The sequence below is a fragment of the Hahella ganghwensis DSM 17046 genome, from assembly GCF_000376785.1.
GTDB lineage: Bacteria > Pseudomonadota > Gammaproteobacteria > Pseudomonadales > Oleiphilaceae > Hahella > Hahella ganghwensis.
On the sequence record NZ_AQXX01000092.1, the window covers coordinates 1 to 47,352 of the forward strand.

General features: G+C 48.9%; 36 protein-coding genes and 1 pseudogene. 19 read left to right on the plus strand and 18 right to left on the minus strand.

Annotated elements, in window-relative coordinates; all coding sequences use genetic code 11:
- Positions 1-371 precede the first annotated feature (371 nt).
- From purT to F566_RS0107560, 4 genes are all read right to left on the minus strand, one after another.
- Positions 372-1,556 carry a formate-dependent phosphoribosylglycinamide formyltransferase gene (gene purT / locus F566_RS0107545; RefSeq protein WP_020406381.1) on the minus strand — a complete coding sequence of 395 codons (1,185 nt, stop codon included), beginning with the start codon at positions 1,554-1,556 and terminating at the stop codon, positions 372-374.
- A gap of 8 nt (positions 1,557-1,564) precedes the next feature.
- Complete coding sequence (locus F566_RS0107550; RefSeq protein WP_020406382.1) at positions 1,565-1,741, minus strand: DUF1289 domain-containing protein; 177 nt, start codon at positions 1,739-1,741, stop codon at positions 1,565-1,567.
- On the minus strand, positions 1,734-2,177 hold the full coding sequence (locus F566_RS0107555; protein WP_020406383.1) for a gamma carbonic anhydrase family protein: 444 nt from the start codon (positions 2,175-2,177) through the stop codon (positions 1,734-1,736). Before F566_RS0107555 ends, F566_RS0107550 begins: the two co-directional genes overlap by 8 nt.
- 68 nt (positions 2,178-2,245) lie before the next feature.
- A complete protein-coding gene (locus tag F566_RS0107560; protein WP_020406384.1) occupies positions 2,246-2,809 on the minus strand; it encodes a CoA pyrophosphatase in 564 nt (187 codons plus the stop codon).
- 135 nt (positions 2,810-2,944) lie between these two features.
- Here F566_RS0107560 and F566_RS0107565 point away from each other — a divergent pair, with 135 nt between their 5' ends.
- Positions 2,945-3,490, plus strand: coding sequence for an NUDIX hydrolase (locus F566_RS0107565; RefSeq protein WP_020406385.1), 546 nt, complete (start codon positions 2,945-2,947; stop codon positions 3,488-3,490).
- A 142-nt stretch (positions 3,491-3,632) separates the two neighbouring features.
- Here F566_RS0107565 and F566_RS0107570 read toward each other — a convergent pair whose 3' ends face one another.
- Together F566_RS0107570 and purL are read right to left on the minus strand one after the other, a co-directional pair.
- Positions 3,633-3,944 carry a YqfO family protein gene (locus F566_RS0107570; RefSeq protein ID WP_020406386.1) on the minus strand — a complete coding sequence of 104 codons (312 nt, stop codon included), beginning with the start codon at positions 3,942-3,944 and terminating at the stop codon, positions 3,633-3,635.
- A gap of 645 nt (positions 3,945-4,589) precedes the next feature.
- Entirely contained in the window at positions 4,590-8,486 is a 3,897-nt protein-coding gene (purL, locus tag F566_RS0107580; RefSeq protein ID WP_020406387.1) for a phosphoribosylformylglycinamidine synthase, read from the minus strand.
- Between the two features lie 514 nt (positions 8,487-9,000).
- On the opposite strand from purL, the gene mltF reads away from it, so the two are divergent.
- Entirely contained in the window at positions 9,001-10,494 is a 1,494-nt protein-coding gene (gene mltF / locus F566_RS0107585; protein WP_020406388.1) for a membrane-bound lytic murein transglycosylase MltF, read from the plus strand.
- A 21-nt stretch (positions 10,495-10,515) separates the two neighbouring features.
- Here the strand turns inward: mltF and F566_RS32225 are convergent, their stop codons facing one another.
- Entirely contained in the window at positions 10,516-10,977 is a 462-nt protein-coding gene (locus F566_RS32225; RefSeq protein WP_020406389.1) for a regulatory protein RecX, read from the minus strand.
- A 280-nt stretch (positions 10,978-11,257) separates the two neighbouring features.
- Between F566_RS32225 and F566_RS0107595 the strand changes: the two genes are divergently transcribed.
- A complete protein-coding gene (locus F566_RS0107595) occupies positions 11,258-14,077 on the plus strand; it encodes a DUF349 domain-containing protein (protein ID WP_020406390.1) in 2,820 nt (939 codons plus the stop codon).
- Positions 14,078-14,126: 49 nt separating this feature from the next.
- Here the strand turns inward: F566_RS0107595 and F566_RS0107600 are convergent, their stop codons facing one another.
- Entirely contained in the window at positions 14,127-14,402 is a 276-nt protein-coding gene (locus F566_RS0107600; protein WP_020406391.1) for a late competence development ComFB family protein, read from the minus strand.
- Positions 14,403-14,723: 321 nt separating this feature from the next.
- Here F566_RS0107600 and F566_RS0107605 point away from each other — a divergent pair, with 321 nt between their 5' ends.
- The 4 genes from F566_RS0107605 to F566_RS35320 all read left to right on the plus strand — a co-directional run bounded on the left by F566_RS0107605 (position 14,724) and on the right by F566_RS35320 (position 21,697).
- Entirely contained in the window at positions 14,724-15,938 is a 1,215-nt protein-coding gene (locus tag F566_RS0107605; RefSeq protein ID WP_020406392.1) for an acetyl-CoA C-acetyltransferase, read from the plus strand.
- A gap of 67 nt (positions 15,939-16,005) precedes the next feature.
- Positions 16,006-18,177 carry a 3-hydroxyacyl-CoA dehydrogenase NAD-binding domain-containing protein gene (locus F566_RS0107610; RefSeq protein WP_020406393.1) on the plus strand — a complete coding sequence of 724 codons (2,172 nt, stop codon included), beginning with the start codon at positions 16,006-16,008 and terminating at the stop codon, positions 18,175-18,177.
- Positions 18,178-18,566: 389 nt separating this feature from the next.
- Complete coding sequence (locus tag F566_RS0107615) at positions 18,567-20,720, plus strand: carboxy terminal-processing peptidase (protein WP_020406394.1); 2,154 nt, start codon at positions 18,567-18,569, stop codon at positions 20,718-20,720.
- A 95-nt stretch (positions 20,721-20,815) separates the two neighbouring features.
- Complete coding sequence (locus F566_RS35320; protein WP_020406395.1) at positions 20,816-21,697, plus strand: helix-turn-helix domain-containing protein; 882 nt, start codon at positions 20,816-20,818, stop codon at positions 21,695-21,697.
- A 17-nt stretch (positions 21,698-21,714) separates the two neighbouring features.
- Here F566_RS35320 and F566_RS0107625 read toward each other — a convergent pair whose 3' ends face one another.
- Entirely contained in the window at positions 21,715-22,074 is a 360-nt protein-coding gene (locus F566_RS0107625; RefSeq protein ID WP_020406396.1) for a hypothetical protein, read from the minus strand.
- A 318-nt stretch (positions 22,075-22,392) separates the two neighbouring features.
- Here F566_RS0107625 and F566_RS0107635 point away from each other — a divergent pair, with 318 nt between their 5' ends.
- Complete coding sequence (locus tag F566_RS0107635; RefSeq protein WP_020406398.1) at positions 22,393-23,058, plus strand: response regulator transcription factor; 666 nt, start codon at positions 22,393-22,395, stop codon at positions 23,056-23,058.
- Here the strand turns inward: F566_RS0107635 and F566_RS0107640 are convergent.
- Positions 23,044-24,852, minus strand: coding sequence for an ATP-binding protein (locus F566_RS0107640; protein ID WP_157496704.1), 1,809 nt, complete (start codon positions 24,850-24,852; stop codon positions 23,044-23,046). The two genes, F566_RS0107635 and F566_RS0107640, sit on opposite strands and share 15 nt — an antisense overlap.
- 331 nt (positions 24,853-25,183) lie before the next feature.
- Here F566_RS0107640 and F566_RS0107645 point away from each other — a divergent pair, with 331 nt between their 5' ends.
- The 10 genes and pseudogenes from F566_RS0107645 to F566_RS0107690 all read left to right on the plus strand — a co-directional run bounded on the left by F566_RS0107645 (position 25,184) and on the right by F566_RS0107690 (position 41,480).
- Positions 25,184-30,784, plus strand: coding sequence for an alpha/beta fold hydrolase (locus tag F566_RS0107645; RefSeq protein ID WP_020406400.1), 5,601 nt, complete (start codon positions 25,184-25,186; stop codon positions 30,782-30,784).
- A 329-nt stretch (positions 30,785-31,113) separates the two neighbouring features.
- Positions 31,114-32,541: a xanthine dehydrogenase small subunit gene (gene xdhA, locus F566_RS0107650; protein ID WP_245555182.1), complete on the plus strand. Its 1,428-nt coding sequence runs from the start codon at positions 31,114-31,116 to the stop codon at positions 32,539-32,541.
- A complete protein-coding gene (gene xdhB / locus F566_RS0107655) occupies positions 32,534-34,921 on the plus strand; it encodes a xanthine dehydrogenase molybdopterin binding subunit (protein WP_020406402.1) in 2,388 nt (795 codons plus the stop codon). The genes xdhA and xdhB overlap by 8 nt, the downstream gene beginning before the upstream one ends.
- Positions 34,918-36,285 carry an allantoinase AllB gene (gene allB, locus F566_RS0107660; RefSeq protein WP_020406403.1) on the plus strand — a complete coding sequence of 456 codons (1,368 nt, stop codon included), beginning with the start codon at positions 34,918-34,920 and terminating at the stop codon, positions 36,283-36,285. Before xdhB ends, allB begins: the two co-directional genes overlap by 4 nt.
- A 141-nt stretch (positions 36,286-36,426) precedes the next feature.
- Positions 36,427-37,464: an allantoicase gene (alc, locus tag F566_RS0107665; protein WP_033415954.1), complete on the plus strand. Its 1,038-nt coding sequence runs from the start codon at positions 36,427-36,429 to the stop codon at positions 37,462-37,464.
- Between the two features lie 3 nt (positions 37,465-37,467).
- Complete coding sequence (gene uraD, locus F566_RS0107670; protein ID WP_020406405.1) at positions 37,468-37,968, plus strand: 2-oxo-4-hydroxy-4-carboxy-5-ureidoimidazoline decarboxylase; 501 nt, start codon at positions 37,468-37,470, stop codon at positions 37,966-37,968.
- 53 nt (positions 37,969-38,021) lie between these two features.
- A pseudogene (gene uraH / locus F566_RS34810) lies at positions 38,022-38,306 on the plus strand (hydroxyisourate hydrolase); the annotation flags it as partial.
- 1 nt (position 38,307) lies between these two features.
- Complete coding sequence (locus F566_RS0107680) at positions 38,308-38,817, plus strand: ureidoglycolate lyase (RefSeq protein ID WP_020406407.1); 510 nt, start codon at positions 38,308-38,310, stop codon at positions 38,815-38,817.
- A 15-nt stretch (positions 38,818-38,832) separates the two neighbouring features.
- On the plus strand, positions 38,833-40,146 hold the full coding sequence (gene guaD, locus F566_RS0107685; RefSeq protein WP_020406408.1) for a guanine deaminase: 1,314 nt from the start codon (positions 38,833-38,835) through the stop codon (positions 40,144-40,146).
- A gap of 113 nt (positions 40,147-40,259) precedes the next feature.
- A complete protein-coding gene (locus F566_RS0107690; RefSeq protein ID WP_020406409.1) occupies positions 40,260-41,480 on the plus strand; it encodes a urate hydroxylase PuuD in 1,221 nt (406 codons plus the stop codon).
- A gap of 101 nt (positions 41,481-41,581) precedes the next feature.
- On the opposite strand, the gene F566_RS32240 is transcribed toward F566_RS0107690, so the two are convergent.
- From F566_RS32240 to F566_RS0107725, 7 genes are all read right to left on the minus strand, one after another.
- Positions 41,582-42,307, minus strand: a complete 726-nt coding sequence (locus F566_RS32240) for a ubiquinone/menaquinone biosynthesis methyltransferase (RefSeq protein ID WP_020406410.1) — start codon at positions 42,305-42,307, stop codon at positions 41,582-41,584.
- 338 nt (positions 42,308-42,645) lie between these two features.
- Positions 42,646-42,951, minus strand: a complete 306-nt coding sequence (locus tag F566_RS0107700) for a hypothetical protein (protein ID WP_020406411.1) — start codon at positions 42,949-42,951, stop codon at positions 42,646-42,648.
- The gene (locus tag F566_RS0107705; RefSeq protein ID WP_020406412.1) at positions 42,944-43,309 is read right to left on the minus strand and encodes a hypothetical protein; all 366 of its coding nucleotides are present in this window, start codon (positions 43,307-43,309) and stop codon (positions 42,944-42,946) included. Before F566_RS0107705 ends, F566_RS0107700 begins: the two co-directional genes overlap by 8 nt.
- A gap of 191 nt (positions 43,310-43,500) precedes the next feature.
- Positions 43,501-43,821, minus strand: coding sequence for a hypothetical protein (locus tag F566_RS0107710; protein WP_020406413.1), 321 nt, complete (start codon positions 43,819-43,821; stop codon positions 43,501-43,503).
- Between the two features lie 45 nt (positions 43,822-43,866).
- A complete protein-coding gene (locus tag F566_RS0107715) occupies positions 43,867-44,199 on the minus strand; it encodes a hypothetical protein (RefSeq protein ID WP_020406414.1) in 333 nt (110 codons plus the stop codon).
- Positions 44,200-44,267: 68 nt separating this feature from the next.
- Positions 44,268-44,801 (minus strand): hypothetical protein, encoded by a 534-nt coding sequence (locus tag F566_RS0107720; protein ID WP_020406415.1) that lies wholly within the window; start codon positions 44,799-44,801, stop codon positions 44,268-44,270.
- Positions 44,802-44,845: 44 nt separating this feature from the next.
- A complete protein-coding gene (locus F566_RS0107725) occupies positions 44,846-45,646 on the minus strand; it encodes a substrate-binding periplasmic protein (RefSeq protein WP_020406416.1) in 801 nt (266 codons plus the stop codon).
- 431 nt (positions 45,647-46,077) lie between these two features.
- Between F566_RS0107725 and F566_RS0107730 the strand changes: the two genes are divergently transcribed.
- Positions 46,078-46,875, plus strand: coding sequence for a DUF2059 domain-containing protein (locus F566_RS0107730; protein ID WP_020406417.1), 798 nt, complete (start codon positions 46,078-46,080; stop codon positions 46,873-46,875).
- A 329-nt stretch (positions 46,876-47,204) separates the two neighbouring features.
- On the opposite strand, the gene F566_RS32245 is transcribed toward F566_RS0107730, so the two are convergent.
- The coding region (locus tag F566_RS32245) for a transposase (protein ID WP_020406419.1) at positions 47,205-47,352 on the minus strand (148 nt) is incomplete at its 5' end.

Below are 47,352 nucleotides of genomic sequence, written 5' to 3' on the forward strand. Positions count from 1 at the left end.
CAACCGCCTCAGCTAGCGCCCACAACAAATTGCTTGATTGACTTTTTAAAGATCTTCTCGCCCGGGCATTCATCCCGATGAGGCGCGCAATTTTACAGTGTTGATCGTTGTTGTCAAACTGTTTTTTAACTTCCTGTTTGGCGCTGACATTTTGAACTGAATCTCTCATTTTCAAACTGTCGCCTCATCCTTGAGCTCTGCGTCGCTGAGCCTTGTTTCTCACCCCTTCCGGGTGGGCTCCGCTGCAGAAGAGGTGCGCATTATACGTCCCTGATCGAATGAGTCAACAGATAAATTCAAACTATTTTCACCAGGGTGATACGCAACATTCAGTTAACTTATAAGTGAAGCAAAAACTGACGAATATCAACCTAAATCAACAACGATTTTCGAAACTTTTTCCGCTGCAATTGTACTGGCAGATTCGGTATCACCCCCCCCCTGGCAAGAACCACCCCCATTCTCCTTTTACCTTTGACCTCAGGTTTTCCAAAAAGACGTAACTCCACACCAGGAGTATTCACAACATCTTCAAGCCCAGAGAATGTAACCTGGTCTGAGCTTCCTTCGATCAATAAAGCCTCAGAAGCGGATGGACCGTAAAACTCGATAGCAGGGACAGGCAGTCCAAGCAGCGCTTTGACGTGCAGACAGAACTCTGACTGATCCTGAGAGATCAAGGTAACCAAGTCTGTATCATGCGGCCTTGGCGACACCTCACTGAAATATACCTCATCACCCTTTATAAATAACTCAACACCAAAGACACCATAACCACCTAAAGCCGCAGTAACAGTATCAGCGACTTCATTTGCACGACTATGTGACAAGGACGACATAGATTGAGGTTGCCAACTGGCCCGGTAATCACCATCAATCTGCCGGTGCCCGATGGGTTCGCAGAAAGAAACACCATCACTGTGCCTAACAGTCAATAAAGTAATTTCATAATCAAACTCGACAAAGCCCTCTACTATTACTTTGCCATGACCGGCTCTCCCGCCTTCCTGGGCATATTGCCATGCGCACTCAATATCAGTTTCAGACCTCAGGACACTTTGCCCCTTTCCTGAAGAACTCATAATGGGCTTAACAACGCAAGGGAAACCAATAGTTTCAACAGCCTCAAGAAACGCCTCTTTATTTGCGGCAAATCTATAGGGAGAAGTTTTAATCCCCAGCTCTTCTGCTGCCAGCCTTCTGATCCCTTCCCTATTCATCGTGAGATTCGCAGCTCCGGCTGAAGGCACGACGTTAAAGCCTTCTCTCTCCAGATCAAGCAACTCAGCGGTCGCAATGGCTTCAATCTCAGGAATAATAAAGTGGGGAGCTTCCTCCTCTATCACTTTTCGAAGTTGCACAGGGTCCAACATATTGATCACATGTGAGCGATGAGCCACCTGCATGGCAGGGGCTGCCTTGTATCGATCCACGACAATGACTTCGATACCATAACGCTGCAACTCTATTGCAACTTCCTTCCCCAACTCACCACCACCTAGCAACATTGCCCTGCTTGCATTACTTTTCAAAGGGGTACCAATCGAGACTGTCATATCGATTCCTATATAAAAGACTTTTCTTCTCTTTTAGCTACTTGAGCCAACACCTGACGTTTTTCATCCTCACTTAATGCAGACCAGGAGGAAATTTCTTCAGCACTGCGATGACATCCAACACAAATATCCTCGGCATCCAACGCACAGATACTGACACATGGGGACTTCACCTTTTCAGTCAATGGATTGCTCCTTCAACAGCTCATTAAATCGCACGGCGTTCTTGACGTAGTGAGCACCACCAGCCTCCAGCATAGCTTTCTGGCGATCATCCAGGGTGCGCCTGACTTTAGCGGGAGAGCCGACAACCAGAGAACCATCCGGAATAATGGTATTTTCCGGAATCAAAGCATTGGCCCCAATAATGCAGTGATGACCAATCGTGACACCATTCCCCACGGTCAACTTAATACCTGGATCTGTATGCAGCACAGCATTGTCCTGCACATTTGAATCCGCCCCGATAGTGATCAGATCATTATCCCCACGTATGACAGCACCGAACCAAATGCTGACCCGGCTTTGCAGAACGACCTCTCCAACCAGAGAAGCATTTGGCGCAATGAAATGTCCTTCACCTTCGAGCCTGACTCTCTTGTCACCCAATGAATAAAGCAATACCAACTCTCCAGAATGAGCTCAGGAAAAGAAAAATACCAATTGTATGAAGTCCAAGAATGCTGGATTCAGTCCGCGAGTTCTCTGCCAAATACAACACGAAAGAAATCCACAAGAATAATGGCCGACATTCCCCAGATCTCATATCCCTCATAGAACCAGCAAGGCACTGCCCGGGTATGACCACGAAAAGTCAGATGATCAAGACGATCAACCGGGTTATCCAAAAAATATCTAACGGGAACTTTGAAGACACTGTCAAGCTCATCGGGGTCAGGAATCAGTCTGGTATTCGGGTCTATAAGCCCAACATAAGGCGTGACCCTGATCTCATAACGGGAGATCACCTGACTAAGAGAGCCCACCACGTTTACCGCTGAGGACTTGATCCCCACCTCTTCCTCAGTTTCCCTAAGAGCGGTCATTAACAGATCCCTGTCATGCTCCTCCCTCATTCCTCCAGGGAAGGCAACCTGGCCACTATGAGTTTTCAATTGATCTGATCGGCGAGTCAATATGATTTGAGGTTCATCTTCCCTGGTGATAGGCACCAGGACAGCAGCATCTTTGAAGTCTACCCGTAAGGTGCCGGGTTCGTGCTGCGCTATTCGAGAAATTATCCGCTCTAACACTGATTTGAATTACAACCATGATAATTTTAGGGTTGACGCACAATAACACACCTGCCATTTTTTAGGCACCCACCGCTGTGCAAGCTTTTTGACAGCGTTATACTGATCAATTATCTATCATTCAGTTGAATTTATATGAAGTTTTGCAGCCAATGCGGTAATCCTGTTGAACAAAGGGTACCTGAGGGAGATAACAGACATCGTCACGTCTGCCCCAACTGTGACACCATTCACTACATCAATCCGAAGATTGTTGCCGGAACCCTTCCGATATTCGAAGATAAAATTCTTCTATGTCGCAGAGCCATTGAACCCAGACTGGGCTACTGGACTCTGCCTGCAGGATTTATGGAAATGCATGAAACCACTTCGCAGGCAGCCATCAGGGAAACCTGGGAAGAAGCAGAAGCCAAAGTGAATCTGGATGGCCTGTATACAATGATTGATGTCCCGCACATTGGTCAGGTGCATATTTTTTATCGAGCAACTGTGCTCAACGGCGCATTCGGGGTTGGGCCGGAAAGCCTGGAAACCCGATTATTTACAGAACAGGAAATCCCCTGGGAAGACATCGCTTTCCCTACCGTTAAACATACCTTGCGCCACTACCTGGAAGACCGTCTTACAGAGACATTTCCTGTCCATGTTAAAGATATTACTTTCGAAAGGATTAAATCCTGACCTTACCTGATCAGTTTTAGGGAGCCTCTGAAAATTGCGCTCTTGGTTAGTATTGCAGCGCTACTACATATTCAGAAGTTCCCTTGCCTCCTTAACCAGGAGCCTGGTATCCCTGCGTCCTTATTGAATCAATTATTAAACACTAATAATCTTCAACTCTCAGCACATGGTAGGCAGGCTCCTCATATGGATGCGAAGACTTCAGCGCTGCCACCACATTTACAATATGCTGACCCTCCACAACCAGTTCAACTCTGTACTCATCAACTCTTTCTAAGTTCCCCGCAGAGCCGATGAAAGGTTTACTGCCTGTATTGGGACGAAATTGTCCTTGTCCCTTCACCTGCCAGGCACAACAATCGTAATCCCCAATCCTGCCTCCCCCAGCCTCAAAAACGGCGTTTTTTACTGCTTCGACATGGCTTTCCGGGACATAAAAATACAAGTGGTACATTTATTGAGCTCCTTTATGCTGATTTTTATCCACAATTTTCCGGATCTGTCACACAAACACAACATAACTGAAACTTCTCCACAGAATCTGTGGATATCTTTGGGGATAAAGTTTGGGAAAGTGCCGGAATGCCTTGTTTTTACTAGGCTGGCCACAAATTGGCGAGGAATTAGGCAAAATATTTCCCCCTTATTTATCAACACCTTATATATGTCAAGCATCTACATGTATAAATCCATACTGAAAATGGACACAGTATTGACACAGGAAAATCTAATGTGAATAACCACGAGCAAGCGCCTAAAGAATGACGGATTTTCAGGACGAATTTTGGGCTTTCTATGTACAAACCGTCATAATATCGTCTATTTAATAGACAACATATCACCCCCAGACCCCACCCGGTTACATTTGGTTACACTAATTAACATTAGATAAACTTCAGTTCGTGAGATTTTGTTCGAAATGACAAATAGATTTTCAGATAACGAGTAAATGGAGTGTGACGGTAAACCCTGTGTTTTGGGATATCGAATATACAAGGAAAGGCAAGCAGGGAATCTGAGTTAAATACCAGTAAATGCCCAACTAAAAGGCATTTACTGGTATGGGACTTATACGGAAAGCAATACCTTCAAGAGAGGGTTAATCCAGCCACACTCGAGCATTTCTGAAAATTCTCATCCAGGCCCCGTCTTCAGACCAGTCCTTGGGCCTCCAGGAATTTGAGACGGCACGGAAGACGCGTTCAGGGTGCGGCATCATCGCGGTAACACGCCCATCGTCATTACATATACCTGTAATTCCTGCTGGTGAGCCGTTGGGATTAAACGGATAGCTATCCGCTACTTGCCCATAGTTATCCACATAACGAAGTGCAACCTTGGCAGCTTTCACCAGTTCATCCGCATCATTGTCGGCGAATTCTGCCCGGCCTTCACCATGTGCGACAGCGATAGGCATTCTGGAGCCAGCCATCCCTTGCAGGATGACAGAAGGAGACTCCGTTACCTCCACCAAAACCTGACGAGCTTCATATTGCTCTGACAGGTTTCTAACGAATCGTGGCCAGTGTGCTGTACCAGGTATCAGATCCTTCAATGTGGAAAGCATCTGACATCCGTTACAGACACCAAGAGCCAGTGTGTCTTTACGGTGGAAGAATGACTCAAACTGATCTCTGGCCCGGGCATTGAACAAAATGGATTTTGCCCACCCTTCCCCTGCTCCCAAAACATCACCAAATGAGAACCCACCGCAAGCTGCGAGCGCTTTATAATGCTCAAGAACCACTCGCCCTGAAAGTACGTCGCTCATGTGCACATCGACGGAAGTAAAGCCTGCTCTATCAAAAGCCGCTGCCATCTCCGTGTGACTGTTCACACCTTGCTCCCGCAATATCGCCACTTTGGGTTTCGCCCCCAGACTCAGGTAAGGAGCGGCAATGTCCTCTGCGACATCGTAGGTCAGAGAGGCATTTAATCCAGGATCATTATCATCTTTGATTGCTGCGAACTCTTCCGCTGCACAGTCACTGTTATCTCTCAGACTTTGAATCCGGTAGCTGGTTTCAGCCCATTTCTGCTGCAATTCGGCACGAGAGTATTCAAGTATCGACTCTTCCTGATAGCTGATACTCACCTTCTGAGTTTCCGTCGGGCTACCCACAATCACCAGATCTTCTGCCAAACCAGCGTCAATAATGACTTTCTGAACGTAATCCAGATCCTTCTCGGCAACCTGGATAACCGCCCCCAATTCCTCATTGAACAGCTCTCTCGCGAAATGGCTTGGATCGTTGACCCATTGATCAAGCGCCACCTGCAATCCGCAACGACCTGCAAATGCCATTTCCACCAGAGTGACAAACAAACCACCGTCTGAACGGTCATGATAGGCCTTGATTTTACCCTCCCGATTCAGCTTCTGAATGCAATCGAAGAAAGCAATAAGTTCCTTGGGATTATCCAGATCGGGGGCTACGGCTCCGATTTGGCGATAAACCTGTGCCAGGGCAGAACCGCCCAGACGATTTTTACCTGCTCCCAGGTCAATCAGAATCAGTTTGGAGGGCTCATCCAACTTCAGCTCTGGTGTTAAGGTCCGACGAACATCCTCGACTGGAGCCACACCAGTCACGATGAGAGACAGAGGTGCGGTCACAGATTTCTGCTGCTCCCCTTCCTCCCAGACAGTCTTCATTGACATCGAGTCTTTACCAACCGGAATTGTGATACCCAGCTCGGGGCATAATTCCATGCCCACTGCTTTAACGGTATCGAACAACGCCTCATCCTCACCAGGATGGCCGGCTGCCGCCATCCAGTTGGCTGACAGGCTCACCTGCCCCAATGTGGATATAGGTGCCGCTGCAATGTTGGTAATAACCTCACCCACCGCCATTCTTCCGGAGGCAGGCGAGTCAATCAAAGCAATAGGTGTTCTTTCACCCATCGCCATCGCTTCACCGGCATAGGTATCAAAACTAGCGGTAGTCACTGCGACATCAGAAACAGGCACCTGCCATGGGCCAACCATCTGATCACGGGAAACCATACCGGTTACCGAGCGATCACCGATGGTGATGAGAAAGTTCTTGCTGGCAACACACGGCAAACGCAACACCCGGTCTACAGCGTCGTTCAGATCAATATTGGACGATTCAAAAATAGGTTTGGCAAAACTTTGACGCTCCACGGTACGATGCATTTTCGGCGGCTTGCCAAACAATACCGACATCGGGAGATCTACCGGATTGTTGGCAAAATACTCATCAGCCAGCACCAGTTTCTGCTCTTCCGTTGCATTTCCTACAACTGCATATGGGCATCGCTCGCGACGACATATCTGATCGAACAGCTCCAGATCCTCTGCCGCGACAGAGAGAACATAGCGTTCCTGAGACTCGTTACACCATATTTCCAATGGCGACATGCCAGGCTCATCATTAGGGATATCGCGGAGTTCAAATTGACCTCCACGCCCGCCATCTTTAACCAACTCAGGCAAGGCGTTGGACAACCCGCCAGCACCTACATCATGGATGAAGAGAATCGGATTACTCCCCCCCATTTGCCAGCATGCATCTATAACCTCCTGGCAACGGCGCTCCATTTCAGGGTTATCCCGCTGAACTGAGGCAAAATCCAGGTCTTCGTGGCTAGAACCACTATCCATGGAAGAAGCTGCGCCACCGCCCAGTCCAATCAACATGGCTGGGCCCCCCAGGACAATCAGCTTTGCACCATCCGGGATTTCGCTCTTCTCAACATGTTCCGCACGAATATTACCCAGTCCGCCGGCAATCATAATCGGCTTGTGGTAGCCACGCCATTCACGGCCATTAACCCCTGGCACTTCCTCTTCAAATGTCCGGAAATAACCACAGAGATTGGGACGACCAAATTCGTTATTAAAAGCTGCTCCACCAATAGGCGCCTCCAGCATGATTTGCAATGGAGACACGATTCTGTCCGGCTTGCCGTATTCGCCTTCCCAGGGCTGCTGGTAATCAGGAATATTCAGGTTGGAGACAGTAAAACCAACAAGGCCAGCTTTAGGTTTACCTCCAATACCAGTGGCACCTTCATCACGTATCTCACCGCCAGAGCCGGTAGAAGCACCGGCAAATGGAGAAATCGCAGTAGGATGGTTATGGGTTTCAACCTTCATCAGGATATGAATATCCTCAACGTTGTAACCATAAACTTTGTTTTCAGGATGAGGGAAAAAGCGTCCGCCCTCACATCCTTTAATGACCGCAGCGTTGTCTTTGTATGCAGAAAGAACCGTCTCACCACCCACTTCATAGGTATTCTTGATCATCCCAAACAGGGACTTGGGTTGAAGCTCCCCATCAATTTCCCATGACGCGTTAAAAATCTTGTGACGACAGTGTTCTGAGTTCGCCTGGGCGAACATCATCAATTCAACATCATTGGGGTCACGCCCCAATTGAGTGAAGGCTTCTGTCAGATAATCAATTTCATCGTCAGCCAGTGCCAGGCCCATCGAGCGATTGGCTTCGGCCAGCGCTTTTCTGCCTTTCTCCAGCACCGGAACACTGCTGATAGGCTTAGGTTCTGCGTGCCCAAACAGCAGCTCAGCGCCGGCAATCTCATGGAATACCGCCTGCGTCATACGGTCATGCAGGATCGCCGCAAGTTCAGCACGTTGCTCAGACGACAGTTGCTGCCCGCCACGAACATAGTAGGCAATTCCCCGCTCAATGCGCCGTACAGCGTGCAGACCACAGTTGTGTGCGATGTCTGTCGCCTTGCTTGACCAGGGCGAAATCGTGCCAGGCCTTGGAACGACCAGAAACAAAGTACCTTCAGGGGATTCCGACTGCCCGGTAGGGCCATAGGTTAACAACTTATCCAATACGGCACGCTGGTCGGCTGACAAATTTCCGTCTAACTCGACGAAATGCATGTACTCCGCATAAAGCGATTGGGTTTCAGGCACAACCGCCTGTAACAAGGCCAATAACTTCTTACGACGAAAAGGAGAAAGGGCGGGAGCACCACGAAGTTCAAACATAACGTTGACTATCTGCCTCTGAACTGGGAGAGAAAAAAAGAGGCGTAATGATAATAGAAAACCGTTTTCCGGGCCACTTCACCCGGAAATTTCCCCGATCCACTTCACCTTATAGTACTTCATTGAAATAATTAAACTTTTTGGCCGAAGTACAGGCTCAACACCCTCATTACCAATACAAATTTTCTGATATTTCTTTTTTATAATACCTTTCCCCCTCTACTATTTGCCGGCAGTTGGCACCACACAAGTTTCAACACAAGACCGATATTTTGAACACCTCCCAAATAAAAGCATAGTGACCAGAAAGCAGACAATTGCGTAGAATGCGCCCAAAAAACGAACAGGCCGTCCGTTTATTTGACATTCTTTTGCAGCTACGGACATTTCCCAACTTGATTCCTGACTGAAAACCCAAGAGGATTAGCGCCATGGAATCAGTATTGCTTATATTTAGGAAAACCATCGTCAGGGAAACCATCGAAGACAAGGGAACATCTGCTTGCGAATTGTTATGATGTTAGTCGATCGGTCCAGATCCAAAGGGATATTGGGGCTCCTGACATTTTTTATTGTGGTTACACTGACCGGCTGTAGTCGTCCAACTGTTTTGGAGCGCATCGAGCAGGAAGGTGTGTTGCACGTTATTACCCGCAATGCTCCCACCACTTATTATGAAGACCGAGATGGTGCTGCCGGCTTTGAGTACGAGCTTTCCCGGCTTTTTGCTGAACAGATCGGCGTAGAACTTCGCCTCAGAGTCGCGAGCGATCTCGATGAGGCTTATTCCGTACTGGAGCAAAGCTATACCCATTTGGCAGCTCTTGGCCTGAGTCAGCATGCCGCACAGAATCGGGTTGGCAGCCTCAATTTCAGCTCAGATTACCTCACTTTCCAGCCATTGGTGCTATTTGCCAACGGAAATCCAAAACCCAAGACCGTTGATGATCTGGTCGGTCAGTCAATCGTCGTCCCCGCTTCCACTGCACAGTCAGCCTTTCTCCAACAATTGAAAGATGCCAGATTGCCAGAGCTCGTCTGGAAAGAAGTTGATGGGCTGGAAACCCCGGATATGATGCGGATGGTTGAAGAGGGCCAGGTTGAAATTGCCATCGTCAATTCAGCTGAGTATTCCATTCACAAGGCCATGTTTCCCAAAGCCCGGGAAAGCTTTGCGTTAATGGAGCCATTGAAAGTCAGCTGGATATTCCCACCCGGCGAAGACAACAGCCTGCTGGAACAAGCCAACCTTTTTCTGGAAAAGAGCGCTCAGGACGGTACGCTGACTTACCTTCAGGAAAAATACTTCGGCCACGTGGATCAATTGAATTATGTCGGCGCACGCACCTTTATCAAGCACATCCGCAACCGGCTTCCCAAGTTTGAAGAAACGTTCAAGACAGCTGCTACTGAGTACGAACTCGACTGGCATCTATTGGCAGCAGTCGGGTATCAGGAATCTCACTGGCGCCCTTATGCCACCTCACCCACCGGAGTTCGGGGTCTAATGATGCTGACCCAGACGACCGCCAAAGAAATGCAGATACGGAACCGGTTGGATCCGGAGCAGAGTATCTGGGGTGGCGCGAAGTACTTCAGTCGTATTCACAAAAGAATCCCGGAACGAATTCCCGAACCGGACCGGACCTGGATGGCACTGGCAGCCTACAATGTCGGCATGGGACACCTGGAAGATGCCAGAATCATCACCGAAAGTCTTGGTATGGATCCGGACAAGTGGATTGATGTAAAAGAAAGCCTGCCACTACTGCAGCAGAAAAAATGGTATAAAAAGACTCGGTTTGGATACGCCAGAGGCTGGGAGCCCGTACACTATGTTCAGAATATCCGCCGTTATTATGACGTTCTGGCATGGATGAAACAGCCAGGCATTAACGACGGTGCCGTTGCGCAATCTGATTCTGGTGCCGGAGTGCCTGCTGATGACTTCAACGACTCAACACCGGATATGCCCAGACCATTCAAGATAGCGCCTCCAATGCTGTAAGCCCTCTAATACATTATTGTATCAGGATCTGAAGACACTCATTGCCGCTTTTATCTCATCAAACTCAAACCCTCTCTGCTGAAGAAACCGCTGCTGTTTTTGAATATCCGTTGGTTTTTCCGAGTAATTTCTATACTTTTTGCGTAACATTGATGCAGCAACTTCACACCAATCGAAATCCAAAGACTTAAGCGAGTCCTGGATATCTCCACGACTTACCCCCTTTCCCGCAAGTTCGTATGAGATTTTTCTTAAGCCATATCCTTGCGAGGCACGCCGGCGGATAATCATCTCCGCATAACGCCGGTTACTGAGATAATTTCCATCCTTCAGGTACTCAATCACTTCATCTACCTGCTCACCCGAAGCACCACGGAGACATAGCTTTTCCCGGATTTCATGCTCAGAGTGCTCCCTGCGTCCAAGCAACCTCAATGCCGTATTTTTCACTTCCTGATAAGGGATTTCGCATTCACTACCCATGGTTGCTCTCTATATTGACGCTCTATGTTGATAAGTTAACCAGTGAAGGACAAATTCTTCCTGACACCACGCATATTTATGTGTTTCTGAATCCTGATCGGAGTAGCGGCATTCCCCTATACGGAGTAGACTATGCCGTCGTCAACAAAATGTACCCCTGTTCATCAGCGTTTATATCCGTTCTATCATGAAGATAGCTTGCTGGCGAAAAGGGCCTATATTACAACTCAGGATCTGTTGACGTTAAGACGTAAAACGAGATTCCAGGATCATTCACTTCATGCTTTTAAAAAAAATTTTTAAGCCTAAATGGCAGAGCAATAACCCGGATGTCAGAAAAGAAGCTGTTTCTCAACTGGATTGGGGAAAGACAGAAGACAGAGCTATTCTCGAACAACTGATCAAGCATGAATCTGATGAAAATGTTCTGAAAACAGCTCTGAAAAGAGTGCTCTCAATTCCGGATCTTATCGATCTGGCACAAGCCTCCCAAACCAAAACGCGGCAGATTGCTCATCAACGACTACTGGAATTGCTGAGTGAATCCTCAACTGACTTTGATAGCTTTCTCGGCCAGCATTTACAGCGAATATCCAAGGATCTGGCTTTTGATCTTGCCGGACATCTCAGGCAATCAGAGCACCTGACACCATTTTTACAAAGTCTACGCCAGCATGCCGGTGACACTATCCTTGAAATGGCAGTCAACCATCCGATCAGCCACATTCGACAAAGCGCAGCAGAACTGATTGAAGACCCACAGGGACTTTCCACCCTCGTCAGCCGGACCAAAGGCAAAGACAAAGGCGTCTTTCAGAAGGCCAAGGCCCGCTTACAGGCTTTCAGGGACCAGGAGCAGGCACAATTGGCCCTGCAAAGAGACATACAAACTCTTTGCGAAAACCTGGAGCAACATGCCTCAACCGAGGCGACCAAGTACTATGCAGAAAAACTGGATGCTTTAATTCGTTCTTTCGAGAAGCTCGACCTTGAGCAACACCCGGAAATGAAGTCACGCATTGAACGGGCGCTGCAAACCAGCAAACAACGTGCACAGGCACTCGCCGAGCAGGAAGCCCGTGAGCATAGAATTGAGGAAGAGGCACGACTTCAAAGCAGCGAGCGGGGAGAAACCTGCCAGGAATTGGAAAAAACCAAAGAGAAGCTCCAGGAGACTCCCCTCACCCAGCAATCAGAACTTTCCGCTCTCGATGCCCTGATCAAAACTCAGGAAAATCGCTGGCTGGAGGCTACCCGGCATCAGAAAGTTGATAAGGTTGAGCAAAAAAGATATCAACATGTAATGACAGAAATACGTCATTACCATTTAGCCTTGCAGCGCCTTCTTTCACATCAGGCCGAACTTTCTGAGAAGCTTGAGCAGGCCAGATCTGCCGCTGATGCAGATCCTGTGGAGAGGAAGTCCCTGATCAAGTCCTTACGGCAAATGGTCAATGATGTAGAGTGGCCGGCAGACTATACCCTGCACCCTCTACTGCAACAGCTATCCGAGGCAGTTGGTCAGGTCCAGACGCTTGAGACCCGCCATATTGAAGACATTGGCAAGTTCAAAGAAAAGGTCAATAAGGATCTTGATGAGCTGGAAAAAGCCATCAGCCAGGGAGAAGTCAAAAAAGCCCAGCGACTGAACAAAGATGCCACTCGTGATCTGGACCACATTCCCACCAAAGCAAAAGGGGATTTACAGGCTAAGCTGAAATCACTCCAGGGCCGCCTTCAGGAGCTGCGGGACTGGCAGGGCTTTGCCACACGTCCAAAGCAGGAAGAGCTTTGTGAGCATATGGAACATCTCGCCGAGCAGCATCTTGAACCGCACATAAAAGCCAACAAGATCAAAGAACTTCAAAAAGAATGGCGGGAACTCGGGGGCTCTTCAGACCAGCACCTTTGGCAAAGATTCAAATCAGCCTCAGACATTGCCTATGCTCCGTGCAAGACCTATTTCTCGGAGGAAGAGAAACTTAAACGGGTCAACTTGGAGAAACGGGACTCCATTTGCACAGAACTGGCGACGTTTATTGAAGCAATAGACTGGAACTCACCCGACTGGAAACTGGTGGACAAAATCAATCGTAAAGCCCGGGAGGAGTGGCGCCAGTACTACCCTGTAGACCACAAAAAAGGCAAAGCGGTACAGTCGAAGTTCAACGAACTGCTGGCAAGTCTCGACAACAAGCTGAACGAAGAGAAAGAACGCAATCACCAGTTGAAGCGTGACATCGTAGCCAAAGCCAAATCACTGATATCTGAAGAAGACCTGAAACACGCTACTCATCAGGCAAAAGTTCTGCAAAAGGACTGGCAGAAAGTGGGCATCACCAGCTATAAAACTGACCGGCAACTCTGGAATGATTTCAGAAAAGCCTGTGATGAGATTTTTGGTCGCGTGGGCGAGCAACGTAAACAGCACCAGGAAGAAATCTCACATAATCAATCCAGGGCGGAAGAATTGATTGCCGAGATTGAGCGTTTGTCGTCCAATGTGGATAGCAGCTCAGAAGCTATCTTGTCATCCCTCACCGACAGCTACCGTGCACTGGGGTCTCTGGGCGAGCAAACCAAATCTCTTGGCCAACGATTCCATAAGGCCGTGGATTCCATCGAAAAAAGCCTGCAACAGGTAAAAATTGACAGCTTTATTGATTATTACCAAGGCATTCTGGAATGCGCAAAGGCGGCAAATGGTCAAACCAGCGATGTTAACTGGCCTTCTCATTTCAACCAGTTGGAAGCTTCGGACCAGAAGCTTTTAGTCTCAAGACTAAGCTCAGAGGCAGGATTAAAAGAGGCCACCACAGAACAGTTAAAGGATATTATTATCCTGGCGGAAATTCTTGGGGAAACTGATAGTCCAGCAAGTGACAAAGACCGCAGAATGGCGCTTCAGGTTGAGCGATTGACTGCAGGACTTCAGCAAAGCAACAATGAATCTGCTTCCCCTCAAAAGCGGTTCGAAGAATTACTGCATCAATGGCTGGATGTTGTACCAGATGCCGGCGCAGCAACAGAGTATGACGCGTTATGTGATCGATTCAGCCACTCTCTACAGGGAATTGCCAAAGCGATCTCCCGCCACTGATAGCCCGCGTTCCCGACAGTTTAACCGGTGTAGTTCTCAATTCTGAGGGCTACACCTGCTTATCTCTGGACGGGTCCTTCATATAAGCCAAGGCTTCCTTCACGGCTTTCTCGACATGTTTTTTCATTTCAATGTATTCATCTGAAGATAAATAAAACGCCATGTCCACGCCGTGCCTGAAATAACGGCCTGGAAGATGATTCAATGCCAGGCACACCGTATCTGTTAGAAAATCTTCATCTTTTTGGTCTTCACCAAGCTGTGAAGCCAGCTCCTCCAGAACCAGTTTTTCATAATAGTTATAGACGTTATCCAGAATCGACATAGAAACTCCTTAACAAGTGATGTGGCAGTGACATTCGATGGTTACGTTTTGAATGTGCTAACTGTGATTGGAATTGGATGACTATGGTTAAGAATAGCGCACCTCCAGATCAGCGCCATTCTGTCTGCAGTGGACGACCCTGAGCGTTCTTCTTTCGAAGAATAGCCATGAGCGTTTTCGCCAACCTGTTTGGGGCTTCCTGTCATTTCCCCCTGGCATCCATTGATTTATGGTGGACTCATAGCCATACCTAATCTCAGGCTGGAGTATGCCATACACCTATCCGCCAAATACCAACAACAAATCCTCAGGTAGACCAACATGAATAATGATGCCTATATCTTTGATGCTGTCCGCACTCCCCGAGGCAAGGGAAAAAAGGACGGCTCCCTCTATGAAGTCAAACCCGTCAATCTGCTTGCAACCACATTGAATGCACTCCAGGAGCGCAACGGCCTCGATACGGCAGAAGTGGATGATATTGTCATGGGATGTGTTACCGCGATTGGGGATCAGGGAGCCGATATTGCCAAAACGGCAGCGATGGTAGCCGGTTGGGATTCTCAGGTCGCAGGAGTAACGCTCAACCGCTTCTGCGCATCAGGACTGGAGGCGGTTAATCTGGCCGCCATGAAGGTCCGCTCTGGCTGGGAAGATCTGGTCGTGGCCGGCGGTGTGGAGTCCATGTCACGCGTCGCCATGGGAAGTGATGGTGGAGCCTGGGCTCTGGATCCAGCCACCAACTTGAAAACAGGCTTCATTCCTCAGGGAATCAGCGCTGACTTGATCGCCACTATTGAAGGATTTTCCCGGGAACAGTTGGATACCTTTGCACTCAGCTCGCAGCAGAAAGCCACCAAAGCTCGTCAAGAAGGCCACTTTAGCCGCTCAGTAGTCCCGGTAAAAGATCAAAATGGCCTGATTTTGCTAAATGAAGATGAGTTTATCCGTCCAGATACTTCGCTTGAAGGTCTAAGCCAATTGAAACCCTCTTTCCAGATGATGGGTGAAATGGGATTTGATGTTGTTCCAAGCGAAAAATACCCCTTTGTGGAAAAAATCCACCATCACCATACCCCGGGCAATTCTTCGGGTATCGTAGATGGCGCTGCAGCATTACTAATCGGCAGCGCTGACAAAGGAAAAGCTCTGGGACTGAAGCCCCGTGCCAGATTTATCGCCACCGCTGTGACCAGTACTGACCCAACCATCATGCTGACCGGCCCGGCCCCGGCAACCCTCAAGGCATTGAGAAAGGCAGGCCTGGCACCGGAGGATATCGATCTATACGAGGTCAACGAGGCATTTTCAGCGGTGGTACTTAAGTTTCAGCGGGAACTTGGTATTCCAGACGAAAAAATCAATGTAAATGGCGGCGCCATTGCCATGGGGCATCCCCTTGGGGCAACTGGAGCGATGATACTTAACACACTGCTGGATGAGTTGGAACGCAGAGAGCTTCGCTACGGGCTGGCGACCTTATGCGTCGGAGGAGGAATGGGGATTGCGACGATTATTGAGCGTCTCACAAAGTAAAACCTCAACCTGGACACCGTACCCAAACTCCCGAACAACAACAGATTAAGCCATAGTGAGAATGAGCATGAATGCAATTCATTATGAAAAAGACCAGGACAATATCATCACCCTGACCATAGATATGCCCAATCAATCGGCGAATACTATGAACGCTGAATTCCGCCAGGCCTTCGGAGATACTGTTTCTCGCCTGATTAACGAAAAAGAGGAACTGTCTGGCGTTGTCATTACTTCTGCCAAAAAAACCTTCTTTGCCGGGGGCGACCTGCGAGAGCTGGTGAAAGTCACCGACAGGGATGCCGAAGGCTTCTTTACGATGCTGACCAGAAATATCACGGGACCTCTCAGAGCATTGGAAACCCTTGGCAAGCCCATTGTCGCAGCCATCAACGGAACAGCTCTCGGAGGTGGATGGGAGCTTGCCCTGGCCTGTCATGCACGCATGGCAATCAATGACGATAAAATTCGCCTGGGACTACCTGAAGTCACACTGGGACTTTTACCCGGCGGTGGCGGAACAACCAGACTTCCACGCTATCTGGGAATAGAAAAAGCCCTTCCCTTGTTACTGGAAGGCAAACAAATGCCACCTGGCAAAGCCAAAGCATTGGGACTGATAGATCATCTGGCAGACTCACCTGCTGAACTGCTGAAAGTAGCCAAGCAATGGATTAAAGAGCATCCCGACGCCAAGCAGCCCTGGGATGTGAAAGGCTATAAATTGCCTGGCGGGACACCGACTTCCCCCAAAATCGCTCAAATGCTCGCCATTGCACCGGCCATGCTGAAGGCGAAAACCAAAGGCTGCTACCCTGCCCCTGAAGCCATTATGTCTGCGGTGGTGGAAGGCGCTCAGGTGGATTTTGATACGGCACAACGCATTGAAAGCCGCTACTTTACCCAGTTGGTCACCAGCCAGATAGCTAAAAACATGATCGGGACTTTCTGGTTCCAGTTAAATGAGATCAAAGCCGGCCGTTCCCGCCCCGATATTGATGTCCTCCCAGTCGCGGATAGCCCTCAGGCAGTCAGGAAAGTCGCCGTTCTGGGGGCTGGAATGATGGGCGCAGGCATCGCCTATGCCTGCGCCATTAGCGGCATTGAGGTCATTCTGAAAGATGTTTCCCAGGAAACTGCGGAAAAAGGTAAGTCCTACAGTGAAAAACTGCTCAAGAAGAAGGTCAGCCGGGGCCGCACCACCGAGCACGAGATGCAAACTGTACTGGACCGAATTACCGCAACCCACGATTATGAACAGATTCACGACTGTGACCTGATCATAGAAGCCGTCTTTGAGGACAGTGACCTAAAAGCCCAAGTTACCAAGGAGTCAGAACCAAGACTTGCGGATGGAGGGATATTTTCATCAAACACCTCCACGATCCCGATCACACAACTGGCTGAAGCTTCCGGACAACCGGATAAATTTATTGGTCTGCATTTTTTCTCTCCTGTCGACAAGATGCAGTTGGTAGAGATCATCAAAGGCCAACAGACCTCCGATGAAACCCTGGCCAAGGCATTCGACTTTGTTCTGCAAATCAAAAAGATCCCCATTGTGGTAAACGACAGCCGAGGATTCTTTACCTCACGAGTGTTCGGTAAGTTCGTCAATGAAGGTATTGCCATGCTGGCCGAGGGTATACATCCCGCCACAATCGAGCATGCCGCTGAACTGACTGGCATGCCGGTAGGTCCACTGGCCGTCTCAGATGAAGTGAGTCTGACACTTATGTCCCACATTCGGGATCAGAGCAAGAAGGATCTCGAGCAATCAGGCGGTACCTGGGTACCGCATCCGGCTGAGGCTGTCATCGATCGTGTGGTGACAGAATTCAATCGCCCGGGAAAAAATCGTAGTGCCGGTTTTTACGATTACCCTACAAACGGAAAGAAACATTTGTGGGCAGGGTTGCTCAAGCACTTCACCGATCAAGAAAAATTCCGCTCTGTCGATCTTCAGGAGCTTAAAGACCGTCTTCTGTTCGTTCAGGCACTGGATACTGTTCGCTGCCTGGAAGAGGGAGTTCTCAAGTCAATCCCTGATGCCAATGTGGGCAGTATTTTTGGCATTGGCTTTGCCCCCTGGAGCGGCGGGGCTATCCAGTTCATAAATCAGTATGGACCAAGTGCGTTTGTTGAGCGCGCTCAGGAGCTGACTGAACGTTACGGTGAACGATTCGCCCCTCCTCAGTCACTAAGGGACCTGGCAGACAAAGGTGAAGTGTTTCAGTAGCACCCATAACTGGTCAGCACACCATGGGCCACATCAAATCATGCCGGCAGGGGTCAATCAGTGACCCTTCCGGCTGATTTTCTCTCTCCCGACACATCTGTACAATTCTCAATGACGGTTTAAAGTGGCTAACAACGCCCTCATAATTAGTGTACATATTGTTCCAATAACCGGGGGGAATAACCTTTTAAACCAAGGTCAAAAAGTGTGTTCTAATCGCCTCTCCTGCAATTCTTTACAAAGTTGTCAGGTTCAAACTCTGGTTGGAACTCTTTGCTTGACCTAGAATCAATAGGTATAACGTATATATGATGGATATAGAGAGCAGTCGTCTAAATCTGTAGTGAGTTAACTCCCGGTGAAAGATCCGGCGAAAGAGTGTGATGTCAATGAGCCAATTCAGTACCGCAGTCCCCCGTAGTCAGAAAGGATCCCTGAAGTTACAACTGTTAAGTTTGCTACTCGCCGGGATAGCCCTAACCTCCAATTCATGGGCAAATGTCCCAACCCAGAAAGCTGAAGATCCTCTTCAACCGGTTGCGATATCTGAGCTTCAGCCCACACCGGAGCAGGAGAAGGCCAGCCGGGACATTGCGAGACAATTGCAATATGCGCACTACAGAAGCCTAAAAATTGACGGCACTGTCTCCTCGATTGTATTGGATAATTACCTCAAGTATCTCGATCCTCAGAGGGTATATTTTACCAAGGCGGATATCGACGAATTCGAGCAATACCGCTATCGTTTGGACGGCGCTATCAAAACCGGCCAACTGGCTCCGGCATTTAATATTTACAACAGATTTCAGCAACGCATTGCTGAACGTCTGACCTATGTTATTCAGACATTGGATACAGGATTGGACAAGCTGGATTTTTCCAAAAATGAAACGCTTCTGATCAATCGTGAAAAAGCTCACTGGGCGGCCAATCTTGATGAATTGGACACAATCTGGCGCAAGCGAATTAAAAACTCGGTACTGAATCAGAGACTTTCCGGAAAATCCAACGAAGAGATCACCACCAGCCTGAAAAAACGCTATGCGAGCCAGCTGAACAGAATCCGGCAGGCGCGCTCTGAAGATGTCTTCCAGTCGTATATGAATGTGGTAACCAACGTATACGATCCACATACGCAGTATTTCTCTCCGCGCAACTCTGAGAACTTCAACATTAATATGTCACTCTCTCTGGAGGGTATTGGGGCAGTACTCCAATCAGACAATGAATACACCAAAGTCGTCAGATTGGTTCCGGCGGGTCCCGCAGACAAACACGGTATTCTGCAACCTGCTGATAGAATTGTCGGAGTCGGCCAAGGCTCAGGGGGAGATATCGTCGATGTGATTGGCTGGCGTCTGGAAGAAGTAGTAGACCTTATTCGCGGACCAAAGAAAACCGTTGTCCGGTTGGAAGTTATTCCAGCTCAGGCCGCCAATGATAATGAAACCCGAGTCATTAATATCGTTCGCGACAGGGTCGATCTCGAAGATCAATCTGCACAGAAAAAAGTTTTGAAAATCAATCGTGGCGGCCAGGAATACACCATCGGTATTATTGATATCCCCACTTTCTATGCCGATTTCAGGGCAATGCAGGCAGGCGATCCGAACTACCGTAGTACAACTCGTGATGTATACAGATTACTCTATGAGTTAAAGAAGGAGTCCATTGACGGCCTCGTTATTGACCTTCGTAACAACGGCGGTGGAGCGCTTCAGGAAGCGATCCAACTGACAGGATTGTTTATCCAGGAAGGTCCTACCGTTCAGGTACGCACAGCAGACAACCGAGTCAGAGTCTACGACGATCCGGACGACAGTATCGCTTATTCTGGCCCCATGGCCGTTTTGGTAAACCGCATGAGTGCATCAGCCTCTGAGATCTTTGCTGCCGCTATCCAGGATTATGGTCGCGGCATCATTATCGGAGATCAAACTTTCGGTAAAGGCACCGTACAATCTGTCAGAGGACTCAGCCACGGGCAGCTCAAGATTACTGAGGCCAAGTTCTACCGGGTTTCTGGTGGCAGCACCCAGCATAAAGGAGTCATTCCGGACATACTGCTACCTTCCGCCATCGATAAAGAAGAAATTGGTGAAGACGCACTTCCTGAAGCTCTGCCCTGGGACCAGATAGACCCTGTCGCACATAGGAACTACGGCGATCTCGCTACTCTGGTGAATGGTTTGAATGAAGACCACCTGAAACGCATGAAGGATAACGCCGAGTATCAGGCACTACTGAAAGAAATCGAGTTTTTGAAGACTTCCCGGGATCAGAAAGAAATCTCGCTCAATATAGAAACACGCAAAAAAGAACTGGCGGAAATTCGCAACGCGGAACTGGCTTACGTCAACATGCGCCGAGAAGCTCGGGATGAAAAAGTATTTAAGACCTATGCAGACTATGAGAAGTTCCAGGAAGAACAAACCGCCCGGCCGAATGACAGCAAGGAACCCGACTTCGTTGCCAAGGAAACCGGGGAAATTCTGGTGGATGTTCTGACCAGCGAACAGAAAATTGCAACAACGGAGGGGTAAACTAGAGTCTGTTGACGTTTCAACAGACTCTGACGTTCGAATATTCATTTTCGGCGTCTATCTGATGGCTGGCCTTAATATGGAATCATCGCCAAATGACATCGAATCATCGCAAAAGGGCAGAATCCCGGCCTTCTGGAAAACCAGAGACGTCATCGGACACTAGAAAAAGTAAGCCCAGCCATCCCTCCTCTGGCGATCAAAAGCGCTCAAGCTCATCTGATCGCCAGAAGCACACCAAACCCACACCCCCCCCCTCTTCCTCAAAAGACGAGGGATGGCTTCATCGAATTTCCGGTATCACCAGCTCTGCATTCAGAATTGCCCGCAGAACCACTGACGGGTCCTTAAGAGTTGGGAAAACCATTTTGCGCAACCAGGATCAGTTGAAAGTCATGGTGTCCGCAGGCCAATCCCTTAGAGACCTCAGAGAAGTTGCTGGACTGACCATTCACGAGTTAAGTGATGCAATCAACCTGAAGGATAAAAGTTTCTGGGAAGCCGTAGAGAATGGTACCGCCACTATCTCATTCGAACTTATTCTGAGACTGGCGGCACTTCTTGCCCGCAACGATCCGGTACCATTTATCCTGAAATACACCCGGACATACAATCCCGAACTTTGGCGTTTACTGAATGACTGGGGGCTGGGAAGACTCCCGTTACAATACGAACGCGAACGGGAATTTATCAACATCTATCGCCGGCACGACGCTGCCAGACAACTGTCAGATGAAGGCTTCGCCAAGGTGCTGGGTTTTACCCAAAATGCCTTTGAAATGGCGATGCATTTTATTGCAGAAAGCGAAAATATTCCCTTGTCATCTGAAAGCCCCTCGGACCAGGAGCCAGCCAAAGAAGCCGAAAAAAGTGCTACTGAAGATAATCGCCGGCGAGATAAAAGTACAAACAGCTCATCCTCCCGTTCGCAGACAACCGCATCATCAGAGAAGGATTCAGGTAACCGTTCCAGATAAACTCATGGGTTTAAGCATCAATTGATAAGATTGGGAGCAGGTCCGTATGGGGCTCCCAAGGTCTGAAATTCCAGAAGATAAGGCGGGTCAACACCATCTGGAACCGTAAAATTCAATTGTGATTCAGGATCCGCCACTTCCGAATGTAACAGGCGTCCTTTGAAATCGGAGTTGCTTGGATCAACGGCATATACATTGACCATCACCCCTTCAAGAGATTCCTCTTTTACCGGTTCACCGCTCCCCAGACTAGAAGCATTACGATGACTGAGCATCAGACTGGAGGAAATGATCAGTCCGATACCACCCAAAATCACGATAAATAACGATGCCATAATTCGTATATTATCCTTTACCCATATCTTCTGTACGCTCATAGTGGATCTTCTTGCCTGCCGGCTTGTATAAGGGAAGACATTGTCGCCATTTCAATAGCTGTAAATGTATTCCTCTTATTGAAGAAATGGGATCCGGCGTTTAACCTAAACGAAAGTTTAGTTTGGATAATAATCCAGTTATCATGGTTCACCCCACAGGCCTCAAATGTCCTTAATTTCCATATGTAATGGGCACAGAATGCCTGATACATCACAGGCTGCCGGGTTCTTTATGAAGTTTTATGCCCTCCCTGTTAACGACTGATTTTAGATACGCCGGGTTCCAGTATCGGCGCTCAAGAAAAACGACGGTAAATTGTGAAAGACAGCAATCTAAAAGCCCTGCTTGTAGACGATCATCCAATCGTCACAGAAGCCATCACGACAGCTTTGTTGGCGCTCAATATTTTCTCAGAGGCAACCTCTGTCCGCAGCCTTGCTGAGGCAATGGAATTTCTGGGAAATAATTCTGAAATAGATCTGGTCATGCTTGACCTTCATCTTGAAGACACTCAGGGTGTAGACGGCATGAGTACTCTGCGGGAAAACTATCCTGATCTCCCAATTGTTATATTTTCAGGAGAAGAAGACCCTGCGATTATTGCTCAATCTTTTGAGTATGGCGTCAGAGGATTTATTCCCAAAAGTTCCAATGTCGATATTATTGTCAACGTCATCAGAATGGTCATGGCAGGTAGCAGCTATATACCTCCAAACGCGATCCGTCTGCTCGGGTTCGATCTACCACCAACTGCCACCAAACCCACGCCTACTCCTGCACCACAGGAGAAACCCTCTTTTACGCCTCGGCAGGAGGAAGTTTTGCATTGTCTGCTAAAAGGCATGCCGAACAAGGTCATCGCAGATCGGCTGAATATGGCTGAGGGGACGGTGAAAACTCACCTGGCGACAGTGTTCCGTGTGCTTGGAGCGAAAAGTCGGGCCCAGGTGATACTGAAGGCCCGGCAGTTAGGCATGATCTGACGCGGTTTGGGTCGAGGAACGACTGGCAGTCATCATCCAATAAATCAGCCAATCGAGAGCGATTGGCTTTTTAGCGTAAATAAAGGGACTGCTATCCAGGGTCTGTAGACGATCAGGATCAGAATTCCCCGTCATCAACAGAATCCGTTTGGCCCCAATCATAGGTTCAAGTTCCTCAGCCAACTCAAGTCCGCTTTCATCATGCCCCAGCATATCATCCACGATGACCAGATCCGGCAGATTTTCAAACTTTCCTTTCTTCTCCATGAATTCCTGTCGGGAAGCAAACATTTCAACCGGGCATTCCCAGGCCTGGAACTGATGCCCCAGAGCTTCCCGTACCAACGGCTCATCTTCAAACACCCATAGACTGAGCCCCGTCACCACGTCAGAAGACAATTGAGGCTGCTTTCTTTCCGGAACCTGCTGCATCAGTAATGAAGCAGGGCATTCGAAATGGAACTTTGTCCCCCGGTTTACTTTTGAGGTCATACTCAACTTAAGGCCGAGCAATTGATTGATGTGCTTGGTAATCGCCAATCCCAGACCAACGCCCTTGGTTCTCAGGCGGTTGCTGTTGTTCAGCTGAACAAGATCATCGAACACCCGCTTCTGGTCTGCTTCAGCAATCCCACAACCCGTGTCGGCCACTTCGAACAGCGCCTTACCCTCCTGATAACTGACATTCAGACTCACCCCACCCTCATCAGTAAAGTTGGTCGCGTTGGTCAGCAGGTTTCTGACAACTCTTTGCAACAGGTCGCGATCTGTCTTAACCGCGACAACGGGGTAGTCCAGACTCCAGTTAATGCCACGATTAGCACAGATCACCGCAAACTCTTCATCAATAGGTTTTAATATTGACTCCAGTGCATAACTCTCGACTTTGGGATCTATCTGTCCGGAATCAAATTTGGACAGATCCAGTAGGTTATCGAACAGACTCCTCAAAGCAGCGATAGATGATTTCTGTTTTTCAAAGATTGGTTTTGCCGACTCGGGCAGGGGTTGCAATCCCAGCGTATCCGTCAGGATTGACAGGGCAAATAACGGCTGCCTTAAATCGTGACTGGCTGCTGCCATAAAAAAAGATCGGGTCTGATTAGCTTTCTGAGCGACTTCCAGAGCTTCTTCCGTTTTCGCTCTTTCTGCTTCAACCTGTTGGAGGAGTCGGACGTTCTCGAACCGCATCTTGAACGTATCTCTCAGGCTCATTTCAGATCGCTTGACCAGGTTCAACATCATGAACGAAAGCAATACGATAGAAGCAGATATAATGCTCCCCTGACCCTCTTTCATCACCCAAAATATAAAAGGGGGAACCATCAACATCGGTAGAGAATATTTAAACGACTTATAGTCGTAGGAAAGGTTAATCATGCTGCCCATACCATGCAGCAATTGGGCAGCCGTGATGATATAAGCGGCATCTGTTGAAATCTCCCCCCAACACAGAGCCACGCCCAGACCGACGCCCAACTGGGTAAAGACACTGCATATCCTGAGGTTCCGGTCCGCGCCACTGATATCCGCGTTGCCTTTACGTTCAAAATTCTTCAATATTCGCGCGCTTATCAGGTATCGCCATCCCACCGTCAACAGGATGCCGCTTACCCAAAACAGCACGATATAAACTGGGATATATTGCTCAAGCGCATACAGCATAACCAGAGCAATCAGAAACATACTGTATAACGAGGATTTGGTCTGGAGAGCCCTGATCTTGACAGATTCCCGCAACCAAGCGTTTTCAATGGACGTTGTGAATTGGTTTTGCATAGTATGATTGATCAATTTATGTGGTTTTCCAATGCCGACAGGCAATCTATATCCCTGATTACGCCTACCGATTGGAATGGGTCCATTCAAACTTTGAATTGCCGTCCAATTGAATTAGGCTTTATAAAAATTACAACGTATCATCTCGCCAGAATTTCATTGAAACAATACTAAACTGCCACTTGGCCGCTATTTGACAACGAGTTAATAGCTATCCTGTGGACAGAGTTTCCTGTTGTCTCTTACCAGAGACAAACAGAACATAATAAAAATACAGAAGAAAAAACAGGTTACTGGCGCCGACTAAAAAACATTAGCCATCATCAGGGAATACAAGGAAACGAATATGGAGTTATCTGACTCTCAGATAAGCTCGCCTATAGAGTCACTGATTGCCCATCATCAGCCCGGAGACATCATACACCATGTTGATGTGCTCATCATCGGTTCAGGGTACGGCGGTTCAGTTGCCGCTTTCCGACTCGCCCACCCAGAACGCTCCGTTATGGTACTGGAACGGGGAAAGGAATATCAGCCAGGAGATTTTCCTTCGGAATTGGGAACTCTCCCCTCCCATATCCGGCTTCAATCATACAACCATCACGAAATTGTCGGTTACCCTGATGCCTTGTTTGACATCAGACACGGGAACGGACTGGACATTTTGGTCGGTAATGGCCTCGGTGGTACATCCTTAATCAATGCCAATGTTGCCAAAAGGCCAGACCCGGCATTGTTCAAAAAAGATCGATGGCCTGAAATCTTTCGTCACAATCCGAATATTCTCGATGAAGAGTTCAATCAGATTTCTCATTGGCTTGGAGTAACGCCTGCCCCTACAGAAGTTCTTGATGGAAAGCAGACCGCCAAGGTGAAGAAATACCAGGCGCTGGAAAGGCTTGGCAACTCTCTGGAAAAAAACGGAAGAACGAAACTCTATAAAGCAACTGTGTCACCGGCGGACCTTAGCGTAACGTTCCCTGCCAGCTCCACATTTTCTGAACAAAACACTGAAGTAGTCAACAATCAGAAAGCCCTCAATAACGCCGGTGTGAGGCAGATGCCATGCACCTCCTGCGGAAATTGTGTGACCGGATGCAATGTCGGAGCAAAGAACACTCTGATGATGAATCTGATTCCCCTGGCGCATTCCCGAGGAGCTAAATTCTACACCGGAGCAACCTGTCTAAGTGTCGAACCCCAAAAAGACGGTAATAACCACTGGAAAGTGAAAATTGGCAGAACGTCTACAGCCAAGCATCTCTTTCACCGGGAAACATTTTATATCACCGCCAACCGGGTCATTCTGGCAGCCGGCACCCTGGGTAGCACAGAAATTCTGCAACGTTCCCAAAAAGCCGGCCTGGTATCCCTTTCCAAAACATTGGGAAAACATTTTTCCACCAATGGTGACGGTCTGGCTTTTAGCTTCGGCCGTGAACATGAGGTGAATGGTATCGGCTCACCGGATTATGCCAACAATCAACAGACGGGGCCTACCATCAACGGCATTCTGCAGGTCTGGTCCAACCCGGACACCCTGCCGCTAACACTGGAAGACGGGGCCATCCCCAACAGCCTAAGCAAGATTTTTGGTGAAATATTAGTGACCTCTGCTCAGCTACACCGTCTGGGCACAACTAAGAAACCGGCTTACTTTCAACAACACACGGATGCCGATCAGCTCGCCAATTCCACATCATCGATTAAACATTCCCAGCTTTTACTGATCATGGGAGATGACGGCGGTGCCGGTGAACTATTGTTTGACAACCCGGCTCATTCGGAAACAGCCCCAGAAGACTCGGAATTTGATGGCTGGAGCATTTTTCCTTCCTGGCCGACGGCTGCACAAAATCCGACCCTGGCAACCGCTGATGAACTACTGAAACAACAAAGCTATGCAGACGGCCTTGACGGTGGACAATATGTACCGAATCCCTTTTGGCAGCTTATGCCCCCGTCAGCCCGATCAGTCATGAGCGGAAAGCTTCCGTCGGGTAGCGCCATTTCAGTTCATCCTCTGGGCGGTTGCGGCATGGCAGACAGTATTGTAGACGGCGTCGTCAATCACGCCGGGCAGGTATACCGGGCAGCAGATGGCTCGCTGGATACCCTATACGAAGGTCTCTATGTGATGGACGGCGCCATCCTGCCCACCGCCGTTGGCGTCAACCCCTTCCTGACCATTGCAGCATTGAGCTGGCGGGCAGCAGACCACATCCTTGAAGACGCAGGCTGGCAAGAATCCTCCATCTGCAAAGTGTCTCCTGACTTTGACGATCCAACACCCGATACTCCAGACCAGCCGCCGAAGCTCCATCAACCGGAACCTTACCAACCCACAGTATTGGAATTTCAGGAGCAACTGATCGGCCATCTGGACACAGATTCAGATATTCCCGAATGGCTGTTCAAAAATCTCGCACCGGATATCAATATACCAGCAGAGCGGATCACTCAGTTTCGAGGTCTTATCCTCAACATCAGGTTTACTATTAATGTCAACGAGTGGCTGGAGAATCCGGGAAACCTGGAGCTAAAGGTAGAAGCCGACCTGCATGTCAACCGAATACCGGCAGATGATATCAGTTGGATGCAGCGGGTCATCGTCGACAGACGACATTGCGATTCCAGCACCTTGCTGGCACGCCTTTCCGGCACAGTGACACTTCTGTCCCGCCAGGATATCGGACCGATAAAAAAGGCTTTACGAGCGCTGAATGCCCTGGTGACCTACCACATACGCCGCAGGAGTTTCTTCGATTACATCCGAGGCAAGTCCACCATACCACCAATGACATTTAAAGACCTGGTGCGACAGGCCCGGGGATTTCTCAATGTCGCTCTGATGCATACGGATTACCGGTATATGACTTACCGGCTTCAAAGTGACGACCAGAATCTGGTTATGTCAGGACATAAGGAACTGGCCTGGAAACTTGCAGGAAAATCCCTTTGGAACACGCTACTCGAGTTGCCGATATGTCTGTATTCCAAACCGCAACGTAGGCAGATTTACGGGCAACTCCGAGTCAACAGCATTTCGCTGCTTGAAGATATGCTGCCGCAGGTTAAGAGAATGCACAACGGTCCTGAGATGTTCATGGACCTGATATCTCTGGGCTTTATGATCGGCCGAACGGTGATGCAGACTCACTTCTGGAGTTTTGGTTCACCGGTCTATCCCGAGGCCAAATCCATTGCCGATACAAGCGCCCCACCGCTACGAACAGGAGGGGGGCAAGAAGTGCATCCTGAGATTACAACGCTGAATGTGCCCATCACTGACCCGGAGGGTGACCATTATCCCATGCGGCTGGCCCACTACCGACAAACCTCAGCGGAATGCGATTCAGCTCCGGCGATACTATTCGTTCACGGTCTGGCCCAGGGAAGCAGAATTTTCACTACTGACACACTTTCAACCAACATAGCCGCCTATTTTTACAGGCATGGCTATCACGTCTGGACCATGGACTACAGACTCAGCAATGTGCAGGGGTTAAAAGCCCCCCCGGGGAACTGGGCGATAGATGAAGTTGCACAATACGATATTACCAGTGCGGTGAATCATATCTATCAGGAAACAGGTGACTCTCTCCATGTTTTTGCTCATTGTGTCGGAGCCACTGCTGTCGCCATGAGCCTACTCAAAGGCTGGTTAAATAACGACAAAGTCAGTAGCGTCACATTTAATGCGATCCACCCCTGGGTGATCCCCTCAGCCGCCAATCGAACCAAAGCCAAAATCGGCACGGCCGTTAAATACTGGTTTGATGATCAGTTTCTGGATCCCAACCCCTGCCAGGACGACAGCCTCGCCAGACAACTGTTGGACCGACTGGCCTTTACGGTTGCCAGACTCGATGAGGATGCCGCAGACATTCACTCTCCGCCGGGAGGAGATGATCCAGAACAGGCCATCTGTGATCGAATGACCTTTTTCTATGGCCGGATGTGGAAATATGAAAACCTGGCCTGTCAGACCCACGATGACTTTGGAAACATTGTGGGACCAGCTCCGGGAGATGTTTACAGACACTTGTTTTATTTTGCCAACCGCTACCAGATAACCGACAAGTTTGGCGCCAACGCCTACCTGAAGGGCAACAACCTCAGCAGGTTTTCCGGCATTAAAACCTTGTTCATTCATGGTGAAGACAGTCAGGTATTCAACCCCTACTCTGCCACCATATCCGCAGTAAGATTCAGCGAAGCCAACCCAGATACTGACATCAGGCTCAAACGTATTCCCGGCTATGGGCATATGGATATCATCTTCGCCAATAAAGCCAATGAACAGGTCTACCCAATAGTGCGGAGCTTTATTGAGCGGAGCTCAATCGAAGAAAGTGAGCAGTTAGATAAAGTCTCATTTGATCCATTGCAACTCAGTCCCTTCCACCAGTGGCTGAGTCCACCCACTGTCACAGCCGGACCGATCATCCGGGGAGCACGAAGGTCAGACAGTGGCATTAGTGTCCGTCTGTGGGCTGAAACCAATGATATAGACCAAGTAACACTCCCCGGTTTATCTGTTATTTCCGCTGACGGAGACCGCATCTTTCCTCATTTCCTTGAGAGAAGCACCGCCCATCTGGCTTACGTATTCGATATAGAGGACAGTGATGATTTAACGTTTCAGTTAACCACCTTTGGCAATATGGAATCCGGCCCGGAAACCGTGGCAAAACTGGAACTTGATCCTGATTGGGCCTGGCTAAAGCGTCTGCAGGAGTCATCTCCTGAAAGCACCGCAGAATTTAACTTTCTGGTCGGCTCCTGCCGGTATCCTGGAACGCCTTTTGAGCGGGATCACTCGGATCAGATTTTTAGCGTAATGCACGACCGGCTAAAGGCTTCTGACGGGCCAGACAAAATCTTTTTTATTGGCGATCAGATTTATGCAGATGCTACAGCCAATCTGCTGCCTTCTGAACCTGTTTCTGAGTACTACAGCGGGCGTTACCGTTCTGCCCTGATCAGTCCTAATATGCAAAAGCTGCTAGCCTCCGTGCCGACTCACTTTGCCATTGACGATCATGAATTCAGTGACAACTGGTCCGGGCACTGGCCCGACAGTACTCCCGAAGAAATCCGGTCGTTTGAAGATGCCAAATACGCGGCGTTATATTTCCTCGGCGACTATCGCGGCTCAACACCAGCTCATAACAACACGACTCAGTCAGGCAGCCAGCGTCCCTCTCTATGGTATTCACTGACCACAGGAGAGGAATCATCCTGCCCGGTGTTTGTCACCGATACCCGTAGTGAGCGAGAATTCAGAACTCTTGGCAGCGAATGCAGTGCCCACATGATGAGTATTGACGGGCAACTCGCTGAAATCATCAACTGGTTAATACAAAGCCAGGAACGCTATGCCTCCCATCCAAAGTTCATTTTTTCCGGTAGCGTTCTCGCGCCGCTGAGCAAAAAACTCTGCGCTTATCCTGAACTCTGGATTGAGCAGGATGACTGGATGGGATATCCGGCAACCCTTTCCCGGGTGGTTGACTGTATCGTCGATCATCAGATCCGCAATGTGATATTCGTTGGTGGAGATCTTCACCTCTCTTCCATTTCCCGACTCACCTTCACAAAGCCAGGCAGGACACCAATCACCGCCTGGCAACTGGTTGCTTCCGGTCTATACGCTCCGCTTCCGTTTACAGCGACCCAGAAGACGGAAATTGACTGGACAGGACAAAGCCAGATGTCTCTGCCGGGTCACCCGGAAATCAACATTGAATGTGAATCCACACTACTGACGACCCATTACTCTCATTTTGTGAGCATTAATACCTGGCGTGAGACGCCGGAGAATTGGACTTTGAGACTGAAAACCATCGATCACAACGGAAAAATGCTCCTGCCGGAAACTGCACCACATGACTGGCTGATTCAATATTCTGTTGGCCACTGCGACATTCCGCTTTCCTCCTGATAACCTTCCGAAATGCCTGAGTTCTGATCACTCAGGCATTGTTTTATACACATCTGTTCCTGCACTTGTTTCTGCTGAGGATCTCTATTCTCAGTGAATTGATATACCAACTTTTCCCGGCCCGTCATTCAGATAAATAGGTTTTATTATCCGCTGTTCCAACGTGGACAAATTGATCCAACACAATTAGTTGACACATGTGTCAGCTTCATTATATCTTAGCCACATCTTGACACTTGTGTCAGGCTTTAAGGAATCGCACTCTATTCCATCGACCTGCAACAACCAGTGGACTGAGCACAATGACCCAAACAACAATAAAATTCTTAATGAACAATGAGTTACACAGTGTCGAACATGTCGACCCCAACACCACTGTTCTCCATTATCTCCGTAATGACTTGAATCGCTGTGGCACCAAAGAAGGCTGCGCTTCCGGCGATTGCGGCGCCTGTACAGTTGTCGTAGGCGAGTTGGAGAAAGGCAGCGTTAAATACAAGTCCATCAACGCCTGCATTACTTTTCTTCCTTCCCTACACGGTAAACAACTCATTACGGTTGAAGATCTCAAACAGGACGACCAACTCCACCCAGCTCAACAGACGATGGTGGATTGCCACGGCTCTCAGTGCGGTTTCTGTACACCTGGTTTTGTCATGTCGCTCTATGCGCTGAATAAGAACCATCCGTCACCGACCAAAGACACGGCGATGGAAGCCTTATCGGGTAATTTGTGCCGTTGCACCGGGTATCGACCCATCGTTGATGCCGCCCTGAATATGGGTAACTATCCCTGCGACCAGAACACCGACACCATCGCAACTGAACTGCTTCAGACCATCAATCGTCAGGACTCAACGTTCCTAAGCAATCAGAGTTCACAATACTTCGCACCAACATCAGCGGACGAACTTGCACAATTGCTCATCGATTATCCCGATGCTCGATTGCTGGCAGGTGGAACCGATTTAGCCCTTGAAGTGACCCAGTTTCACCGGGACCTGAGCACGATTATCTATGTCGGCAACGTTTCGGAACTCAAAACGATCAGAGAAACAGACTCATCACTGATCATCGGCAGTGCCGTCACCTATAACGAATGTGTTCACAGGCTGGAAAAGGAATACCCGGAACTAGGCGAAATGATTGAACGCCTGGGTTCTCTGCAGATTCGAAATCAGGGAACCATCGGTGGAAATATCGGCAACGCCTCCCCCATCGGAGATATGCCACCAGTGTTAATCGCCCTGGACGCCACCATGACTCTCCGCCGGGGACATAACACGCGCACCATTAAAGTTGCTGACTATTTCCATGACTACAAAGTCACCGACTTGAAGGCAAATGAATTTATTCAATCCATCGAAATTCCCAAAGCCAAACCAGGGTATCAATTAAAGATTTATAAAATCTCCAAGCGCATAGACGACGACATCTCAGCCGTCCTGGCGGCGTTTTATCTCCACGTTGAAGGCCCCCAGGTTAAATCATTCACTGCCGCCTTCGGTGGGATGGCGGCAATCCCAAAACGCGCACGACATTGTGAAGCCGCGCTAATGGGACATCCCTGGACTGAGAGCAGCATTGAGTCCGCCATGCAGGCGCTCATGCTTGATTTCAAACCACTTAGCGATGTTCGGGCCTCCGCCGAATACCGCATGGATGTGGCGAAAAACCTTCTAATGAAGAGTTTCCTTGAAATCAACCAATCAAAAGAACAAGAAAACACAGCGACAAGGGTGACCGGCTATGCGTAATCTGACTGACCTCAACCGAATCACGACGAATCCGGCCAATCGTCATCAAGGTGGCGTCGGTGCTCCCTCCAAACATGAAAGCGCAATCAAACATGTGACTGGCGAAGCTATCTATGTGGACGATCGGACAAATCACGTCAACCAACTCTATGCCGCCATCGGTAAAAGTCAGATCGCCCACGGCCGTATCAAAAGTCTGGATCTAACGGATGTGCAGGCCGCTCCGGGAGTCGTAAAAGTCATAACAGCCGATGATGTTCCAGGCCACCTGGATATCGGTCCTGTCTTTCCCGGTGATCCTGTGTTGGTAAAGGAGCTGGTGGAATTTTATGGGCAACCACTGTTTGCAGTGGCAGCCAAAACCCATGAACAGGCATGGCGGGCAGCACAGCTGGCAAAGGTGGAATTCGAAGAGTTGCCGCCCGTATTGGATATCGATACCGCCCTGGCACAACAGAACTTCGTTCGCCCTCTCCATAGCATGCAGCGTGGCGATGCCGCTCAAGCAATAGAAGACGCGCCACATAATCTTGAGAGCCGCCTATCTGTCGGTGGTCAGGAGCATTTCTATCTGGAGGGACAAGTCTCATCAGCGATTCCTACAGAAGATGGCGGTATGACAATCTATACGTCCAGTCAGCACCCGTCTGAAGTACAGAAACTGGTCGCTGAGGTTCTTGGACTACCATTTAACTTGGTCACCGTTGATATGCGTCGCATGGGAGGCGGCTTCGGAGGAAAGGAAACCCAGGCTGCTCCCTGGGCCTGTATAGCCGCCCTATTGGCAAATGCCACCAGACAACCGGTCAAGTTGCGACTGAATCGGGGAGACGATATGGTGATGACGGGCAAGCGGCATCCCTTTGAGAACCACTATAAAATCGGGTTTGACGAACAAGGCCGCATACTGGGTGCCGATATCACTGTTAACGGATTCTGCGGTTATTCGCCGGACCTCTCCGACGCCATTGTCGACCGGGCCATGTTTCATTCAGACAATGCTTATTACCTGGATCAGGTCAAAATCGTCGGCAATCGCTGTAAGACCAACACTGTCTCCCACACAGCATTTCGCGGATTTGGAGGCCCCCAGGGGATGATGACGATTGAATATGCCATGGACGACATTGCCCGACATCTGGGCAAAGACCCACTTGAGATCCGCAAGCTCAACCTGTACGGCCAGGACAGCCGCAATATCACTCCCTATCATCAGGAAGTCGAACACAATAACCTGCCGGAAATCATAGAACGCCTGGAGGCATCCTCGAACTATCAACAGCGCCGGCAGGAGATTCGCCAGTTCAACCAGAGCAACCGTATTCTGAAACGAGGTCTTGCCCTGACACCGGTGAAATTTGGTATTTCTTTTACCGTACAGCATCTCAACCAGGCTGGCGCACTGATTCATATCTACACCGACGGCAGTATTCACCTGAACCATGGCGGTACTGAAATGGGTCAGGGGCTGTTCACTAAAGTCGCTCAGGTTGTGGCGGAAGAGTTCCAGGTAGATTTGAACACCATCAATGTCTCCGCAACACGTACCGACAAGGTTCCCAATACATCCCCCACTGCCGCCTCTTCCGGAACCGACCTGAATGGTAAGGCCGCGCAGAATGCTGCCAGAACCATCAAACAACGTTTAATTGACTTCATAGTCCAACACCATGGTGTGGAAGCCTCTGAAGTGATTTTTGCGGACAACCGGGTTCACTTCGGTGATCAATCCATCAGCTTTGCTGAACTGGCTCAGCTAGCCTACGTCAATCGGATTTCCCTCTCCTCCACCGGGTATTACCGGACTCCTAAAATCCATTACGATCGCAGCAAAGCTTCCGGGCGTCCGTTTTTTTATTTCGCCAACGGCGCCGCTGTATCGGAAGTGATCGTCGATACATTCACGGGTGAATACAAACTGCTCCGCACAGATATTCTTCATGATGTGGGTCATTCCCTGAACCCCGCGATTGATATTGGCCAGATAGAAGGCGGATTCATTCAAGGAATGGGTTGGCTGACTTCCGAAGAGCTCGTCTGGGGGGATAACGGACGATTGCTGACCACGGGACCCGCCACTTACAAGATTCCGGCAGTGAGCGACATGCCCGCTGATTTCCGGGTCCAGTTGTTTGACCAGCGCAACCGCGAAGCCACCATTTACAACTCAAAGGCTGTCGGTGAGCCACCGTTTATGCTCGCCATGTCCGTCTGGTCGGCATTACGTGATGCGGTTTCCAGTCTGGCGGATTATCGTTTCAGCCCCCCTATGGATACGCCGGCAACTCCGGAACGCGTACTGGCAGCGGTGAAGGCAACCAAAACATTTCTCGAACAGAAAACAGCCAAAGTGCGTACACAAGAAGAGGTGACCGCATGATGCCTGCTTTGGAAAAATTTGCTTTGCGTAGCCAGAGAGTACTGACACCAGAGGGTATCAGACCAGCGACGATTGAAATAAATCAGGGGCGTATCATGGCCATTCATGATGCAGGATCAGCAATGGACTGTCCGGTCACTGATCTTGAACAACAGGTTGTCATGCCAGGACTGGTGGATACCCACGTGCACATTAATGAGCCAGGCCGCACCGACTGGGAAGGCTTTAATACGGCCACACAGGCCGCTGCCGCTGGCGGCATCACCACCCTCGTTGATATGCCATTGAACTGTATTCCTGTCACCATCACCAAAGCAGCCTTCAAGGAAAAGCTGGCATCAGTGGAAGATAAGCTCTGGGTGGATTGCGGATTCTGGGGTGGTGTCACACCGGATAACCTGGATGACCTTGATGAACTGATGTCCGCCGGAGTACTTGGCGTAAAGTCATTTTTGATTGATTCCGGCATTGAAGAGTTTCCGCCAGTTAAGGAAAGCGATATTAAAAGGGCGATTCCTATACTGGCCAAATATCAGGCTCCTTATCTGATCCACGCCGAGTTGGATCAGGATCATTCACCAGTCCCGGAAATCGGCAACGCCTATCAGAGCTTTCTGCAATCCCGCCCCAAACATTGGGAGAACGACGCCATCAATTTGATGATCCGTCTGGGGCAGGAGGCCAGACGTCAGGGCTACAACGGACATATCCACATTGTTCATTTGTCATCGGCAGAAGCATTAGAGGCCATCTCCGAGGCCAGAAATTCCGGGCTCAAGTTTACCATCGAAACCTGTCCACACTATCTGACGCTATTTGCCGAGGAAATTCCTGATGGCAAGACCTTGTTTAAATGCTGCCCACCGATTCGCGAGGACCGCAATCGGGAACAGCTATGGCAGGGCCTTAAAGATGGACTGATCGACTTTATTGTTTCGGATCACTCCCCTTGTACACCACAACTTAAACATATCGACAGCGGTGATATTGAAAAAGCCTGGGGTGGTATCTCGGCACTGCAGTTCGGCCTGCCATTGATCTGGACAGAAGCCCGGCACCGGGGAATGAACCTCGAGACGGTTTCCCATCTGATGTCAACCGCGACCGCAGACTTTATCGGCCTGGGACACAAGAAAGGGCGTATCGCTCCGGGATATCAGGCGGATCTGCTGATATTTGATCCCGAGACGGAATATGAGATCACGACAGACATGATCAAACATCGCCACAAAATTACCCCCTACGAGGGAAGAAACGTTTTTGGCGAGGTCAAACAGACTTATCTCCGGGGACAACTGGTGTATGACAACGGTCAGTTCTCTCAGGGTCCGATGGGAGAGCCCCTCTTAAGAGAAGATCAATAAAGAATTTGCAGGCGACCGATGAGTTTAAGACCCCTCTGATGCTGACATGTTCTGAACCTAAGTTCAAACCACATGCGGCTACGAACATGCTTGATGGGTGAAGTTTTTAGAAATCAAAGAATGACTGATAACGGAAAAAATATGACCAACCACACTACCCCAACCAATGAATTCTCCAGCCAATATATCGATTTGGTGTCTGAAAGAGTCGGCGGCGAGACCATCGCTTGCAGTGACGACTTTTTCGCTGAGATGGAAAACCTGATCAAGCCCGGCCGAGGTATCTTTATCGATGATAAATACACTGAACGCGGTAAATGGATGGACGGTTGGGAGTCTGCCCGCAGCTACGGACGGGATAATGGCCGGGACCATGATTGGTGTATCCTGCGCTTGGGCATTCCCGGTGTCATCCGTGGTATCGACGTGGACACCAACCACTTTCGCGGCAACGCTCCTCTCTCTGTTTCCATGGAAGCCTGCGCCTGTGACGGCGAATTGACCGATAATGCTGAATGGGTCGAAATCCTGCCCCAATCCGACGTCGAACCTCACAGCCAGAACCTGTTCAAAATCACTAGTGAGTCGGCCTGGACCCATGTCCGCCTGCGCATTTACCCGGACGGTGGCGTTGCCCGTTTACGTATTTATGGCGATCCACAGATTTCCTGGAACAATTTCCTGCCCGGTGAACTGATTGATCTTGCCTCCATCAAGAATGGTGGGCGTGCCGTTCTGTGCAGTGACATGTTCTTCAGCGACAAAAACAATCTGCTGATGCCGAACCGTGGCATCAATATGGGCGACGGCTGGGAAACCAAACGTCGTCGTGACGGCAAAAATGACTGGGTAATCGTTAAGCTGGCGGCGGCTGGATCAGTCAATAAAGTGGTAATCGACACCAACCATTTCAAAGGCAATTTCCCCGACTCTTTTTCTCTGGAGGGCATTGTCAGCAGTGATGACAACTTTATCGAAAATAGCGAAAGCGCCGAGAGCAAAAATGCAGAATGGCAGACCATCATTCCCAAAACCAAACTGCACGCTCATCGCGAACATCTGTTCATTAATGAAATTCAAACCTCTTCAGACCAACAGTTTACTCACGTTCGTTTGAATATCTTCCCTGACGGTGGTGTAAGCCGTATGCGTATCTTCGGATATCGCAAGGAGGGCTGATCCATGAGTCTCGATACCCTCAATCAGCAAAGCACGGAAGAAGCAAAGCACACCTTTATGCAGTGCTGTACTTCTTCCGCCTGGGTTGAACGTATGACTGCCACTCGCCCCTATCAGAACGCCGACAGTTTGTTTGAAGCCGCAGATCGCCATTGGGCTGAACTCGGAGAGCCAGACTACCTGGAAGCCTTTGAAGGTCACCCCAAGATCGGCGACGTCAACAGCCTTCGCGCCAAATATGCCAACACCAAAGCTCTGGCAGGCGCCGAACAGTCGGGGGTCAGCGCAGCCACCGAACAGACATTGCAGGCTCTGGCGGAAGGTAATACCGCCTACGAGGAAAAATTCGGCTTCATCTTCATTGTCTGTGCGACAGGTAAAAGTGCCGAAGAAATGTTGGAGTTGCTGAACCAACGCCTTCCCAATGACCGTGAAACCGAGCTACGCAACGCTGCGGAAGAACAACGCAAAATCACTCAAATTCGTTTGGGGAAATTAGTATGAGCCAGATTACCACCCACATCCTCGATACCACCCGTGGCTGACCAGCCGAGGAAGTCCGCATTGTCCTGAGCCAAAGGACAGATGATGGCTGGAAAGAACTCGCTCAAGGTCACACCAATCATGATGGGCGAATCGGCCAGTTACTGGAGATTGGCCGAGTTCTGGAAGCTGGCTGTTACCGTATGCATTTCGATACTGAAGCCTACTTCAAAAGCAACGGCGACCCGGTTTTCTATCCCTATGTGGATATTGTCTTCCAGATTACCGGCAACGGACAGCATTACCATATTCCGCTGCTACTGGCGGCCTACGGTTATTCTACGTACCGGGGAAGCTGACATGGCAGGCCGCGTTGTCACGCCCAACCCCCTCACCCGCGAGGCATTCGCACCTTACGGAGATGTTATTGAAACTCATGATCAGGCAAGAGTCCTGGAAATTAACCAGGGCTACACCCGACGCTTCCACGATCTGGCGAAAGTCGACGTGGCGGCTCAGGGTGGCCGGACCCTGATCAACATTTTCCGTTCCATTCCACTTCCAAGTCCCCTTTTATTGGAAGTGATGGAACGGCACCCCTTATCCAGTCAGGCGTTTATTCCACTGAATCAGCGACCATATCTGGTCGCCGTAGCGGCGCCGGGTGAGCTGGACCCTCGCGAAATCGAGGTGTTCCTGGCTGGTCCGCATCAAGGGGTCAATTATCACAAAGGAACCTGGCATCACTTCTGTCTGGCGTTGGGCGAAGTCAGTGATTTCCTGGTCGTGGATAGAGGTGGTGAAGGCGATAACTGCGATGAAATCAGTCTCAGTTCCGATCAAGCCATAACGATTAATCTGGAGGACTAACCCGTGAGTCAATCAATGAAAGCCGTGCGTGGTGCCATACTTCACTTTCTGCATGACCCGGCCGATGTGGACAACACCAACGGCCAGGTTTCTGATTGCTATGAATATTTTGAAGACGGCTTGATGATTATCAAGGACGGACACGTGGATCGGGTTGGCTCTGCAGCAGACCTTCTTCCTACCCTGCCGGCGCTGCTTTCTATCGAGGAATATACGGACAGTCTGATCGTTCCCGGCTTTATCGATACGCACATCCATTACCCGCAAACTGAAATGATTGCCTCCTACGGCGAGCAATTGCTGGAATGGCTGGAGACCTATACATTTCCAACTGAAAAGCAGTTTCATAACCCTGAATACGCCGGTGAAATAGCCGAGTTTTTCCTCAATCAGTTGCTCAGTAACGGTACCACCACTGCGCTGGTATTCGGCAGCGTGCATCCAGAATCCGTCGATGCCTTTTTCACCAGAGCAGAAGCCAAAAACCTGCGGATGATCTGCGGCAAAGTGCTAATGGATCGCCACGCCGCGGAAGATCTCACGGATACTCCGGATACCGGGTTTGACGACAGCAAAACACTGATTGAAAAGTGGCATAACCGGGGCCGTCTTCTGTACGCGGTGACACCCAGATTTGCACCAACCTGTACACCGGCACAATTGGATAAGGCAGGAGAACTGTTGCGGTTGCAGCCTGATCTCTACATGCATACCCATTTGTCGGAAAACCAGAACGAAGTGGCGTGGGTCAAAGACCTCTTTCCAGAAAGCGAAAACTATCTGGATGCTTACGACCAGTTCGGCCTGCTGACCAAACGCAGTGTGTTTGCCCATGGTATCCACTTATGTGATCACGAGTTTCAACGACTGCACGATACTCAGTCCGCTATCGCTTTCTGCCCGACCTCGAACCTGTTCCTGGGAAGCGGGCTTTTTAATCTGAAAAAAGCAGAAGCATTCAATGTGAAAGTCGGCCTGGGAACGGATGTCGGTGCCGGCACCAGCTTCTCTATTCTTCAAACCCTGAACGAGGCTTATAAAACCCAACAGCTCCGGGGCGAAAAACTCACGCCACTGAAGTCTTTCTACCTGGCAACTTTGGGTAGCGCCCGTGCGCTGGATCTGGAAGACAAGATCGGCAACTTCGAATCAGGAAAGGAAGCAGACTTTGTCGTGTTGGACCTGAAGTCCACACCACTGATCGCCATGCGCATGAAGCATTGCAAGGATCTGGCAGAAACCCTGTTTGTCCTTTCGATGCTCGGTGATGACCGGTCTGTTAAAGCCACCTACATCATGGGTGAAAAAGCACACGAACGGCATGGTTAAATTGGGAACCATTTCAGAATAACGGAAAATTTCAGGGGCAAGTTTATGGCCTGCCCTTTTTTGGCAAAGCATTAAGACGAATAAATCTAACAAGAAAACCGGAGGTAACCGTTATGGACCCCTTTATCAATGAAGTGCTGAATCTGATACTTCGATTTTTCCATGTCATTACCGGCATAGCCTGGATCGGAGCCTCCTTCTACTTTATCTGGCTCGACAATTCTCTGGAGACGCCTCCCAAATGGAAAGCGGATAAAGGCATCCGCGGCGATCTTTGGGCCATCCACGGCGGTGGTTTCTATGAAGTTGCCAAATACCGTCTGGCACCGCCGGAAATGCCAAAGCACTTGCATTGGTTTAAGTGGGAAGCCTACACCACCTGGATTACTGGTTTCTTCCTGCTGGCTTTGATGTACTACGTGGGTGCAGAAGCTTATTTGATCGATAAACGCGTGGCAGATCTGACGCAGGGCCAGGCGATCGGCATCGGACTGGGTGTCATTGCCGGAGGCTGGTTCTTCTATGACCTTCTGTGTAAGTCTCCCCTGGCCAAAAACGGTACCCTCCTGGGCATTGTCCTGTTTGCCGGCGGCACTGGCCTGGCTTATTTTCTCACCCAAGTGTTCAGTGCGCGAGGGGCTTATATCCATATGGGCGCGGTCATTGGCACCATCATGGCGGGTAATGTATTCCGCGTGATCATGCCCGGGCAACGTGCACTGGTCGATGCGGTCAAAGCCGGCGGAGCACCAGATCCAAGTTGGGCCGAAAAAGCCAAGTTACGTTCGACCCACAACACTTACACCACGCTGCCGCTGATTTTTATCATGATCAGCAACCACTACCCCATTACTTACAATCACGCCTATAACTGGGCGGTATTGATGGTCATCGTCGTCATCACAGCCGCGATCAGACGTTACTTCGTTCTGCGTCACACCAACAGCGAAACGCCTTGGTTGCTGGCAGGTGCCGGTGTCGCCGCCCTGGCTCTTATTGTCATGATCGCCCCAAAATCCCTTTCCTCTTTATCCGTTCCAGCCCAGGCCGAAGCGGCTGACGTTGTCGCCGAGGTTAATATCAACAGGGTGGAAGTCGTGCTGCAATCCCGCTGCGCCACCTGTCATTCCTCGGCTCCAACCGATGATATGTTCGGGACCGCCCCTGGGGGCGTCATGCTGGACGACATCGCGCAAATGAAGCAATGGGCTCCCAGAATCCAGGCCCGTGCGATAGATTCCACGGATATGCCGTTTATGAATAAAACCGAAATGACCGACGAAGAACGAGTGCTGGTAGGCAAATGGATTGCTGCCGGCGCACCGGAGAGTTAATCTCGCCTTGGCAGGGATGCCTTCTTTTAGGTTAACCTAAATCTTGCTGGCAATCTTTGTATTGATCGCCAAAAACTCGCCTTTCAGAAGGCCGGGAGTTTTCACTCCAAGGGTTTTCTAGCCACATGTATGGCTACAATTCCCAGGGACATCCTTTCAAAAGTCACATCGTGAAACCCGGCATTTTCCATTTCAGTTCGGAGCCCTTCAGCGTTAGGAAAGTCCTTTACCCCCTGTAATAAATACTTATACGCAGAACCATCACCACCCGTGGCTATCCACCCGATTAATGGCATGCATAAAGACATATAAGCCAGGTACGCTCGATGAAGCCAATCAAACTTAATGTTTGACGCTTCCAACGTGATCAGTCTGCCACCCGGCCGCAATACACGGTACGCTTCAGCGATGGCTTTTTCCCGATTGCAGATTTTCAGCCCCAGAGACATTGAATAGACATCAACACTGGATGACTCTACTGAGCTCATATCGTGGGCATCCAACAACTCAAATTCGATGTGCCTTTTAAATTCCTTTAACTTTTCCCTCGCCAGGGAAAGCATATTTGGGCAAATATCCGACGCGACAATTTGATGCTCATCAGACAATTGCTTGTTGTTTAGGATTTTCAGAACAATATCGCCGGTGCCGGATGCTGAATCCAATAATTCATTCCAGGGTTCCTGCGAAATTAACAAGGCAACTTTACGTTTCCACAATCGGTGTATCCCCAGACTAAACAGGTCGCACAATACATCATATCGAGACGCTATTCGCCCAAATACGTCATCATTCCCGGTCTCAAATTCTGCTGCATTCTTCTTCATGTTATCCCTTGCGTTATTTTCCCACACTCCTTTAAAGACGGAGCAAAGCGACCCCACTGAAAGTGTTTTTCAGATCCAATCCCCTTGCCTCCAGTCGTGGAATCCAAGCGCTACATATTATCGTTAGTTTGTGATTTGATATAGCAAAAACAAGACTTTCAGTGGGTGCTAATTAAACGGAACAGAATTAATCGATTATGAGTGGATACTGATGACCGGTAGGACTGCTGCGCCATCGTGCCGGAAAGTTGTGCCTGCCTCGGATGGGCAGGTTTCTTATGGTTGGTTGATTAGTAGGGACAATGTCCCCACATTTTCATCGCTCAACTATTTGACGGCTATGCCAGGTCTGACTGCTCTTCCCATTCCTTGGAGTACCCACTTTTCCTCAGGTAAGAGCGTATCGAGTCCATAATATACTCGTTCCACGCTTCCAGATCCTTCTTACCACAGACGGTTACGCCGTTATCAATATCGGCAACCGATAGGTCAACCATTTTCCAGAAAAACCTGGATAAATGAATTGCTTCTTCTGAACTGGAAACAACCCCCGCATTGATAATATGGATGGTTTTCTGGTCGCCGAGAGCTTTCGCGTAGTGAAGAACAATCTGTTTTTCTTCAGTAAATCTATACTTAATCATCAGATAACCTAGCCTCCCGAATGACCGACATACGATCAGCTACCCAAACTAACTTCTCTCTTAACTGGGTAGTAGTCATTTTTTCTGTAACACTCAAAAAATAGTGCTGTTTGTCCCGTTCATCCGCAACAAACTTAAGCCCTTTAGGTAAATCACACTTGGAGATAACCCAAAACACATCGACAGGATTACCTTTAGCGTGTCTTTTTTTCAATTTATACTTATCTTTTAAATGCTGCCAATGTGCGGAAAATGATAAGCCCATTTGAGGGTGGGGAATGACCCAGTTTCTACACGAAGAAAACAAGTAATCTTTCTCTCGTATATTGCTATAGGTTTTCCCTTGTTCATCATCCATATACAGAGTGGGATGCGCCCCTCTCTCTGTAGGCCTGGCACAAAAAAATATCGTAGCTTTTTATGTACTCGCGAATATCTTGAATTACTCGAAATTGTTCCATTTATGCACTTCCATTTTAACTACTCCACTGTTCGTCAGATTAACAAATATTCTGAGTAGCAGGGACAATGTCACCGCTTAAACGCCATTTAGCTATTAATACGGTTCGACTCATCCTTCCATACATCACCATATCCTGTGGAGGTGAGATAACCAATTGTAATATTCATTAGTTTTTCCATCCAAAGCTCAAGGTCATACTGTTGTGATATTTCAGTGTCCTCAGCATGATCTTCCGCCGCATCATCGCTCATGGACCAGAAAAACTCCGTTAAAGCTCTAGCCTCTTCTACGTTTTGCACATCTTTCTGACCACTATAGACCGCAGCTGCCAATGCATTTTCAGCTTTGGTTGCATAATGAATTGCCAAGGTTTTGGCGGTCTGCTGATGCACTGAAAACTTCATCATGATTTAAAAGCCGCCAATTGAGAATTGTTCATAACAGTCATTCGACTACCCTTGTTCATTTTGATTCGTGTAATTACGCGATTTTTCAGAAATAAATGCTCCGTTTCTTATTTCATTGGTCGCCTTAGCCATATTGTAGGCTTTTTCTGTGAGGTGCCGATCACCACTCCAGTCTTCCTCGTCGTAGGCTGCAACAGCAGTAATTTCTTCGATATGAATAGCTTTTTGTTCAAGATAAGTCATAAGTAAAGAGACAGCTTCTTCTTTCGACACAGCCGGCACCACACTTCGGCCATACTTGTACCTTGAGCCGTCGTCACTGAGCGCAGAACCGTCCGAGATGGCCACCTTCGTATCAATCACCCAAAATGTTTTCATCAAACTCCCTTCAAGTATTCAGGCCTTTTTCCCTGTATTGAAACCATCACCAGTTAACTAGCCACAGATCAATCATCAGTAATACCTAACACCAAATATCGCCCCTCTACTTTCATTTTGGTCTTGAGCATATCCGATACATATTCACCAAGGTTTTGTCCTGAGATATCCCACTGCCACTCCTCTCGCCACTCTTCGGAAGGAAGTTCTTTGTCATGACAGGTAATTGGTAAAGCCTCATCTACTACCCCATTGACGACTGTTGGCCCGAACTCTTTGCATTGATAGACAGGATTCCACCACTTGATATCCGGCAAACCGATATATCCGTCTTTTGTGGGTACATCCCAGGCATGAAGATGATTATCGAGTCCTTTGTATAACAGTAGACTCCAAAGGTATCCCCCCCTGAGCTCTCCGTATGCCGGGTGAGGCAGTAAAACAGACTGACCTGGTTCAAATTGTGGTATTTCGATTCTTGACAACTCAGCTTCAGCCTTTTTGTTCGGTTTCAAAGAGGCTGCAAAGAGAGTGATAATAGCGATAAGCGCGACAATGAAAAGCATGGCTGTCGATGTCGCCAGAAATTCCCTGTGAGTCATTAAGTTCCTTAACGGTGTTTTCCAGTCAACAGCGAACCAGGAGTTCACTCCCGATAAGCCTCCATAATTCTCTCAATATCACTGGCTTTAATCATCTGATAAATCACCACATCAAAGGCTTTTTGAAATCTGTAGGCAAATGGATATTTGTTGCTCTGGATGGCCGGTTCAGAGTAGCCGATGTAAACCGGGTCTTTTCCTATAACGGCGCCCTTAAGTAATTTGGCGTGGATTTTTTCGTTATACACACCAGACTTCTTCATCCGACGGAATTCATAATCAAATGCCAGGTTTTCCATCATGATGCAGTCGTGACGTTCTTTCAGAAGCATTTGAATGAGCGCCTCAGAGCCTTGGGCCTCGTAGTACTTAATCTCACCCTCTTCAACCAGTGAGCGGAATTTTTCACCAACCCATCCATCAAAACCAGCCACATTACCCACAGCCAGGCCCCGATAATCCTCAGGCCACCTGGGCCTGGGCAATGCCAGGACGTTCTCGGTGCAAACGGTAATGATGGTTTCGGTATAGAAAGGCAACGAATAGGGGTAAAGATAAGGCCAGTCGTGACCGTGGAAGAACGCGGGAGCCAAACCGAAACCCTTTCCCTGAGCCATCATCTGTTTACCTCGGTTCCAGGGGACTGGCTCAATTTTCACCTTGAATCCTGGCATCTCAGAAAACGCCGTCTTCAGAACATCAATGTACATCCCTTTGGCTGCACCGTCTTCAGCATAGCTGAAGGGTTTATAGGCATCATCCACATAGATGGTGACTTCAATATCTTCTGCCACCGCCAATAAAGGAGAAAAGAGTATCATGAGCATGATTAATCGAAACGCCATCCTTCCTCCTAATATCCCGGCCATTGCCAGTTTCGAAAACCCCACTATACAAAGTGTAGTATGTATTCGAATCCTCCACCTCTGACATCTGATACTCGACTTGTTTACTCGACTCTTTTGATTATTGGGAGTTCTATTTTGGGTTTTCAGACCAATCTAAACATAGCGCCGGGGCTCACGAAATGTCGAACCATGAAATATCGCCTTCCCCTTAATGACACCAGAGATGTATAAAGATAGAATCCGCGCCAAATAAGAATAGTGATAACGGCTAATCTTTACGTCTGAATGAAACAATCAACGTTGATACTTATACCAGCCCGTGTCCCCGATTCGTTAACGATATACATCGCAATATCAAACCAGAAATAATCCAACCAGAAGTAGTATTTATGAAGACAATGAAGCCAAACCTAGTGTTCCTTTTAGCAATGAGCATCTTTTGTTCAGTTTGCCTTGCCTCACCTTCTGATGAATCCATCGATGACATTTTGGAATTATCCGGTGTTACCAGTCAGGTCGCAGATTACCCTGGAATGATTCAGGCCGGATTCATGCAAGGCGCTCAGCAATCCGGTTCCATCTCCGAGAGCGACGCTGCCAACATCATTGACAGCATCAACCGAACAGTTGTTCCTGCTGCCATCCTGGGTGACATCAGAGCCTCTGTGAAGAAGTCTGTATCTGAAAATGACATTGAAGAGATTCAGAAATGGTATAAGTCAGACCTCGGACAGGAGATCACCAACGCTGAGAAAGCCGCCTCTACGCCGGAGAGTATTCAGCAAATGATGGGCAGCGCACAGGAACTTATGCAGGACACCAAGCGTCTTGAATTCGCCAAGCGTCTGGATCAGCTGTTAGGTGCCACAGAAATGACCCTGGATCTCCAGCGTTCCACCAGTATTGCCGTATACACAGCCATGATGAGTGCCGTACAACCTGACCAGGAACCAGACATTCAGGCGATTGAAGATCAGATGACCGCCATGGAGTCACAGATGAGAGCCAGCATTGAGCAATATGTCGCTGTGTCATTCATCTACACCTACCAGTCTATCAGCGAAGAGAAACTGGCAAAATATGAAACTTTCCTGGGTACGGATGCCGCCAGGAAATTCAATGATTCTCTGATTGAAGGACTGAAAGTCGGACTGAAACAAGCTGTCGTCGATATGATGTCTGAAATCGCACAATTTTCAAAAGACACAGAAAATAAGCAAAGCTGATTTAGCCAGTTAACGCTGGGAATCCCAACCCTAGGGCGGGGATTCTCCCTCCATCGGTGGCCAATATGCCCTAACTGGAATCTCATAAATCAAGCAATTATTATCGATTCCTGTCGGCTTCAGATCCATAGAATGCAGTACATCGCGAAGACTGCTGCTATCCCTTTCCGGAGTTATTCTAAGCCCCTCAATACCTAGGGAGAGTCTGAATAACCCCAAGGTTCTGAGGTAATTCAAACTCTCGACGATATATGGCCGAATATTCAGAGTGTTTTTCCGGCCATTTTGGATCTTCCCCCCCTGTGGGGCGTCATCTGGGCTCACTGCCCCTATACCTGCAGCTCTTTCCTTGCCATCAGCAGATTGCTGAAGGCCGCCAACAGATAGAGCCGGCTCTTGTTCTTGGCCAAGCCTCGATAGCGGACTTTGTCGTAACCAAACACCTGCTTGATGTATCTGAACGGGTGTTCCACTTTA

What these genes read in the sequence shown, in the direction of transcription:
- purT (WP_020406381.1), bottom strand. Translation starts at nt 1,556, where the DNA reads ATGACAGTCTCGATTGGTACCCCTTTGAAAAGTAATGCAAGCAGGGCA.
- F566_RS0107565 (WP_020406385.1), top strand. Translation starts at nt 2,945, where the DNA reads ATGAAGTTTTGCAGCCAATGCGGTAATCCTGTTGAACAAAGGGTACCT.
- F566_RS0107570 (WP_020406386.1), bottom strand. Translation starts at nt 3,944, where the DNA reads ATGTACCACTTGTATTTTTATGTCCCGGAAAGCCATGTCGAAGCAGTA.
- purL (WP_020406387.1), bottom strand. Translation starts at nt 8,486, where the DNA reads ATGTTTGAACTTCGTGGTGCTCCCGCCCTTTCTCCTTTTCGTCGTAAG.
- mltF (WP_020406388.1), top strand. Translation starts at nt 9,001, where the DNA reads ATGATGTTAGTCGATCGGTCCAGATCCAAAGGGATATTGGGGCTCCTG.
- F566_RS32225 (WP_020406389.1), bottom strand. Translation starts at nt 10,977, where the DNA reads ATGGGTAGTGAATGCGAAATCCCTTATCAGGAAGTGAAAAATACGGCA.
- F566_RS0107595 (WP_020406390.1), top strand. Translation starts at nt 11,258, where the DNA reads ATGCTTTTAAAAAAAATTTTTAAGCCTAAATGGCAGAGCAATAACCCG.
- F566_RS0107600 (WP_020406391.1), bottom strand. Translation starts at nt 14,402, where the DNA reads ATGTCGATTCTGGATAACGTCTATAACTATTATGAAAAACTGGTTCTG.
- F566_RS0107605 (WP_020406392.1), top strand. Translation starts at nt 14,724, where the DNA reads ATGAATAATGATGCCTATATCTTTGATGCTGTCCGCACTCCCCGAGGC.
- F566_RS0107610 (WP_020406393.1), top strand. Translation starts at nt 16,006, where the DNA reads ATGAATGCAATTCATTATGAAAAAGACCAGGACAATATCATCACCCTG.
- F566_RS0107615 (WP_020406394.1), top strand. Translation starts at nt 18,567, where the DNA reads ATGAGCCAATTCAGTACCGCAGTCCCCCGTAGTCAGAAAGGATCCCTG.
- F566_RS35320 (WP_020406395.1), top strand. Translation starts at nt 20,816, where the DNA reads ATGACATCGAATCATCGCAAAAGGGCAGAATCCCGGCCTTCTGGAAAA.
- F566_RS0107625 (WP_020406396.1), bottom strand. Translation starts at nt 22,074, where the DNA reads ATGAGCGTACAGAAGATATGGGTAAAGGATAATATACGAATTATGGCA.
- F566_RS0107645 (WP_020406400.1), top strand. Translation starts at nt 25,184, where the DNA reads ATGGAGTTATCTGACTCTCAGATAAGCTCGCCTATAGAGTCACTGATT.
- xdhA (WP_245555182.1), top strand. Translation starts at nt 31,114, where the DNA reads ATGAACAATGAGTTACACAGTGTCGAACATGTCGACCCCAACACCACT.
- xdhB (WP_020406402.1), top strand. Translation starts at nt 32,534, where the DNA reads ATGCGTAATCTGACTGACCTCAACCGAATCACGACGAATCCGGCCAAT.
- allB (WP_020406403.1), top strand. Translation starts at nt 34,918, where the DNA reads ATGATGCCTGCTTTGGAAAAATTTGCTTTGCGTAGCCAGAGAGTACTG.
- alc (WP_033415954.1), top strand. Translation starts at nt 36,427, where the DNA reads ATGACCAACCACACTACCCCAACCAATGAATTCTCCAGCCAATATATC.
- uraD (WP_020406405.1), top strand. Translation starts at nt 37,468, where the DNA reads ATGAGTCTCGATACCCTCAATCAGCAAAGCACGGAAGAAGCAAAGCAC.
- F566_RS0107680 (WP_020406407.1), top strand. Translation starts at nt 38,308, where the DNA reads ATGGCAGGCCGCGTTGTCACGCCCAACCCCCTCACCCGCGAGGCATTC.
- guaD (WP_020406408.1), top strand. Translation starts at nt 38,833, where the DNA reads ATGAAAGCCGTGCGTGGTGCCATACTTCACTTTCTGCATGACCCGGCC.
- F566_RS0107690 (WP_020406409.1), top strand. Translation starts at nt 40,260, where the DNA reads ATGGACCCCTTTATCAATGAAGTGCTGAATCTGATACTTCGATTTTTC.
- F566_RS32240 (WP_020406410.1), bottom strand. Translation starts at nt 42,307, where the DNA reads ATGAAGAAGAATGCAGCAGAATTTGAGACCGGGAATGATGACGTATTT.
- F566_RS0107700 (WP_020406411.1), bottom strand. Translation starts at nt 42,951, where the DNA reads ATGATTAAGTATAGATTTACTGAAGAAAAACAGATTGTTCTTCACTAC.
- F566_RS0107705 (WP_020406412.1), bottom strand. Translation starts at nt 43,309, where the DNA reads ATGGATGATGAACAAGGGAAAACCTATAGCAATATACGAGAGAAAGAT.
- F566_RS0107710 (WP_020406413.1), bottom strand. Translation starts at nt 43,821, where the DNA reads ATGATGAAGTTTTCAGTGCATCAGCAGACCGCCAAAACCTTGGCAATT.
- F566_RS0107715 (WP_020406414.1), bottom strand. Translation starts at nt 44,199, where the DNA reads ATGAAAACATTTTGGGTGATTGATACGAAGGTGGCCATCTCGGACGGT.
- F566_RS0107720 (WP_020406415.1), bottom strand. Translation starts at nt 44,801, where the DNA reads ATGACTCACAGGGAATTTCTGGCGACATCGACAGCCATGCTTTTCATT.
- F566_RS0107725 (WP_020406416.1), bottom strand. Translation starts at nt 45,646, where the DNA reads ATGGCGTTTCGATTAATCATGCTCATGATACTCTTTTCTCCTTTATTG.
- F566_RS0107730 (WP_020406417.1), top strand. Translation starts at nt 46,078, where the DNA reads ATGAGCATCTTTTGTTCAGTTTGCCTTGCCTCACCTTCTGATGAATCC.